General features: G+C 40.1%; 36 protein-coding genes. 16 read left to right on the top strand and 20 right to left on the bottom strand.

The genetic code is table 11. From position 1 onward, the window contains the following. Both VIM94_RS11720 and VIM94_RS11715 read left to right on the top strand, forming a co-directional pair. Nucleotides 1–424, top strand: a 424-nt coding sequence (locus VIM94_RS11720) for a L,D-transpeptidase (protein ID WP_332039486.1), incomplete at its 5' end; no start/stop codon positions are given. A gap of 54 nt (nucleotides 425–478) precedes the next feature. Then, the gene (locus VIM94_RS11715; RefSeq protein WP_332039485.1) at nucleotides 479–1,240 is read left to right on the top strand and encodes a hypothetical protein; all 762 of its coding nucleotides are present in this window, start codon (nucleotides 479–481) and stop codon (nucleotides 1,238–1,240) included. Nucleotides 1,241–1,249: 9 nt separating this feature from the next. Here VIM94_RS11715 and VIM94_RS11710 read toward each other — a convergent pair whose 3' ends face one another. From VIM94_RS11710 to VIM94_RS11700, 3 genes are all read right to left on the bottom strand, one after another. Next, nucleotides 1,250–2,068 (bottom strand): HAD family hydrolase, encoded by an 819-nt coding sequence (locus VIM94_RS11710; RefSeq protein ID WP_332039484.1) that lies wholly within the window; start codon nucleotides 2,066–2,068, stop codon nucleotides 1,250–1,252. A gap of 158 nt (nucleotides 2,069–2,226) precedes the next feature. Next, the gene (locus tag VIM94_RS11705; protein ID WP_332039483.1) at nucleotides 2,227–2,583 is read right to left on the bottom strand and encodes a phage holin family protein; all 357 of its coding nucleotides are present in this window, start codon (nucleotides 2,581–2,583) and stop codon (nucleotides 2,227–2,229) included. Between the two features lie 64 nt (nucleotides 2,584–2,647). After that, complete coding sequence (locus VIM94_RS11700) at nucleotides 2,648–3,277, bottom strand: SanA/YdcF family protein (protein ID WP_332039482.1); 630 nt, start codon at nucleotides 3,275–3,277, stop codon at nucleotides 2,648–2,650. Nucleotides 3,278–3,403: 126 nt separating this feature from the next. On the opposite strand from VIM94_RS11700, the gene VIM94_RS11695 reads away from it, so the two are divergent. After that, a complete protein-coding gene (locus VIM94_RS11695) occupies nucleotides 3,404–4,036 on the top strand; it encodes an NAD(P)H-dependent oxidoreductase (protein ID WP_332039481.1) in 633 nt (210 codons plus the stop codon). Here the strand turns inward: VIM94_RS11695 and ribB are convergent. The 12 genes from ribB to VIM94_RS11635 form a co-directional block, all read right to left on the bottom strand. Further along, a complete protein-coding gene (gene ribB, locus VIM94_RS11690) occupies nucleotides 4,033–5,181 on the bottom strand; it encodes a 3,4-dihydroxy-2-butanone-4-phosphate synthase (RefSeq protein ID WP_332039480.1) in 1,149 nt (382 codons plus the stop codon). The two genes, VIM94_RS11695 and ribB, sit on opposite strands and share 4 nt — an antisense overlap. A 27-nt stretch (nucleotides 5,182–5,208) precedes the next feature. Continuing rightward, nucleotides 5,209–6,657 carry an LptF/LptG family permease gene (locus tag VIM94_RS11685; protein WP_332039479.1) on the bottom strand — a complete coding sequence of 483 codons (1,449 nt, stop codon included), beginning with the start codon at nucleotides 6,655–6,657 and terminating at the stop codon, nucleotides 5,209–5,211. Between the two features lies 1 nt (nucleotide 6,658). Then, on the bottom strand, nucleotides 6,659–7,300 hold the full coding sequence (locus VIM94_RS11680) for an outer membrane lipoprotein carrier protein LolA (RefSeq protein WP_332039478.1): 642 nt from the start codon (nucleotides 7,298–7,300) through the stop codon (nucleotides 6,659–6,661). Between the two features lie 7 nt (nucleotides 7,301–7,307). Further along, nucleotides 7,308–9,680, bottom strand: coding sequence for a DNA translocase FtsK (locus tag VIM94_RS11675; protein WP_332039477.1), 2,373 nt, complete (start codon nucleotides 9,678–9,680; stop codon nucleotides 7,308–7,310). 294 nt (nucleotides 9,681–9,974) lie between these two features. Then, nucleotides 9,975–10,337 carry a diacylglycerol kinase family protein gene (locus VIM94_RS11670; RefSeq protein ID WP_332039476.1) on the bottom strand — a complete coding sequence of 121 codons (363 nt, stop codon included), beginning with the start codon at nucleotides 10,335–10,337 and terminating at the stop codon, nucleotides 9,975–9,977. Continuing rightward, nucleotides 10,337–10,837: a thiol peroxidase gene (tpx, locus tag VIM94_RS11665; RefSeq protein ID WP_332039475.1), complete on the bottom strand. Its 501-nt coding sequence runs from the start codon at nucleotides 10,835–10,837 to the stop codon at nucleotides 10,337–10,339. The genes VIM94_RS11670 and tpx overlap by 1 nt, the downstream gene beginning before the upstream one ends. 127 nt (nucleotides 10,838–10,964) lie before the next feature. Continuing rightward, complete coding sequence (locus tag VIM94_RS11660) at nucleotides 10,965–11,213, bottom strand: DUF6952 family protein (RefSeq protein ID WP_332039474.1); 249 nt, start codon at nucleotides 11,211–11,213, stop codon at nucleotides 10,965–10,967. Further along, the gene (locus tag VIM94_RS11655) at nucleotides 11,194–11,508 is read right to left on the bottom strand and encodes a thioredoxin family protein (RefSeq protein ID WP_332039473.1); all 315 of its coding nucleotides are present in this window, start codon (nucleotides 11,506–11,508) and stop codon (nucleotides 11,194–11,196) included. The genes VIM94_RS11660 and VIM94_RS11655 overlap by 20 nt, the downstream gene beginning before the upstream one ends. Before the next feature lie 17 nt (nucleotides 11,509–11,525). Continuing rightward, on the bottom strand, nucleotides 11,526–12,164 hold the full coding sequence (locus VIM94_RS11650) for a peroxiredoxin (protein WP_332039472.1): 639 nt from the start codon (nucleotides 12,162–12,164) through the stop codon (nucleotides 11,526–11,528). 161 nt (nucleotides 12,165–12,325) lie between these two features. Then, nucleotides 12,326–13,804 (bottom strand): Na+/H+ antiporter NhaC, encoded by a 1,479-nt coding sequence (gene nhaC, locus VIM94_RS11645; RefSeq protein ID WP_332039471.1) that lies wholly within the window; start codon nucleotides 13,802–13,804, stop codon nucleotides 12,326–12,328. 127 nt (nucleotides 13,805–13,931) lie between these two features. Next, entirely contained in the window at nucleotides 13,932–14,513 is a 582-nt protein-coding gene (locus tag VIM94_RS11640; RefSeq protein WP_332039470.1) for an outer membrane beta-barrel protein, read from the bottom strand. Between the two features lie 127 nt (nucleotides 14,514–14,640). Beyond that, nucleotides 14,641–15,846: an aminotransferase class I/II-fold pyridoxal phosphate-dependent enzyme gene (locus VIM94_RS11635; protein WP_332039469.1), complete on the bottom strand. Its 1,206-nt coding sequence runs from the start codon at nucleotides 15,844–15,846 to the stop codon at nucleotides 14,641–14,643. A 162-nt stretch (nucleotides 15,847–16,008) separates the two neighbouring features. Here VIM94_RS11635 and VIM94_RS11630 point away from each other — a divergent pair, with 162 nt between their 5' ends. Then, nucleotides 16,009–16,473 carry an Lrp/AsnC family transcriptional regulator gene (locus VIM94_RS11630; protein WP_332039468.1) on the top strand — a complete coding sequence of 155 codons (465 nt, stop codon included), beginning with the start codon at nucleotides 16,009–16,011 and terminating at the stop codon, nucleotides 16,471–16,473. Nucleotides 16,474–16,568: 95 nt separating this feature from the next. Then, complete coding sequence (gene lpdA, locus VIM94_RS11625; RefSeq protein WP_332039467.1) at nucleotides 16,569–17,975, top strand: dihydrolipoyl dehydrogenase; 1,407 nt, start codon at nucleotides 16,569–16,571, stop codon at nucleotides 17,973–17,975. 290 nt (nucleotides 17,976–18,265) lie between these two features. On the opposite strand, the gene VIM94_RS11620 is transcribed toward lpdA, so the two are convergent. Both VIM94_RS11620 and VIM94_RS11615 read right to left on the bottom strand, forming a co-directional pair. Next, on the bottom strand, nucleotides 18,266–19,138 hold the full coding sequence (locus tag VIM94_RS11620; protein ID WP_332039466.1) for an aldose 1-epimerase family protein: 873 nt from the start codon (nucleotides 19,136–19,138) through the stop codon (nucleotides 18,266–18,268). 1 nt (nucleotide 19,139) lies between these two features. Further along, on the bottom strand, nucleotides 19,140–20,489 hold the full coding sequence (locus VIM94_RS11615; RefSeq protein WP_332039465.1) for a DEAD/DEAH box helicase: 1,350 nt from the start codon (nucleotides 20,487–20,489) through the stop codon (nucleotides 19,140–19,142). A gap of 475 nt (nucleotides 20,490–20,964) precedes the next feature. Between VIM94_RS11615 and VIM94_RS11610 the strand changes: the two genes are divergently transcribed. The 8 genes from VIM94_RS11610 to VIM94_RS11575 all read left to right on the top strand — a co-directional run bounded on the left by VIM94_RS11610 (nucleotide 20,965) and on the right by VIM94_RS11575 (nucleotide 32,837). Continuing rightward, complete coding sequence (locus tag VIM94_RS11610) at nucleotides 20,965–21,525, top strand: NADPH-dependent FMN reductase (RefSeq protein ID WP_332039464.1); 561 nt, start codon at nucleotides 20,965–20,967, stop codon at nucleotides 21,523–21,525. A 120-nt stretch (nucleotides 21,526–21,645) separates the two neighbouring features. Next, the gene (gene pabB / locus VIM94_RS11605; RefSeq protein ID WP_332039463.1) at nucleotides 21,646–22,953 is read left to right on the top strand and encodes an aminodeoxychorismate synthase component I; all 1,308 of its coding nucleotides are present in this window, start codon (nucleotides 21,646–21,648) and stop codon (nucleotides 22,951–22,953) included. A 27-nt stretch (nucleotides 22,954–22,980) separates the two neighbouring features. After that, nucleotides 22,981–24,294 (top strand): tRNA lysidine(34) synthetase TilS, encoded by a 1,314-nt coding sequence (gene tilS / locus VIM94_RS11600; protein ID WP_332039462.1) that lies wholly within the window; start codon nucleotides 22,981–22,983, stop codon nucleotides 24,292–24,294. After that, nucleotides 24,291–26,309 (top strand): protein-disulfide reductase DsbD family protein, encoded by a 2,019-nt coding sequence (locus VIM94_RS11595; protein WP_332039461.1) that lies wholly within the window; start codon nucleotides 24,291–24,293, stop codon nucleotides 26,307–26,309. The genes tilS and VIM94_RS11595 overlap by 4 nt, the downstream gene beginning before the upstream one ends. A gap of 61 nt (nucleotides 26,310–26,370) precedes the next feature. Continuing rightward, a complete protein-coding gene (locus VIM94_RS11590) occupies nucleotides 26,371–28,218 on the top strand; it encodes a CocE/NonD family hydrolase (RefSeq protein WP_332039460.1) in 1,848 nt (615 codons plus the stop codon). A gap of 7 nt (nucleotides 28,219–28,225) precedes the next feature. Beyond that, the gene (locus VIM94_RS11585; protein ID WP_332039459.1) at nucleotides 28,226–30,046 is read left to right on the top strand and encodes a DUF885 domain-containing protein; all 1,821 of its coding nucleotides are present in this window, start codon (nucleotides 28,226–28,228) and stop codon (nucleotides 30,044–30,046) included. A 13-nt stretch (nucleotides 30,047–30,059) separates the two neighbouring features. After that, nucleotides 30,060–31,055 carry an aldose epimerase family protein gene (locus tag VIM94_RS11580; RefSeq protein ID WP_332039458.1) on the top strand — a complete coding sequence of 332 codons (996 nt, stop codon included), beginning with the start codon at nucleotides 30,060–30,062 and terminating at the stop codon, nucleotides 31,053–31,055. Nucleotides 31,056–31,160: 105 nt separating this feature from the next. Then, nucleotides 31,161–32,837 carry a sodium/sugar symporter gene (locus VIM94_RS11575; RefSeq protein ID WP_332039457.1) on the top strand — a complete coding sequence of 559 codons (1,677 nt, stop codon included), beginning with the start codon at nucleotides 31,161–31,163 and terminating at the stop codon, nucleotides 32,835–32,837. Between the two features lie 14 nt (nucleotides 32,838–32,851). Here VIM94_RS11575 and VIM94_RS11570 read toward each other — a convergent pair whose 3' ends face one another. Then, nucleotides 32,852–33,892 (bottom strand): UDP-glucose--hexose-1-phosphate uridylyltransferase, encoded by a 1,041-nt coding sequence (locus VIM94_RS11570; RefSeq protein ID WP_332039456.1) that lies wholly within the window; start codon nucleotides 33,890–33,892, stop codon nucleotides 32,852–32,854. A 4-nt stretch (nucleotides 33,893–33,896) separates the two neighbouring features. Further along, on the bottom strand, nucleotides 33,897–35,039 hold the full coding sequence (gene galK, locus VIM94_RS11565; protein WP_332039455.1) for a galactokinase: 1,143 nt from the start codon (nucleotides 35,037–35,039) through the stop codon (nucleotides 33,897–33,899). Between the two features lie 105 nt (nucleotides 35,040–35,144). On the opposite strand from galK, the gene VIM94_RS11560 reads away from it, so the two are divergent. From VIM94_RS11560 to VIM94_RS11550, 3 genes are all read left to right on the top strand, one after another. Beyond that, nucleotides 35,145–35,849, top strand: coding sequence for an NUDIX hydrolase (locus VIM94_RS11560; RefSeq protein WP_332039454.1), 705 nt, complete (start codon nucleotides 35,145–35,147; stop codon nucleotides 35,847–35,849). A gap of 120 nt (nucleotides 35,850–35,969) precedes the next feature. Next, the gene (locus tag VIM94_RS11555) at nucleotides 35,970–36,863 is read left to right on the top strand and encodes a hydroxypyruvate isomerase family protein (protein ID WP_332039453.1); all 894 of its coding nucleotides are present in this window, start codon (nucleotides 35,970–35,972) and stop codon (nucleotides 36,861–36,863) included. 13 nt (nucleotides 36,864–36,876) lie between these two features. Then, nucleotides 36,877–39,447, top strand: a complete 2,571-nt coding sequence (locus VIM94_RS11550) for a cellulase family glycosylhydrolase (RefSeq protein ID WP_332039452.1) — start codon at nucleotides 36,877–36,879, stop codon at nucleotides 39,445–39,447. 83 nt (nucleotides 39,448–39,530) lie between these two features. Here the strand turns inward: VIM94_RS11550 and VIM94_RS11545 are convergent. After that, the coding region (locus VIM94_RS11545; protein ID WP_332039451.1) for an adenosylcobalamin-dependent ribonucleoside-diphosphate reductase at nucleotides 39,531–42,066 on the bottom strand (2,536 nt) is incomplete at its 5' end.

Genomic DNA, 42,066 nt, shown 5'->3' with positions numbered 1-42,066 from the left:
CCACTATGCAAATTTTAAAGCTAAAAGGAAGATAAGTACCGTGAACTCCTCCTGGATTATGCCTTATTATTTTAATTTCATGAATTTTGAAGGTATTGGCATTCATCAGTATACCTTACCGGGATTTCCGGCCAGCCATTCCTGTGTCAGGCTTTTTATGGAGGATGCGAGGTATATTTATTACTGGGCTGATATGTGGCAGCTAAAAGGAAATCAATTGATTAAAAATGGTACTCCGTTTATTGTTTTTGGAACTTATAATTTCAATGAACCTGTTCCCTGGCTAAAACTTGCTGAAGATCCTATGGCAAATTTTATAAATAAAGAAGAGCTCGATTCGTTAAAAAGCTATGTTCAGGCTTATAATGCCGATTCTCTTAATTTTAAAAACCTGGTAAAACTTGAAAATCAAGTTATGTTTTAAGATAATGCCCGATCAAATGGGATTTTATAAATTAGTAAACTTAACATCTATACTATGAAAAGGAGATTCAATCTTGTATTAGCTTTCGGATTATTATTGTTTTTTACGGGGAATTTATTTGCCCAGGAAACTAAAATTATGGTAAGGGCTCTTGCTAATGATGCCAAATTTATTGGGTCCTCAATGGGTGGGGCGAAAATCATTATTAGAGAAGTAGAAACCGGAAGAATACTCGATGAAGGGCTTACCACGGGGAAAACGGGCGATACCGGGGCGATCCTGCTCTCACCAAGGCAGCGCTATAAAGAAATCACCACTGAAAAGACCGCCGGTTACCAGGCTAGTCTGGAGCTGGAGAAGCCCACTTTTGTAAGTATTGAAGCGCATGGGCCCATGAGTAAAAAACAGGCTAAAGCGGTCTCTTCAACCCAATTATGGGTCATCCCGGGAAAGGATATTACAGGCGATGGAGTTATTTTAAAAATCCCTGGCTTTGTGGTAGATATTTTATCGCCTCAAACCCACGAAACCATAAAACCAGAAACCAAAATAGAGATAAAAGCTAATGTAGTCATGATGTGTGGGTGTCCCGTAACCAACGCTGGGACCTGGGATGCCTCGGGTTATGAAATTAAGGCGATTATTTCTTCGGAAGGGAAGGAACAGAAAGAGATCGACCTAAAGCCTACAGAAAAAGCGAGTACTTTTTCTGAAACTATACCACTTGGAGAAGGCGATTATGAAATTGAAGTTTATGCCTACGATCCAAAAACAGGCAATACCGGCCTTGATAAACTTAATATTATTGTGAAATAGGCCAGGGTTTTAATTTTGGAGCAGCCCCAGCTCTTCTATTGTTTGTAAAACACCGTTTTCATTATTACTATAACGGGTTACAAAATTACTTGCCTGCTTGATCTCAGGATGGGCATTCTTCATGGCGTAGCTGTATTTTGCATTTTCCATCATTTCCAGGTCATTCAGGTAATCGCCAAATACCAGGGTCTCTTCAGGTAAAATATTCAATTCCTGTTGAACATCCTTTATCGCATTTCCCTTGTTGGCGTCTAATGCAGTAATATCGATAAAAACCTTTGCTGCAATAGCAACTTTAAATCTATCGGTATAATTCACAAAATGGGGGTAGGTATGTTCTTCGACCCCCTTATCATTGCACAGGGTTACTTTTAAAATTACGTCATTGACTTTGGTAAGATCTTCAACCGGTTTTAGACGTTGGTAAAATTGAGAAATATGAGCAATAAAATCCTTATCCCTGGTTTCTACATAAGCCGATTCCTTTCCACAGAGCACTAATTTGGTGTCCATCAGTTTACGCCCCATTTTAATAAAACCAATGGCATCTTCGTGTTTTAGAGGGTTAACGTAGAGTTCTTTGCCTTTATGAGAAACGAAAGTGCCGTTTTCAGCAAAGAACATCATCCTGTTTTTAATAGGTTCGAAGTTAGCTTCGAGGTTGTAGAATTGCCTGCCACTTGCAACTGAGAACATAATACCTCTCTCAGCAAGCTTTTTTTCAATTTCCCAGAAATCAGGGTGGATTTCGTGCTGGTCATTAAGCAGGGTGCCATCCATATCGGTAACGATAAGTTTTATATTCTTCTGGCCGTTAAGAGTTTCCATAGTTTCCTTCCTGTTCTTTATCAAGCAGGCAAATATAGGATATGATTTGCCTCGGTTTGTTAATTCTATATCAATTTTGTTGATGAGGACATTAGTGGAAAAAAAGATGCTTCGGAAACACTTGCTTCCGAAGCATCAGAAGAAAAATGTGAATTAGCCTAAAATAAGATGGCGTCTACTATTCCTCCAACTATAGCCAGGAAAATGGCCAGCCAGAGCGATGGTAGGAAACCAACGGTTTTAAAATCTTTACTGAATTTATCGGCGATCTCGATAATGATAGCGTAGGCGATTACCCGGGTTATAAAACCGAGACCCAAAAAATAAAATATGCCAAGAGTTGCCACATTCAGAATACCGGTGAGTAACCAGCTGAGCAGGAAGCTAAGCACGCCAATAATCAGGGCGACTAAAATTGCTGTTTTAAAGCCTTTTAGTTCTACTTTAGCCATCATATTTGCTGCAGCAAGTAATACCAAAGCGTCAATGATAATATGGATTAGCCATTGAAACATATTAGTTTGGTTTTATGGTTAGTATAATTAAAGATACAAAAATCCTTTAAAAAATATTGAAAACTTAAAGCCTGTCCTCCAGGGTGGTAGGCTCTTTTTTCAGTAATACTTCATAGAGTGCCTTAAAATTGGCCAGAAGCTCCCGGCGTTCTATTTTATTGGTGGTTTTATAGGAATGGCTTCGGGCGGCAAACCCGGTATAGGGGAGGTTCAAACCTTTTGCGATAAAAATAGTTCTGGGCAAATGGAATTTTTGTGTAACTACAATAGCCTCTTCTACTCCCAATACAGCATTCGATCGATACATGCTATCATAAGTGTCCAGCCCGGCGTGATCCAGGAGGATCTTTCTTTCGGGGATTCCCTGTTTCATCAGGTAATTTCCCATCGCGTTAACTTCATTGTAATTTTCGGTACTATGATCACCGGTGAGCAGGAATCGCTTTACCTTTTTATTCCTATATAATTCAATCGCGGTATCAACCCGGTCTTTTAAGATAGGGGAGAGTTTCCCGTCAGAATGAACACTGGCTCCAAGAACAATAACCGTTTCTGAAGAGGGAATCCGTGAAATATCTTCGAAAATGAGGTGTTGTGTATCTTTTTCAATATATGCTTTAAGGCCCAGAGCTATCAAAATTGCAATAATTAAGGAAAGTACTGTGGCGAGAATTACCTTTTTAATTTGTTTCATTTTCTCCGGCTATAATACATTATAAATATAGGTCATATTATTATACCTATAGTTTTATTTTATTCCTTAACGTTTACCGGGCTTGTAACATTGTTTACCTTTGTTCCAAAATAAAAGCACGGCAATATGGGCAATATAAAGGCATTGGAATGGCGTTATGCTACCAAAAAATTTGATGCTGAAAAAGAATTAACCAGCGAAAAGATCGAGATCCTTAAAAAGGCATTTAATCTTACAGCTACTTCCTATGGCTTGCAGCCATTAAAGTTGGTGATAGTAAAAAATAAAAAGCTTCAGGAAGAGCTTCAGAATTTTTCCTTTAACCAGAAACAGGTGGGCACGGCTTCTCATGTGCTTGTTATTTGCATCGAAAAGAAAGTAGGGAAGGAGTTTATTGAAAACTATTTTAAACGGGTAAAGCATATTCGTGAAACTCCTGAAGAAATTCTTGCGCCTTTCAAAGAATTTTTAATCGGGGATTTTGAAGCGAAAGCTTCCGCCGAAATCACCCAATGGGCCATTAACCAGGCTTATTTAAGCCTGGGGAATTTACTTACGGTTTGTGCGACCGAAGAAATTGATGCTTGTCCTATGGAAGGTTTTCAGCCCGACGAGTACGATAAACTTTTACAACTTGAAGACCGTAACCTTAGATCGGTGCTGGTGCTTCCTGTTGGGTACCGGGCCGGGGATGATATGTTTTCCAGTTTCAAGAAAGTGCGCAGGCCCCTGGAGGATGTAATAATTGAAATGGATTAGTAATTTACATACCTGGTAATTTCCAGTCCATATCCAATCATTCCCACTCGTTTGGTTTGCTGCGAATTTGAAAGCAGCTTGAACTTATGAATTTCCAGGTCATGAAGTATCTGGGCGCCTATTCCAAAATCCTTATTATCCATATGAATTGGTGGAGCTTTGGCTTCGCCTTGTTTCTGAAGATCTTTCAGCTCAGAAAGCCTGTTTAAAAGATTTAAGGACTGGCTTGCAGGATTGATAAAGACAATGGCGCCACGCCCTTCTTTGTTTATGGCCTGGAACATACTGTCGAGCTTTTTATCGGCATCGTTGGTAAGGGTTCCCAGGATATCGTTATTGATTAGGGTTGAATTGACACGCACCAAAACTTCTTCATCAGATTTCCAGTTTCCTTTAGTTAGAGCGATATGTACCTGATTATTGGTGGTTTGCAGGTAAGCTCTTAGTCTAAATTTTCCGAAGCGGGTTTCCAAATCAAAATCCTCTTTCTTCTCGATGAGAGAATCGTGTTGCATTCTGTATGCTATAAGATCTTCAATAGAGACCACCTTGAGATCAAAACGCCGGGCAACTTCCATAAGTTGTGGTAGCCTGGCCATGGTTCCATCTTCATTCATGATCTCTACAATCACTCCGGCAGGTTCAAAGCCTGCCAGGCGAGCGAAATCTATTGCGGCTTCAGTGTGCCCTGTTCTTCTTAAAACCCCGCCTTCTCTGGCTTTAAGCGGAAAAATATGTCCTGGCCGATTTAGGTCGGTGGCTTTGGTTGCCGGGTCGATCAGGGATTTTACGGTTTTAGCTCTGTCTGCCGCTGAAATTCCTGTGGTTACTCCCTGGCCTTTAAGGTCTATAGAGATGGTAAAAGCGGTTTCAAGAGGGTCGGTATTTTTACCAACCATCATTTCCAGCTTGAGATCGCGGCAACGTTCTTCGGTTATCGGTGCGCAAATGAGACCCCGGCCATGCGTGGCCATAAAATTGATCATTTCAGGAGTCACCATTTCGGCGGCCGCAACAAAATCTCCTTCATTTTCACGATCTATATCGTCTACAACGATAATAACCTTTCCTGCACGTATATCATCAATGGCGTCTTTGATATTATGCAATTTTATATTGTGCTGAGTTGAAGTTTTTTGAGGCATTTTTGCGGTATTTGGCTGCAAAGATATTTATTCTATTTCGGTTTTCCGGCGCAAAAGCCCGGCTTTTTTAAGCCCTTTCTTAAAGGGGTCTATTAAATTATCGAAGGCAAAAAGTCCCTGGTCTGTGGTGGCCCTGTAAGTGAGGTAAATTCCAAGGGGCAACATGATGAGGGTGGAGAGCCAACTTGCCAGAAAAGGACTTATACTCCCGTCTTCTGCACTGTTTTTGGCAAAGATCCCGATAAAATGATAAGTGAGAAAAATAAGTATAGCTACAACCATAGGTAAGCCCATACCTCCCTTACGAATTATCGCTCCTAGTGGTGCACCCACAAAGAATAGAACGATACAGGCAATGGCCAGAACATATTTTTCGTGCAAGGCGATCTCAAATTTGTTAAGCTGTTTTGTCGCCGTCCTGAATTCATTTTTCTTCATGATGAGATGAGACATAGAGCCATTTACGTTTCCTAAAGCCAGGTTTACGATTTGTATTGCCTCATTCCTGTCATATTCTTCCAGGATGGAATTTTCAATAGCTTTTACTGTATCTGCCGGCTGAAGATTGGTGTTAATATTCCGCAGGCCGGTACGGTTGAACATATTTTTTTTGAACTGCTTTATATTGGTGTTATAGCTTGTGGAAAAGGAATCTATACTTTGATTTAGTTCCGAGATCTTAAGCATTCCCTGGGTATTGCTATAAGATTCGTCTTCCAGGTCTACATTGTTAATGTCTGAAAGGTCCAGGTTAATTGTGTATTCCCTGAAATGACTCTTGGCAAATGGTTTATTCCTTCGTTTTGAAAGATCATTAGGTTGAATCTCATCGTAGTAGTTCCCATCTTTTAGGATGAGGGATAAAACTTCAGAATCTGTACTTCCAACAAGTTCTCCTTCTACTGCTTTAATAACCGTAAAATTCCCACTTCTTGCAGTCTTTTGATGGATGATAACATCATCCAGGTATTGATCATTAGGTCCACTTTTCTTATCTACTTTAATATTTATACTACCCACCTCGTTGAAAGTACCTTCAGTAATAGCCATTGCAGGTTTGAGTTGAGCAATATTTTTCCGAAGATTTATAGATTTGAATTCGGCGGCAGGGATAACGTTGTTAGCAAAGAAAAATGCTGTCAGGCTCACAAGAAGGATAAAGAAAGTGAGGCTTCGCATTGCTCTCTGCAGGGAAATTCCGGAGGATTTCATAGCTGCGAACTCATAATTTTCGGCAAAATTCCCGAAAGTCATAATTGAAGTAAGCAGGATGGTAAGAGGCAAAACCAGGGGAACCAATTTTGGTGAAAAATAGAGCAGGAATTTAAAAATTATTTCTGCATCAAGGTCTTTACCAGCCAGTTCACCTATGTACAACCAAATGGTCTGGAGTACAAAGATGAACATAAGGATGATAAAAACTGTAAAAAATGTTTTGAGGTAACTGATTAATATGTACCTGTCTAATATTTTCAATTTAGTCGAGCCTGTTTATATAATAAGAATCGTAGCGAGCTTCGTCAAAGGTAAACAGGTTTTGTGAAAGCGGCTGATTGGTTTTAAAACTTTTTACGGTAATCGTAATTTTGGTGTCGTTATCCTGGGTTTGAATAAGGTTGTAAATGTGTTTTGTCTGGCTGTCTATTCCAAGCAGGATATTTTTCACCTCGGCATTACTGTCTTTTGGAGTAAGCTTGATATACTGAATTTGTCTTCCTTTTACGTTTTGGGCGGTATCCCATTCATAATTATATCCTTCTTCGTAGAAACTGAACATTTTAGAAGGGGTGATGTTGTTCTCATCTTCTTCAACATAGGTAGAGATATTGATCTCTTCATCTTCCGGGATTATGGTATAGATCTTTTTTCCATCAAACATTTGGGTGGTGCCCATAAGATTGAGAAGATATTTTTCTCCTTTTATGCTCACATCTCCACGGGTTTCCTGCTTTACATTCTCGGCAGTGTTTTCAAGAGAATATTTAAAGTCTATCACCATGTTATCGTAAGCTTTCACTTTTGAGGAAACTTCCTTTAAAAGTTCATCGGCTTTTTCTGAATTCTGGGCACTTAGATTAATACTTACCAGGGCTGCGATAATAAATACAATTTTTTTCATTACTTTTTTATGTCTTTGGTTCTTCATTTAATAATTGATCCAGCGCAACAAGGTCAGTGATTAAAACCTGGCGGGCTTTACTACCTTCAAAAGGCCCAACTATTCCTGCGGCTTCCAGTTGATCTATAATGCGACCGGCACGATTGTAGCCAAGTTTTAATTTGCGTTGCAATAAAGAAGCCGAGCCTTGTTGCGCTGTTACAATCACTTCTGCGGCTTCCCGAAAGAGTTTATCTCTCTCGCTCACATCTATATCAACTCCTGTGCCACTATCTTCTCCTTCATATGCCGGAAGTTGATAGGCATCAGGATAGGCTTTTTGAGAGCCAATAAATTCGGTGATCTTATCTACCTCAGGAGTGTCCACGAAGGCGCATTGCAGTCGTTTTAATTCGTTTCCCTGTGTAAAAAGCATGTCACCCCGGCCTATTAGCTGATCGGCGCCCTGGCCGTCCAGAATCGTCCTGGAGTCTATTTTTGAGGTTACCCTGAAGGCAATCCTTGCAGGGAAATTGGCTTTTATGATACCTGTAATTACATTCACAGATGGACGTTGGGTTGCGATTATTAAATGGATGCCAATAGCCCTGGCTAACTGTGCAAGCCTGGCAATAGGGGCTTCAACCTCTTTTCCGGCGGTCATGATCAGGTCAGCAAATTCATCTACTACCAGTACGATATAAGGAAGAAATTTATGTCCGTTTTCCGGGTTAAGCTTACGAGCTTTAAATTTGATATTGTATTCCTTGATATTGCGTACCATCGCATCCTTTAGCAGTTCGTACCTGTTGTCCATCTCGATACACATGGAATTCAGGGTGTTGATCACTTTAGTGTTATCTGTAATGATGGCATCTTCAGTATCTGGTAATTTAGCCAGGTAATGGCGCTCTATTTTGTTGAAAAGGGTAAGTTCAACCTTTTTCGGATCCACCAGCACAAACTTAACTTCAGCAGGATGTTTAGAATACAATAAAGAGGTTAGAATTGCATTTAAGCCAACCGATTTCCCCTGCCCTGTGGCTCCGGCCATAAGCAGGTGGGGCATTTTTGCCAGGTCTACAACAAAGGTTTCATTAGAAATGGTTTTCCCAAGGGCCATAGGAAGCTCCATTTCGGCATTTCTGAATTTCGAGGAGGCGATCACGGAGCGCATAGAAACTATGGAAGCATTTTTGTTTGGAACCTCAATCCCGATGGTTCCTTTTCCCGGGATAGGAGCAATAATCCTTATTCCAAGAGCCGAAAGTGAAAGTGCGATATCATCTTCCAGGTTTTTGATCTTGGATATCCTGATTCCGGCCTCCGGAACGATCTCATAAAGGGTAACCGTTGGTCCAACCGTAGCTTTTATTTGTGCTATCTCTATCTTGTAGTTCTTAAGCGTATCTACGATGCGGTTCTTATTTTCTTCGAGTTCCTCCTGGTCTACGGTTATTGTGCCGCCGTAATCTTTTAATAATTCCAGGGTAGGGAAGGTGTAGTTGCTGAGTTCCAGGGTGGGATCAAATTCACCAAAATCTTCAACTAGCTTTCTACTTTGCTTATCCTCCTCAACTTCTTCCTCGGGCGGAGTTTCAATTTCCATAGCTACTTCATCGTGAGATTCAGTCTTTTTTTCTTCCGTAACCCGGGATTCTTTCTTTTTATCTTTAGACGGATCGGGGTCAAGTTTGACTTCAGAAGTTTCTGGTTCCTGGGTACTTAAGACCTCTTCTTTCCAGCTTAATTCCTCATCGGTTTCTGAGGCTTCAGGTTTATCAGTTTTAAATTCGCTTTGAAAGTTCTTGTGTTTTTTACTTATAAATCCGCCTACCATTTCAGGGGTAATCTTCAACCTTAAACTTAAATAAGCGATTAAAAGGAACAGCATCAGCAGGGCTGTGCCGAAGAAACCAAGATAATCCTGAAGGAAATCGTTGGTTTCAAAACCAACTCTTCCTCCTAAAAGGGCATTGCTTTCAGCAAAAAAGCCAAAAAATATTGAAATCCAAAGCATTACCAGCACCCCCCAAAACCAGTAGATTCCCAATCGTAAAGACTTCAGATTAAAAAAGAGATATATTCCACTAATCCCGATTAAACCAGCAATAACAAATGCAGCCAGTCCAAAACCTTTGTAAATGAAGAAATCGCTCACCAAAGCTCCAAATTTGCTCAGCCAGTTTCTGGCTTCTATTTCTCTGTTTCCAAATTCAGAAAGGGTGCTTTGGTCGGCATGCCAGTTGAATAAAAAAGAGATGAAAGCTATGGTTAGGGCAATGCCAAATAACATTAAAAAACTCCCTAAAACAACTTTTTGCTGCCTGTTTAATTTGAGCGAAAACTTGTTGCTTTTTTTCGTGGTGGTTTTTTTGTTTTTAGTTTTTTTTCTGGCCATATAAGCTTTGAGAGATTTTGGGCAAAAATACAAATTAGATCATCTAATGTACGGAAAAGCTATTTTGTATTTAAAATTAAAATTTAAGATATATGATTAACTCAAAAATCGTGGAAATATGACACAATAGAATCTGAATTTTTTAAATAAAAGAGAGGGAATGGTTTTTAATTGGTTGTTGTACCTGAGAATGAAACTTGATTATATTTCGGGGATATTTTATATGGTTATAAGATGCTGTTGGTTAGCGGAGAAAGTCTATAGTAAAGTAAAATCTGACCTGTATAATCAATTTTAAAAAATATAAGGAAAATAAATAAAGCCACCGATAATCACAGCAAATAGAGCGGCAAAGAAAACCCCGCCTGCTGCCACATCTTTTATATGACCTATTTTACTATGGAGGTCTGGATGTACAAAATCTGCCAGGGCCTCAATAGCACTATTTAGGCCTTCGGCAGCCATCACCATCCCGATGGCTGTAAACTGGAACAGCCATTCGGTTTTAGTGATGTCAAAATAAATTCCGGTGATTGTTATAATAATAGCTATCCCTAACTGGACCTGGATACTGGCTTCGTGCCTAATTAACAACCAGGCGCCTTTTATAGCGTAACCGCCACCTCTTATGCGTTTTCCGAGAAAAGAATCCCGCATTATAGGAGGTTTTTTAATGCCGCAAGATAATCCGGTTCTTGGGCGATTTCAGGGACCTGCTGGCTGTGAATCACCTTTCCGTTCTCATCCAGTACAATGACTACCCGGGAAAGCAAGCCTTCCATAGGGCCATCTATTATTTCGAGTCCGTAATCCTTTCCAAAATTCCTGTCTTTGAAATCTGATAGATTAATTACATTTTTCAGATCTTCATCATCTACAAACCTTTTCTGGGCAAAAGGTAAATCCCTGGAAATACATAGCACAACGGTATTGTCGAGTTCAGTAGCTCTTTGATTGAAATTCCTGACCGAAGTCGCACAAACTCCAGTATCTATACTGGGAAAAATATTCATAATCACTCTTTTCCCCTTAAAATCTTCCAGGGTAGCGGTGGAAAGATCGGTTTTTACCAATTGAAAATGTGGAGCTTTTTCTCCTTTTTCAGGTAAACTCCCGTAGGTGTTTACGCGTTCTCCTTTTAATGTTATCTGAGACATAATATACTTTATTGGTTAAGGAGGATAAATTTAGGATTTATGCAGCAGGCTTTTACTAAAATTATCATAAAAACAAACAGGCTGCTTCTTTCGAAAGCAGCCTGTTTTGAAGGGTTTTGAAGAGGGCTTATTGATCTATAGAGCCAATTACCTTCTTCATAAATCCGTTGGCGGCCTCTTTTTCCTCAGCGCCGTCATCTATCATTTTTTGCACTTCTACAGCTCCACATAGATTGGAAACCAATTCCCCGATTACGTCCATTTCATCGTCTTTAACAGAGCGGTGTTCAGTATAGTTTTCCAGTACTTCTATAGCGTTTTCAAGCTTTTCCAGCTCGTTATTGCGCTGCAGGTGCCTAATTATTGGTAACTTCATTTACTAAGTCTTTTAAGGGCTCGAACTTGTTGGTCTGAACCTGGTTTTTAAAACTCCCGTTCTTAAAAGTCGCGAAAGTTGGTAAGTTGTCTACCTTAGCCAGCTTTCTGGACTCCGGAAATTTTTCGGCATCTACCATTAGAAACGTAGCGTTCTCATTTTCTGAAGCCAGTTTCTTAAACTTTGGTTTCATCAAGCGGCAGTTGCCACACCATCCGGCCATATATTGCACCACAACGGTATCGTTGTTCTCAACAATCTCGTCCAGGTTATCCTGATCTAATTCTTTTACCATAACAATGATTGCGTTTTTTAGTTTAAGCTTAGGTAAGAGGCAACTCCGTCGCGGTCAGCATTCATCGCTTCTTTACCTTCTTCCCAGTTAGCGGGGCAAACCTCACCTTTTTCCTGGACGTGCGTATAAGCATCTATCAGTCTAAGGAATTCAGCAACGTTTCTACCTAATGGCATATCGTTTACGCCTTCGTGGAAAATTTTACCTTCTTCATCAATAAGGTAAGTTGCACGGTAAGTTACGTTGTCACCTTCTAAAGTTAAATCTCCGGTTTCTTCGTCATAAGACTCTGCGGTAATATCCAGGATACCAAGACGGGAGCTAAGGTTGCGGTTAGTATCAGCAAGGATAGGATAAGTAACACCTTCAATACCACCATTATCTTTTGGAGTATTTAACCAGGCGAAATGTACTTCAGGAGTATCGCAGGAAGCTCCAATTACCATAACATTTCTTTTTTCAAATTCTTCCAAAGCTTGTTGGAATGCGTGAAGTTCGGTGGGGCAAACAAAGGTGAAATCTTTTGGGTACCAGAAAAGCAATACTTTTTTGTTGTTTTTCTGAGCTTCTTCAAGAACATTGATCTTGAAGGTGTCACCCATTTCATTCATTGCATCTACACTAAGGTTTGGAAATTTTTTTCCTACTAAAGACATATTGTTTTAATTTTTAAAATTTGATTTATTGGTTTTAATTCTGCGTGCAAATTTAGAGAATGACTTCAAACTGCATACTAATTCAAATTTTTATTGTTTATTTGGTTATAGTTTTTGCTTATGACTAACTCAAAATAAGATAGAAAAGCTCTATTTGCTGTTTAAGCTGATTTTTCTCTCAACTCTTTGATTTTAATCCCAAAGGCAGCAAAAAAGAGGGTCATAAACGGACTCAAATAATTAAAGATTGCATAGCCAAAGTAAGAAGCTACTGGTACGCCCAACACCCCGCTGTGATAAGCTCCGCAGGTATTCCAGGGTACTAATACTGAAGTTACTGTTCCTGAATCTTCCAGCGTACGGCTAAGATTTTCGGGAGCAAGGCCCTTGTCCTTATAGGCTTTGGCAAACATTTTACCGGGGACCACAATAGCCAGGTATTGATCTGAAGCCGTGGCATTAAGCGCCAGGCAGCTAAATACCGTACTTGCAAAAAGTCCGAAGGTGGTATGGAATAAATTCAGCAAAGCCTTACTTATACGGGCAAGAGCCCCAATAGCATCCATGATTCCTCCAAATACCATCGCACAGATGATAAGCCAGATGGTATCAAGCATACCTGCCATTCCTCCAGCTGAGAACAGGTCGTTAAGATTTTCATTATCGGTTTGAACTGCGGTATCTACGGTAATAGCCTGCATCACCCCTTTATAACCGCTTATAAAAGTGAGATCATCGGCTCCTGCAATTTGTGTGACTATTCCGGGTTGGAAAATTAGTGCAGCTACTGCACCCAAAAGAGTTCCCAATAGAAGGGCAATGAGTGGAGAGATTTTTTTAACTATTAAAAGAATAACCACCAGGGGTACCACGAAAAGCCATGGCGAAATGGTGAATGAATTTTCTATAGAAGCAAGAATGGAGGAGGTATCGGTAATTCCGGTTGGTTCCAGGTTTAAGCCAATAATTACAAACACCGTAATTGTAATAAGAATTGTGGGAACGGTGGTAATGGTCATATACCGGATATGCGTAAAAAGATCGGTTCCTGCCATTGCCGGTGCAAGATTGGTGGTGTCGCTTAAAGGAGACAGTTTATCACCAAAATACGCGCCTGAAAGAATCGCCCCAGCGGTCATTCCTACCGAAATCCCCAGGGCTTCAGCAATACCAATTAGAGCAATACCAACCGTAGCCGAGGTAGTCCAGCTACTCCCGGTTGCCACCGAAATCACTGAACATATTACCACGCAGGCCGCAAGGAATATAGTAGGGTTTAAAATTTGTAAGCCATAATAGATCATTGTGGGAATAATACCTGAAATAAGCCAGGTTCCGGCCAGAGCTCCAACCATGAGAAGAATAAGGATTGCTCCCGAGGTGCTCTGGATATTAGAAGCCACCTCATCTATCATCTTTTCATACTTCGTATTATTGAAGTACCCAACAATAGCTGCAACAGCGCCACCAAGTAAGAGTATAAACTGGTTGGAACCGCTCAATGCATCATCTCCAAATACATAAACATTAAATGCAAGCATCGCAATAAGGGCAAAAACCGGAATAAGGGCTTCCCAAATATTAAGTTCTCGGTTTTTTACAATTTGTTCATTTTTAGGGCTGGTAGGTTGGTTTTCCATTCGGGATATCTATAATAAAAATTTTCCGGAGAAATGTAAATCCAGGAAGATTTAATTGAAATTTAAGTTTCTGCCCGTAATTTTACGATTTTACTGCAAAACAGCCAAGTTTTAAGGAAGTCTATAATTAAAAATTATAGCCTATACCAAACTGAATGCCTAAACCCGAAAGTTTGGCGTGGTGGTCTTCTTTTTCAAAAGGAATTAATGCATAATGCCGAAAATTGGGATTGAGGAACATCTGGAAGTTTCTGATATAATGGTTTACACCTATTCCAAGGCTTAAACCGACTCCTGATTGAGAATCAAAACTATTATCTGAATTCTGAAAATCAACTACAGGCCCGCCATTGATAAAGAAATACTCCAGAAATCTGTAATTGAGTAAAACCGGAATAGAGGTGACTTGAAGTCTTTCTCTTCTGGAAGTTTGCTTAGGCATTGGGGCCGAAGTTATTTTTATATCTCCCGTGTAGAAACCTATTCCGGTTTCAAGACCAAGACCCTCAGGCAATCTCAGAATATACCTGATGCCTAGTTCATATCCGGTTTCCGGATCATAGCCAGGACTTCCAACAAGGCTTTGATTGGTTTTCAACCCGTAGGAAGAAATTCCATAATACCCCCGAATTTCACTTTGATTTTGAGCAACGGTATTAGAAGAATAACAAATAAAAAAAAAGATTAGAAAATATTTTAAGATCTTCATTACAGGTTAGAATTAGTTGCTAAAAAAGATTTGTATCTTCTAAAGATAGTTAACTAAAAATAAAAGACCTCATCGGGAAGAGCGATGAGGTCTGTTTTAATTAATGATTTTAAACCAATTAAGCGGCTTACTTTTTAAGAACTCCTACTTCAAGCATACATTCCTTCATCGTTTGAAAGGTTCTTTCGATATCATTGTCCAGGCCAATACTAAAGCGAATAAGACCATCGCTTAATCCCATTTCTTTTTGTTCATCCTCCGGGATTTCAGAAGAAGTAGAGCTGCCTGGTGCGCTGAATAATGTTTTATAAAAGCCTAAGCTTACTGCAAGGTAACCAAGGTTTTTCTTCTGCATCAATTCCATAAGTTCGTTGGCTTTCTCCAGGCTTCCCACATCAAGAGTAAGTAACCCCCCAAAACCATAATCTTCATTCATCATTTTTTTGAAGGTTTCATGGCCCGGATGTGATTCCAGTCCCGGATAAACAGTTCTTAGCCCCTCTTCCTGGAATTTTTTGGCAAGATACATAGCATTGTGACTGTGTTGTTTTATTCGAATATGAAGCGTTCTAAGATTCTTCAAAATTGAAGCTGCTCTCATACCGTCCATTGTAGGGCCTAAAAGCATATTCGCACCATCATTTACACTTCTAAGGGAATCTATAAACTCCTGACTTCCGCAAGTAACTCCGCCCACGGTGTCGCTGCTACCATTAATGAATTTGGTTAAACTATGGATCACGATATCGGCACCAAGTTCTTTGGGGCTTATAGATAATGGAGAAAAAGTATTATCGACCACAAAAGTAAGCCCGTGTTTTTTAGCAATTTTGGATAATTCAGCAAGATCAGCCACTTCCAGTAATGGATTACTTATGGCTTCACAATATAGAACTTTGGTATTTTCGGTTATAGCAGCTTCCACTTTTTCGGCATTAGTGATATCAACAAAAGAAGTGTTGATGTTGAATCTTGGAGCGAAATTCTTTAGGAAGGCATAAGTTCCGCCGTAAATAGTACGGCTGGAAACAATATGGTCTCCGGCTTTACATAGTTGAAGCAAGGTAGGAGTGATAGCACCCATTCCGCTGGCGGCTACGTTGGCTGTTTCGGTTCCTTCCATCGCTGCAAGGGCTTCTCCAAGATAAAGATTGGAGGGAGAGGAGTGCCTGGAATAAAGGTAACAGCCATCTGCATTACCTTCAAAAGTGTCAAACATTGTCTTCGCTGAAAGGAAAGTGTAAGTGGACGAATCGGAAATAGAAGGATTCACGCCTCCAAATTCCCCAAAATATTGTAAGTCCTGAATTTTATCTGCTGGTTTAAATTTCATGATATTTCTGAATTTTAGATTATATCAAATAACAACATTTTCAGAATAAAAATCAACCGGAATGTTGAAATTCAGTAAAATAATCTGTAATAATACATCTTGTAAGAATAATAATCTTAATTTATGTAAGTTTGGTTTTAAGAACAGAAAATTTTTCCGATTATGAAACTGGATGAAAAAGATCTTCAAATTCTGAAGCATTTGCAGCAGGATAGCAAGATGACCAATAAGGAGATTTCAGTGAAATTAGACCTTTCGATAACTGCGGTCTATGAGCGCATCAAGCGCCTGGAAAGGGAACAGGTGATTTCAAAATATGTTGCTCTGTTAAACCCTGATAAAGTTGATAAAGCCTTCACCGTTTTTTGCCAGATAAAACTTATTCAACATACCAAAGATTATCTTACCCGTTTTGAAACTGAAGTCAAGAGCCTCCCCGAGGTTTTGGAGTGTTTCCATGTGAGTGGTGAGTATGATTATATTTTAAAAGTTCTGGTAAAAGATATGGCTGCCTACCGGGAATTTATGGTGACAAAACTCACTACCCTGGATCATATAGGTAGTACGCAAAGCACCTTCACCATTGAAAAGGTGAAGCATACTACCGCAATTAGCTTTAATTCTTAAAGTTTTGATAGGAACTCGCCCAGCATTGGTCATTGGCGTGAATAGTTGTACTTTTGTGTTCAATTTGTTAAAAAATCACTACAAAACATTAAATTATGAGTAAATATGATGTTGCAGTTATAGGTTCCGGCCCCGGAGGATATGTGGCCGCTATACGCTGCGCGCAACTGGGATTAAAAACTGCTATCATAGAGAAATATTCAACTTTAGGGGGAACCTGTCTGAATGTAGGTTGTATTCCGAGTAAAGCCTTACTGGATTCTTCTCATCATTACCACGATGCCGTAAAGCATTTTGAAGACCACGGAATTGAAATCCCGGGGGAGGTAAAGGTTAACCTTGAGAAAATGATGGAGCGTAAATCATCGGTGGTAAGTCAAACCTGTGACGGGGTGAAATACCTGATGGATAAAAACAAGATCGATGTTTTTGAAGGTGTTGGCTCTTTTAAAGATAAAACTCACATCAATATTGAGAAGAACGATGGCGAAACCGAAACCATCGAAGCTGCAAAAACTATTATTGCCACAGGCTCAAAACCGGCCAACCTTCCGTTTATAGAGCTCGATAAAGAAAGAATAATCACTTCTACTGAAGCTTTAAAATTAAAAGAAATTCCAAAACACATGATCGTGATTGGTGGGGGTGTAATAGGCCTGGAATTAGGTCAGGTGTACCGCCGTTTAGGAGCCGAGGTTACTGTTGTAGAATTTCTAGACCGAATTATCCCTACTATGGATGCTGCACTTTCTAAAGAACTTCAAAAAGTGCTGAAGAAACAAGGTGTGAAATTCCATGTTTCTACAAAAGTGAAATCAGTAGAAAGAAATGGCGATGAGGTGATCATCAAAGCCGACGATAAAAAAGATAAAGAAGTAGAATTAAAAGGAGATTACTGCCTGGTTTCTGTGGGACGTCGCCCATTCACCGAGGGTCTTAATGCCGATGCTGCTGGAGTAAAAGTAACTGATAAAGGAATGATTGAGGTAAACGAACACCTACAAACCAACGTAGAGAATATCTATGCTATTGGGGATGTTGTTCGTGGAGCTATGCTCGCTCATAAAGCCGAAGAAGAAGGAACTTTTGTAGCTGAAACCATTGCCGGCCAAAAACCGCATATCGATTATAACCTTATTCCCGGCGTAGTCTATACCTGGCCAGAAGTGGCTGCAGTTGGAAAGACAGCGGAGCAACTTAAGGAAGAAGGTGTGAAATACAAGGAAGGAAAATTTCCAATGCGTGCTCTTGGTCGTGCCAGAGCCAGTGGCGACATAGACGGATTTGTGAAAATTCTTGCCGATGAAAAAACCGATGAGGTGCTTGGTGTACATATGATAGGCGCCCGTACGGCTGATCTTATTGCTGAAGCAGTAACCGCCATGGAATTCCGTGCTTCTGCTGAAGATATTTCAAGAATGAGCCACGCGCATCCAACCTATGCTGAAGCTGTTAAGGAAGCCGCTCTGGCCGCAACCGACGATCGTGCTTTGCACGTTTAATTCTTCGGAAAAAACTGATTATAAAACCCGGAAACCATGAGATTTCCGGGTTTTATTTATTTTATGCTGCATTCATTTGGTATCTGTTCTTTACCTATCTTTATGAGGTTAATTTAAACACAGAAAAAATGTCCAAAGAAAAATCACCCTCGAAGAATTCGGCTAAAAAAGAGCCGGTTTTGAGTTTAAAGGAAAAACGTGCCGCTAAGGCCGCCAAGAAAAAGAACCGAACTTAAGAAAAGATAAAAAAATCCCGCCAGAGCGGGATTTTATATTTTTTTGGTGAAGGCTTAGTCAATATTAATCACATAGTCTGCCTGATAAATCTTCCCCGGCTCCAATTGCTCAATCCCTTCCTTGTTTTTCAGGTTTTGATCGGTGCCTTCCACATCGGCGATGCCCAACCAGGGTTCTATGCAAACATAAGGCGCCCCGGGTTTAGCCCAAATCCCAAGGTTTTTAAAATCAGGATATTCAACACTTAATACTGAACCTGAAATTTTACTTTTCAGGGCTACTTTTGTTGACGGAATATTTTTAAAAATAAGTGCATCATCCTCAAAAAGATCCTTCTTCAGCCAGATCTTATTTTCATTATCAAGAATCCCTTTAGTTTTTTTACTAACCAGGCCTTCATCATTCAGCAAATAGGTCCTCAAATCCATTTTCCTGTCAAATTCCAGATAGTAATCTTCGTAATCTTCATTCAGGGAAATCGGGGCGTTAAAAGCCGGATGCCCGCCAATTGAAAAATACATGGGTTTTTTATCCAAATTGGAAACCTTGTGAGATACTTCCAGACTTTTTCCATTTAATTTAAATGCGATTTGATAGATAAATTTGAAGGGGTATTGCTGCAAACTTTCTTCTGAAAACTGTAATTCAAAAACCAGTTCATTTTTGGTTTCTGATATTAACTGGATATTTTCGTTGTAACGCACAAACCCGTGTTTGGGCATTTTATAGGTTCTGTCTTCGAAAGTATATTCGCCGTTTTTCAACACACCAATTACAGGGAAGAGGTTCGGCGCCTGACTCGCCCAGATTTTGGGATTGCCTTGCCAAAGATGTTCAATGCCGGTTTCCAGGTTTTTGATACTGGAAAGTTCGGCCCCTACAGGGTTAACGGCTATACTAAGGAATTCATTTTTTATTTGATACATCTTATTTCTTTCTTCTTCGGTTGGCGTTTTTGTCACCCCTGGTTTTAGGTTTTTTATATTTCTTCGCAATTTCCCTTCTATAGGATCCGCCCAGATTTTCTTTTCTGTTTTTCTCTTTCTTCTCGTGAAAAGCAGGTCCCGGAGCATCGGCATCGGAAGTTTTTGAAGGATTGTTCGCTTCAAAGATCTTTGGTTGCTCTTCGGGGATCAATTCGGTAGAGATCTCAACTTCCTCCGGGAGTTCTCTCTGGGGGACTTCTATTTTCATCAAGTCCTCAATATTTTCCAGGTATTCGGTTTCAGCTTCCGTGGTTAGTAAAATCGATTTTCCTTCTTTTTCTGCCCGTCCCGTACGGCCAATGCGGTGCATATAATTTTCAGGATATTTCGGGGTGTCAAAGTTGATCACGTGGCTTACAGACTCAATATCCAGTCCCCGGGCCATCACATCGGTGGCAACCAGTATCCTGGAGTATCCGCTGCCAAATTGTTTAATGCTACGTAGCCTGTAGTTCTGGGTCTTATTGGAGTGGATTACATTGCATTCATCGGGAAAATGCGATTCAAGCTCCTGGTGAAGCCGGTCGGCCATTCGCTTGTAAGCTACAAAGATAAGTACCTTGGAGTAAGTTTCTTTATCCTGAAGAATATGTTTCAGAAAATTCACTTTGGTATTAAAATTCGGAATCCTGTAACCGGTTTGTTTGATATTGTCCAGGGGAGTTCCACTGGCCGCAACGGATATTTTCTCCGGACTCTTAAAATTAGTTTCGATTAAAATCTCCACATTTTCAGTGATTGTCGCCGAAAACATGATGTTTTGTCTGTTCTGTGGAAGCAATTCGAATATATTATTGATCTGAAACTTGAAGCCCAGGTCCAGCATAACATCTACTTCATCGATCACCAGTTTCTGTATAGATTTTAACTGAAGCGCACGTCTGAGAACTAAATCATAAAGTCTACCCGGCGTCGCCACAACTATATCCTGGCCTTGCATAAGATTTTGTTGCTGGGTATTGATATTTACCCCGCCATAGATTCCGGTTATGCGAACATTTATATAAGCGGTAAGCTTTTCGATCTCCTCCACAACCTGCACTACCAGTTCCCTGGTAGGCACCAGAATAAGTACTCGTGGATTTTTCTGTTCAGAATATTTAAGCATCCTTAAAATAGGAAGCATATAGGCAAAGGTCTTTCCTGTTCCGGTTTGAGCAATTCCCACCATATCTCTACCAGACATGATTGTGGAAAAAGATTTCTCTTGAATAGGAGTTGGTGTGTTAATGCCAATATCTTCCAGCGCATTGCGCAGGGGAGTGGTAATATTTAAATCCTGAAAAGTCACAGTTTGAAGTTTTTATGGGCCGGCAAAGTTAGTGAAACTCTGGTTTTAAAAACCGCTTTGGCGGTTTTTAAAACCGGTTAGTTGAACTAATCCCGCCGCAAGGCGGGATCTCATTGACCTCATCAGCCTGTAAAGCGTTCTGTTTCAAATTTTATCTAATTACCGAAGGCGGTTTTTAAAACCGGTTAGTTGAACTAATCCCGCTGCAAGGCGGGATCTCATCGATACAGCCCAGGCTTTTTGTTATGTTATTGTTGGGGTTTACAAGATCCAAAGAATTTATTTATAGCCAGTTAGTTGAACCTGTCAGACTCTGGCGGGCTAATTCCGCGATAGGGCTCTTTCTTTTTTAAAAAAACCGGCAGGTTGGTGCATCCTTTGCAGGCTTCCAGGCTTTTAAAAATGTTAAGGAAAACTTTCTAAGCTGTTGCTCTAAATTATATTTCTATATTTTTGAGTTCAATCTAAATCAACTATGAGAAAGATACTTGCCTTCACAGGCTCCAACAGCAGTACATCTATCAACGCGCAGTTATTGAACCATATTACAGGTCGCATTCAGGGACACCAGATTAAAACCATAAATCTAACCGATTATGAGTTGCCGGTTTACTGCGCCGATATAGAAAAAGAGCGGGGAATTCCTCTAAACGCAAGCATTATAAAAAACCAGATATCTGAGCACGATGCCCTGGTTATTACTGTGAATGAACACAACCGTAACGTCTCAGCTTTTTTTAAGAATATTATTGACTGGCTTTCGCGGCTTGACCGCAATTTTCTGGCCGGAAAAAAAATACTGCTTATGAGCACCTCACCGGGAGTTCGGGGAGGTGCTGCTGCCCTGGAGTATTGTAAAACAATTTTTCCGCGTTTCGGTGGGCAGGTTGTCCAAAGTTTTAGCTTAGCTTCTTTCAGGGATAATTTTAAAGATGGAAAAATATTAAATGAAGTGCTGGAATTAGGGATCGACGATGTGTTAACCAGTTTCTCTCAGGAGGTGGAAGAGAGCCCTGAAAACAACATTGAAAACTAATTTTAGTGAGTTTTTATAAAAAACCAATTTGATGAAATCTCACAATATGGTAAAAGCTTTGACATAATTTCATTCTTTAAGTTTCGTCTTTTTACCTTTGCCTTCCAAATCTAATTATTCGTGCGCAGCGCAAAACAATTTACAGTAGAAAACCCCAAAGATTTTAAACAAAAGTTACTTCATTGGAGCAGACAGTTTCAGGAGATTGCCTGGCTGGATAGCAATGAGTATATTCAAAAGCATGGCGAATTCGATGCACTACTGGCAGTGGGAGCCTTTACTGCTATCAAAACCGATTACCATAATGCTTTTGATAAACTTAAGGAGTATCAGGAGACTACTAAAGACTGGATTTTTGGTTATTTATCTTACGACCTGAAAAATGATGTGGAAGAGCTTTCCAGTAAAAATTTTGATGGTTTAGGCTTTCCTGATTTGTATTTTTTTCAGCCACAGAAATTGTTTCTGCTGAAGGGAGAAAGGCTTGAAATGCATTATCTAAGAATGGTTGACGATGAGATAGAGGATGATCTTTTGGAAATAAAGCAAAGTGCTCCTGCAAATTTTAAGCAGGAAAAAGTTGAAGAAGCTTCCTCCAAAACCTCCCAAATTCAGGCTCGTACTTCAGAGCAAGACTATCTGGGGAAAGTTGGGCAAATGCTAAACCACATTCAGCGGGGTGATATCTATGAGGCCAATTTCTGCCAGGAATTCTTTTCAGAAAACCGGGTAATTGATCCTTTCCGGGTTTTTCAGGACCTCAATGCTATTTCGGCGCCGCCGTTTGCAACTTTTTTGCGTCTGGAAGAGCATTATTTGCTTTCGGCATCACCGGAGCGCTATCTTAAAAAAACAGGGTCTAAACTTATTTCCCAGCCAATTAAAGGCACAGCCCGGCGCTCTGAAGATCCCACGGAAGATTCCAGAATTGCCGAAAATCTAAAGAACGATCCAAAGGAACGTTCAGAAAATGTGATGATCGTGGACCTGGTACGCAATGATCTTTCCAGAATCGCTAAGAAAGGAAGTGTGGAAGTGGAAGAGCTATGCCGGGTATATCATTTTAAACAGGTGCACCAGTTAGTTTCTACTATTTCTGCAGAACTCGAAGAGACTATTCCCCCGGTGGAAGCTCTGCGTGCTACCTTCCCTATGGGGAGTATGACCGGTGCGCCAAAGATTTCGGCAATGAAGATCATCGAGGAACTGGAAGATGCCAAACGCGGACTCTACAGCGGGGCTGTGGGCTATTTCACTCCAAATGGGGACTTCGACTTTAATGTGGTGATTCGCAGTATTCTTTATAATTCAGAAAAGGCCTATGTCTCTTTTTCGGTTGGTGGAGCGATAACGTCACAGTCAATTCCGGAGAAAGAATATGAGGAATGTCTTTTAAAGGCAAAAGCAATGCGGCAGGTACTTTCTTAAATCTGGCTTTTGTATCTTTGAATTGATATGGAAAAAGCTTTTAAAAATCTTATCAAAAATGAATTTTTTTATCTCTGTAATTCCAGGTTGTTACTGGCAGTTAGTGGAGGATTAGACAGTGTTGTACTTATGCATTTATGCAAAGAGGCAAAACTGGATTTCGCTGTAGCCCATTGCAATTTTAATCTCCGCGGAAAAGAGAGTGATGCAGACGAAAGCTTCGTGAAGAGCCTGGCCAAGGAAGTGGGGGCTCAGGTTTTTTCTCAAAATTTTGACACTAAAAGATATGCTGAAGATAAAGGTCTTTCTATTCAAATGGCTGCACGGGATTTGCGTTACCATTGGTTTGAAGAATTAAGACTTCAGCATAAATTTGATTTTGTACTTACCGCTCATCATGCTAACGACGATTTGGAGACTTTCCTTATAAATCTTGTTCGGGGGACCGGGTTGGAAGGCCTTTCAGGGATAAAAACTGAGAATAATAAAGTCATTCGTCCCCTGCTTCAGTTTTCAAGAAAAGAAATTGAGGCATACGCAAATCAGCAAAATATAAAATGGCGGGAAGATAGCAGCAATGCTTCAACCAAATATCTTCGGAATAAAATTAGGCACGAAATAATACCGCTTTTTGAGGAGCTTAATCCTGAGTTTTTAAAGGCATTTTTGCAAACCCAATCCTATTTAAAAGAGAGTCAGGACCTGGTGGAAGATTACATCAGCCTTATCTATCCTGAAACGGTAAAAAAAGGAAAGCTGGGCTATGAACTGGATATTGCTTTTCTTCGGAAGATTCCTAATACCAAATCGGTTTTATACCAGTTGTTGAAATCTTTTGGGTTTACTGAATGGAATGATGTACACAAGCTCCTGGATGCCCAACCGGGGAAGATGGTTTTTTCGGCTACACACAGGTTGGTAAAAGACAGGGAAAAACTCATTCTTACCGAGTTACCATCAGAAACCCATAATCAGGATTTTTATATCGATAAAAATGAAGAATTTGTGATGCTGCCCATTGGTACTTTTACATTTTCTGAAGTTGAGAAAATAGAGGAGAAGTCAAAAAATTGTATTTATGTTGATCCTAAGTTGCTTGAGTACCCGTTAGTTGTGCGTAAATGGCGAAAAGGAGACTACTTTTATCCTTTTGGAATGAAAGGAAAGAAGAAGCTTAGCGACTTCTTTAAGGACAAAAAATTATCCTTGCCCGAAAAGGAAAATAGCTGGTTGCTGTGTTCGGGACAAAAAATTGTTTGGGTGATCAACCAACGCGCCGATAATCGGTTTGCAATAAGTTCCCCAGATCAGCAAATATTAAAAATCACCTGTAATTTATGAAGTACCTGGCAAGTCTGTTTCTATTAGTTATTTCAATCACAACGGCTAATGCCCAGATTTTTGAAGACAACGATCAAAATTATCAGTTTTCTAATCCAATTAGCTGGAAAGCTGAGGTACAACAGGAGAACGATAGTATTTACAATCTGATTTTCACAGCTAAACTGGAAGAAGGCTGGCACCTGTATTCACAAAAGGAAGCCGATATAGAAATCGCTCCAATTCCTACTAAATTTACCTATAATAATTCTCCTGAAACCTATGAACTTATAGGTGAGACCGAAGAACCCGTCGCCGAGCCTTATTACGATGAAGTTTTTGGCGCCGATATCATTTATTTTGATGATGAAGCAGTCTTCACTCAAAAAATTAAGGTGATTGACTCTAAGGGACCTGTAGTTGCTGAGGTTTATTTCTCGGTTTGTGATGATGAGCAATGTTTGCCCCCGGAGACCGAACGTTTTACTATTTCCCTTGAGGATAAACAAGTGACAGCTGGTTTTACCGATCTTGAGATCTCAGACAGGGATCAGGAACTTGCCGATGCTCTGGACATGAATATTCAGGGAATGGAAGCTTACCAAACCAATGAAGAAGAGGAGGGAAATAATTTCACTAATATATTTCTTTTAGGATTTCTTGGGGGGCTTATCGCTTTATTAACCCCTTGTGTATTTCCTATGATTCCGTTAACGGTCTCCTTTTTTACCAAAGGAGCAAAAAACCGGAAAAGAGGAACTATTAATGCCATCTCTTACGGTTTCTTTATTGTTTTTATTTATCTGTTGTTGAGCTTACCTTTCCACCTGCTGGACAGTGTAAATCCGGAATTACTGAATAACATCTCCACCAATGTTACCCTGAATGTGCTTTTCTTTGTCATCTTCATCATTTTCGCTTTTTCTTTCTTTGGTTATTATGAAATTACCCTGCCCAGTTCATGGAGTAGTAAAATGGATGACAAGGCTTCCAGTGTAGGAGGGTTTATAGGGATTTTCTTTATGGCACTAACCCTGGCCCTGGTTTCTTTTTCGTGCACCGGCCCAATCCTGGGTTCTCTGCTTGGAGGTTCCTTAACCAGTGATGGTGGTGCGATACAGCTTTCAATAGGTATGGGTGGTTTTGGCCTTGCTCTGGCGTTACCCTTCGCTCTTTTTGCCCTATTTCCTAACTGGTTGAATTCACTGCCAAAGAGTGGGGGTTGGCTTAATACGGTGAAGGTAACACTTGGTTTTATAGAGCTTGGTCTTGCCTTTAAATTCCTATCTAATGCCGATCTTGTACAGCACTGGGGACTTTTAAAGCGTGAAGTATTTATTGGAATCTGGATCCTGGCCGGCTTAGGGCTGGTGGCTTATCTATTCGGATTGCTACGTTTTCCACATGATGGTTTTAAACAAAAAATAAGTAAAGGTCGTTTTGGAGTAGGGGTTTTGGTACTATTATTTGTGATCTATTTAATTCCCGGATTGACTAATACCAAGCACGCAAACCTAAAACTGCTAAGCGGATTCCCACCTCCATTGTTTTACAGTGTATATGATAAAGGGACTGAAGCTCCACTCGGTCTTGAAGCATACAAAGACTGGGAGAAAGGACTTGAAGCGGCAAAAAGGGAAAACAAACCAATAATGATAGATTTTACCGGCTGGGCCTGCGTAAACTGTCGTAAAATGGAAGAACAGGTTTGGAGTGAAACCGAAGTCTTCGAAACAATTAGAGACGATTATATTCTAATCTCTTTGTATGTAGATGATCGCAAAGAATTGGAAGAAGACGAGCAGTTTAATTACATAAGACCAAATGGCAGTATTAAACCAATAAAGACTATTGGTGATAAATGGGCCACTTTTCAAACTATTAATTTCCGTAATAACTCGCAGCCTTTTTATGTACTGGTAGATCCCCAGGTAAATATGTTACATGAACCCGTAGGTTATATGCCAGATGCCGATGAATATTACAACTGGTTGCAGGAAGGTCTGGAAAAATTCCGGGAGAGTTCTAATAATTAAAATTTCTTCCTGTTTATGCGGGTAATTTCTATCTTTAGGACTTTAATAATATATTCTTAAGATGAATTTACTCCGAAATTTTTTTATTGTATTGTTTATCAGTGGCCTTAGCCTTGAGCTTGTTGCGCAAACCGATGAGTTTAAGGTAAAAGATCATTATAATAAAACCGAGGTTGCTATCCCGATGCGTGATGGGATTAAACTGCATACCACTATTTATTCCCCTAAAGATACTTCCAGAGACTATCCAATTCTAATGCAGCGAACTCCCTATAGTTCGCGTCCTTATGGGGAAGATCAGTTCCGTTCGCTTATAGGTCCTAATAAATTCCTTATGGAGGAAGGCAATATAATTGTCTACCAGGATGTGCGGGGCCGTTGGATGAGCGAAGGAAAATATGATAATATGAGGGCTTTTATTCCCAATAAAAAAGGGAGTCAAACCGATGAGTCCAGCGATACTTACGATACCATTGAGTGGCTTATTAACAATGTAAAAAACAATAACGGCCGGGTAGGCACCTGGGGGATCTCTTACCCGGGGCATTACGCAATAGCTTCTTTATTGGATGCCCACCCCGCCCTTAAAGCTGTCTCTCCTCAGGCTGGAATCGGGGATTTTTATTTTGATGATTTTCACCATAATGGAGCATATCTTTTAAGCTATTGGCGCATAACTGCACTTTTTGGTTATCAGAAAGACGGCCCTACCGATGAAGCCTGGTATGAACTCCCCGGGCTCGGCACCCAGGATCAATACCAGTTTTTCCTGGATAATGGACCTTTGAGTAATCTTGATAAATATTACGGAGAGGACAACGAATTCTGGCAACAGTTAAAAGAACATCCTAATTACGATGAATTCTGGCAGAGTCGCGGGATCATTCAGCATCTGGAAGATATTAAGCCGGCCGTAATGGTCGTGGGAGGTTTATTTGATGCGGAAGACTTGTATGGCCCATTTGAAACCTATAAGAAGATAGAAAAACGCAGTGATAACTATAATACTATGGTGATGGGCCCATGGAGCCACGGCGACTGGGCACGTCTAACCGAAAGGCAGGCAGTAGGGAATGTATATTTTGGAGATAATATTTCGAAAGATTATCAGCAGAGTATAGAGACTAAATTCTTTAATCACTTTTTGAAAGGTGATGCAGGTGATAATTCTGGCTTGCCTGAAGCTTATTTGTATGACACCGGAGCACGGAAATGGAATACCTATAAACAATGGCCTCCACAGGGAGAAGAAAGAGTATTTTTCCTGGGTGAAGACCAACAACTCAGCCATAAAGCTTCAGCATCAAAAAAGAGTTTTGTAAGCGACATTAAGAAACCAGTGCCTTATAACGATGAGATCAAGGCAGTTTTCACGCCTCGCGAATATATGACCGGTGACCAGCGCTTTGCAGCCAGAAGGCCCGATGTGCTTATCTTTGAAACCGAACGGCTTGAGGAAGATATGAAGCTTGCCGGTGAAATTGAAGCCATTCTACAGGTTGCAACCACAGGCACAGCGGCCGATTGGGTGGTTAAGGTAATTGATGTTTATCCTATGGATGCTGAAGATTATGAAGAAACCATGCCACATCTCGATATGGACAACTATCATATGATGGTGCGAAGTGAGGTAATGCGCGGGCGTTTCAGAAATGGTTTTCAAAAACCGGAACCATTCACTCCCAATGAAAAAACTGAGGTTCGTATAAAGCTTCAGGATATAAACCATACCTTTAAAAAAGGTCATAAATTACAAATTCAGGTGCAGAGTACTTGGTTTCCGCTTATAGACCTTAACCCGCAAACTTACGTGCCTAATATTTTTGAAGCTTCAGAAGAAGATTTTAAAACCCAAACACATACTGTGTATGGTGATTCTCAGATTAAATTCACCGAAATAAAAAATTAATTATTTAATGAATTTCAGAATAAAAAAACAATATATAATTATTCTTTTGCTGGGGATTCTTGTTGCTTGCAAAGAAGAAAAAAACAATTATTCGGAAACCGAAATAGAAAAGGCATCAGCTGAACTCAACCAGTATTTTGACAAGGAGTTCCAAAAGGATTTAGATGATTCCCCGATGTTACAAACCCGTTTGGGTGACAAATCAAATTATGACCAATGGGATGATCTTTCTCACCTGAAATACGCTGAAGATCTCAAAAAAGCTAAAAAACGTCTTGAATATCTTGAAAAGGTTGATGTTGAAGCGCTAAACGAAGAAACCAGGTTAAGCTACAGACTGTATAAACAACAAATTGAAAATGAGATTGCCGATTATGATTATCGGTTTTATAATTATCCCGTAAACCAGATGCACGGGTACCAGGCAGAGCTACCTGCCTTTCTTATCAATATGCATCGTATCGATTCGGTGAGTGATGCCAGGGCTTATATCTCACGCCTGGAAGCTTTTCCGGGTTTGATAGAAGATATCATAGGCAATATAAAAATAAGGGAGCAGAATGGAATAGTGCCCCCCAAATTCGTTTTTGACAAAGTGCTGGAGGACAGCAGAAATATTATAAAAGGAAAGCCCTTTGGTAAAGCCAGCGAGCGAAGTGTGCTGTTAAAAGATTTCTATTCAAAAGTTCAGCGATTGAATATTTCAAGTGAAGAAAAACGAAAACTCATAAGCGATGCCCAGCAGGCTCTTATCGATAATGTTAAACCCGCTTACGAAAACCTGATCGCCACCTTGGAAAATCAACAAAAACGCGCAACTACTGAGGATGGTGTTTGGAAGTTTCCGAAGGGAAATGAATTTTATAATAATGCTTTAAGGAGAATTACTACCACCAATCTTACTGCGGAAGAAATTCATGAGATAGGGAAATCTGAAGTAGCCAGGATTCATGCAGAAATGGAAGGTCTTATGGAGGAAGTGGGCTTTGAGGGTTCTATGCGGGAATTCTTCGAGTTTATGCGGAATGATCCGCAATTTTATTACGAAGATTCTCCTGAAGGACGTGAAAAGTACCTCGCTGAAGCCACCGATATTATCAACACCATGAAAGGGCGACTTGATGAGCTCTTTTTAACCCAGCCTGAAGCCGATATTGTGGTAAAGGCAGTAGAACCATTTAGAGAACGCAGTGCCGGAAAAGCTTTTTATCAGCAACCGGCAAAAGATGGTTCTCGTCCCGGGATCTATTATGCTAATTTATATGATATGAAGGCTATGCCCATCTACCAAATGGAAGCTCTGGCTTACCACGAGGGAATTCCCGGTCATCATATGCAGTTGGCTATTGCTCAGGAACTTGAAAATATTCCTGAATTCAGAAAACATAGTTTCTATATGGCTTATGTTGAGGGATGGGGACTCTATAGCGAGCTTGTCCCAAAAGAAATTGGTTTTTATGAAAATCCATATTCAAATTTTGGAAGGCTTGCCATGGAACTCTGGCGATCCTGTCGCCTGGTTGTAGATACCGGAATTCACGCTAAAAAATGGACACGGGAAGAAGGTATAGACTATTATAAACAAAACACCCCGAATGCTGAAAGTGATGCCATAAAAATGGTAGAAAGGCATATTGTAATGCCAGGCCAGGCTACAGCTTATAAAGTGGGTATGAATAAGATACTTGAGTTAAGAGAAACCGCTATGACCGAATTAGGGGATGATTTTGATATCAGGGAGTTTCATGATGTGATTTTATTGAATGGGGCTATGCCATTAAATATTCTGGAGGAAAGAGTGATGAACTGGATAGAAGAGAAAAACTAATTAATTAGAAAAATTGAAAACGATCACGCAAGAAGAATTGAAGACTATCCAATTGTTGAATAAAAAGCAAAGCAAGCTTGAAATTCTCAATTATGGGGCGGCCATTCTCAGTTTTATAATTAAGGATAAAAAGGATAGACTCACGAATGTAATAGTTTCTCCCAGAGCCAGTGAGTTTGTTAAACCTGATTATAAGGCCCATAACAAATGTTTCGGAGCTTCTGTGGGGCGTTATGCCGGTCGAATCTCCAATGGAAAGTTTAACCTGGATGGCCAAAACTATGAACTTCAACAGAAAAACGGAGTGCACCTCCACGGGGGGGATTTTGGATTTCCTTATAAAATTTGGAAAATAGAAGAGCAGACTTCCGGAGAAAACCCATCGGTTAAACTTTCTTATCTAAGTAAAGATGGGGAAGAGGGCTACCCGGGAAATTTAAAGGCAACGGTGAAATACACCCTTACCGAAGCAGATGAAATTTTAATTGAATACACTGCTTCCAGCGATAAGAAAACCGTGGTTAACCTTACCAACCACGCTTATTTTAACCTTAATGGAGAGGGTAGTGTGAGTGATCATTTTCTTCAAATTTCCGCTAAGAAAATTCTACAGGTAAATGATAAAATGTTGCCAACGGGAGACCTGGTAAAACTTAAAGGTCAGCCAAAAGATTTTAGCGAAAGCAAACTAATTGGAAATCGCTCTTTGGATGATAGTTTTGTCCTAATTAATGAAAAAAATGAGAATGCGGCTGTACTGTTTGCTCCATTAACCGGAATAAAAATGGAACTTAAGACCAATCAACCCGCATTGGTGGCCTATGCTCCTGAAGAATTGCCCGATGACTTGGAGTATAAAACCCTGATTTCAGAGAAGTATCCTTCTATTTGTCTGGAAGCACAAAATTTTCCTGATTCCCCTAATTTCAGGAATTTTCCTTCTAGCGTACTTAAACCCGGAGACTTGTACTACAACCGGATTTCACTAAAATTTCAGGTAGCATCCTAAGTCTGTAATAATAAATGTAATTATTACTTTTATTAAGTAATTAATTTTATATTTAACAAAAATTTCACAGGCTTATAAAAGCTATTCATATTAATAAACTGGAGTATGGAGTTTGGATTTTTAGATCAGTTGGTTTTTGTTGTTTATGCATTAGGTATCGTTGCTATCGGGTTGTGGGTTTCCCGGGGAAAAGGGAGTACTTCTGAAGATTATTTTCTTGCCGGTAAATCGCTTCCCTGGTGGGCTATTGGAGCCTCCTTAATCGCTGCCAATATTTCTGCCGAACAGTTTATAGGAATGTCGGGATCTGGTTTTGCTATAGGCCTGGCAATCGCTTCCTATGAATGGATGGCAGCCTTAACCTTACTCATTGTAGGGAAATTTTTCCTGCCAATTTTCATTAAAAAAGGGTTGTATACTATCCCTGAATTTGTGGAGGTGCGCTACGGTACAAGTCTAAAAACCATTCTCGCAGTATTTTGGATCGCCCTTTTTATTTTTGTGAATCTAACTTCCGTACTATACCTGGGAGCAACAGCGCTTGATACTATTATAGGTGATGGCGACGGTTCTATTTTCCTTTATTCAATCTTTGGGCTGGCACTCTTTGCTGCAGCTTATTCGCTCTATGGTGGGCTTTCTGCGGTGGCATGGACTGATGTTGTCCAGGTAATATTACTTATTATTGGTGGGTTGATAATGACCTATATTGCACTGGATAATGTTACTGATGGAGGCGGAGTTATAAACGGAATAGTCTCTATTTATGAACAGGTTCCAGGTAAGTTTTCTATGATCCTTGAAAAAGGTGAGATCATCACACCTAATGGGAAAGATGCCTGGTGGGATCTTCCGGGGCTGGCTGTACTTATTGGTGGGATGTGGGTAGCAAATCTCTATTACTGGGGTTTTAATCAGTATATAATTCAGAGAACCCTGGCGGCAAAAAGCTTAAGGGAATCCCAAAAGGGAATAGTTCTGGCAGCTTTTCTAAAGCTTGTCATACCGCTTATAGTTGTAATTCCCGGTATTATTGCATTTGTAATGAATACCGGACCAAACGGGGAAATATCTTCAGCATTTACCGATATTTCTTTCTTTTCGGGGACAGGGAATGTCGTCAACGATAATGCTGCCCCCTGGTTGATCAAGGAGTTTATTCCGGCAGGGCTTAAAGGACTTGTTTTAGCGGCCCTGGCCGCTGCGATAGTGTCGTCGGTTGCTTCGATGCTGAACTCTACCGCGACAATTTTCACAATGGATATTTATAAACCATATTTTCAGAAAGGGAAATCTGAAAAAGGGCTGGTGAAAGTTGGACGTATATCGGCTTCTATTGCCCTTATTATTGCGGTAATACTGGCTCCGCAATTAAAGAATCTCGGACAGGTGTTTCAATACATTCAGGAATATACGGGAGTTGTTAGTCCTGGAATTCTTGCAGTATTTATGCTGGGACTCTTCTGGAGAAAGACTACAAATAAGGCAGCTATTTATGGAGTGCTTGCCTCTATTCCAATTGCATTTTACTTCAAGATAGGGCCAAACGCTTGGATTGATAGTCCGTTATTCCCAAATCTCCCATTTATGCATCAGATGATGGCCACCTGGCTTCTAACTATGGCTTTAATGGTTGTTATAAGCCTGGTGGAAGGGAAAGGTAAAGATCACGAAAAATCTATTCCTTTGAGTAAGGAATTATTTAAAACAGGTCGTGCTTTTAATATTGGAAGTTTCGCTGTGTTACTTATCCTGGTAATGCTTTACGCTTTATTCTGGTAGGAAAAAGTTTTTTATTACCGGAAAGAATAATGTTCTTCCGGTAATTCTCTTAATCTCTTAGCCGCATCTTCTGCTGTGATGTCCCGTTGGGGGCCTGCAAACATTTCATAGCCTACCATGAACTTTTTAACTGTTGCCGAGCGCAATAAGGGGGGATAAAAACTCATATGAAAGTGCCATTCGGGGTGTTTCTGGCCATCGGTTGGAGCCTGGTGTATCCCTGAAGAGTAGGGAAAAGAAGTTTCAAAAAGGTTATCATATTTAACGGTGAGCTTCTTAATAATTGTGGCAAAATCTACTTCCTCTTCTTCATTTAACTGCCCAATATGTTGATAATGATGCTTGGGAATTATCATGGCCTCGAAGGGCCATACAGCCCAGTAAGGAACCAGTGCAACAAAATGTTTTGTTTCTTCAAGGATGCGTTCCTGTAGGTTTAGCTCCTGGTTGAGGTAATCTTTTACCAGGCTACGTTTATTTTCTTCCCAGTGTTTTCTAAGATGTTCAGATTTTTTCTGAACCTCTGTCGGGATAGATTTCTGAGCCCAGATCTGCCCGTGAGGATGTGGGTTGCTACATCCCATGATCTCCCCTTTATTTTCAAATATCTGCACGTAATTGATGTGCTCCATGGCACCCAGGTCTTTATATTCCTTTTTCCAAAGTTTGACCACCTCTGTAATTGCCTCAACTTTCATTACGGGAAGGGTAAGGGAATGATCTGGAGAAAAACAGACTACTTTACAAATTCCACTTTCCGGTTCGGCTTGTAGAAGATTTTGTTCTACCGCTTCCGAAGGATTTTCAGGCAAAAGCGCCGGAAAGTCATTCTCAAAGGAAAAAGGTTTTTTGTAATCAGGATTAGTCTTTCCGCTATTACGGGTATTTCCCGGACACAGGTAGCAAGATGGATCGTAAGCTTCTCTTTTCTTCGCGGTTTGTTTCTCGGTTTTTCCCTGCCAGGGACGTTTTGTACGGTGTGGCGAAACCAGGATCCATTCTCCGGTTAATATATTATAGCGCCTATGAGGAGTTGTATTGATATCTGTGCTCATTGTCTTAGTTTTTCTTAATAATGGTTCCGGCACCGGCTTCAACGATAATTGGGTCTGGGTGTATACCAAATTCTTTGAAATAGGCTTTATCTGTTTCCCTGATAAAATCATCAGTTTTTTCGGCCTCAATAATATTGATGGTACAACCACCAAACCCGCCGCCCATCATCCTGGCCCCATGAACAAAATCCTTGTCACGGGAAATATTCACAAGAAAATTTAATTCTGGACAGCTCACTTCATATTTATGTTGCAATCCGTCATGGGAAGCATACATCAGGTTTCCAAATTCCTTAAGATTGGCATTTTTTATTGCTTCAGCAGCTTTAAGTACCCTTTTGTTTTCCCCAATCACGTAGTTGCATCGATCATAGATCTTGCCTGGTAATTTATTTTTAAAATCTTCAAGCATTGGTTCATCTACATCACGCAGACTTTTAACTCCAGGTTGAGTTTCAGCAATAATTCTTACTCCTTCCTCGCATTCCTGCCTGCGGGTATTGTATTCACTATCGGCAAGACTGTGGGAAACTCCGGTATTCAATAATAGAATTTTGCAATTTTTGAAATCGGCCGGGATGTATTCAGTATCGAGGCTTTTACAATCAAGAAGAATTAAATGATCTTTTTTGCTCATCACGGAGGCAAACTGGTCCATAATTCCACAATTGGAACCAACGAAATTATGTTCTGCACGTTGAGCGAGTTTAATGATGTCAATCTTGCTAAGTTGCAGCTCGAATAATTCATTCAATCCACTTGCCAGACCACATTCTAAAGCTGCTGATGAGCTTATTCCGGCTCCAATAGGTAAGTTGCTCTTTAACACACAATCGAAGCCGCTTAGCTTCTTTCCTGATTTCTGGATTTCATTTACTACTCCGATAATATAATTCTCCCAACTGTTTTTACTTTTTGCAATCGTTTCCAGATTAAACTCAAAAGACGAATCATAAGTTTCGCTATAAACTCTGCAAAGGCTTTGAGAATTATTTGCACTCAGCTTAATAAAAATCTTTTTATCAATTGCCGTTGGCATCACAAAACCATTATTATAATCTGTATGCTCCCCAATTAGGTTTATGCGGCCTGGAGATTCTATTTCAATTTGGGCCTTAAATTTTTTAAAACTTATATCACTGTTCAAAATTTGCAACTTTAGATGAGTTCCAAAGATAATAAATGTAAAAATTACATTAATAATTTTAAAAAGAAAATTTTCTTTTGCTTATATTTAACAAAAATATAATAGATGCCCGAAACCATAATTGATTTTTACAAGCCCAGCGACAAAATGTATGTAGCCACAGATTGTTTGATCTTTGGTTTTGACGAGGGGCAATTAAAATTACTTGTTTTTAAGCGAAGGGTAGAACCCAGGAGAGGAGAATGGTCTTTAATTGGCAGTTTTGTTAATTTGGATGAAGATGTGGAGGTAGCCGCAAAAAGAGTTCTTGCCGAAATCACTGGCCTGGAGAATGTTTTTATGGAGCAATTGGGGGCATATGGTGCGGCTGGACGTGATCCCGGTTACAGAACCATTTCGATTGTTCAGTATGCCCTGATAAGGATAAACGATTATGATAAAAAGCTGGTGGAAAGTCATGGAGCTCATTGGTTTGATATAAATGAGGTGCCCGAGCTTGTTTTGGATCATGATAAAATGTTCGCCCATGGTCTGGAGAAATTGAGAAGAAAGGCACGTTATCAACCCATAGGTTTTGAGCTTCTACCGGAGAAATTCACCATCCCCCAGTTGCAGAAACTCTATGAGGTGATTTACCAAAAGGAGCTTGATGGAAGAAACTTCCGTAAAAAGCTTCTTTCTCTGAATGTACTTATAAAACTTAATGAAAAAGACAAGTCTACCTCGCGCCGGGGAGCATTCCTTTATAAATTCGATTACAAAAAATATCAGCAATTACTTAAATCCGGTTATAACTTCGAAATAACCTGATAAATTTCCTTGAATGTTAAATCTAAAAGTTGTGTTAAAAAAACTAACCTAAATTTTTTGTTTTTATTGAAATAATTGTAAAATTTACCTTTATAAAAAATTCTTTCAGAAATATGACTTATGGGGAATAAATATTCAAGGCGTGATGCCCTTAAAACAATGGTGATTGGTTCAGGAGCGCTTAGTATTGGAGGGGTGGTTTCATCCTTTGCCGCCATTAATTTTATCGATAAGAACGAAGCTGAAAAAAACAGTCAGAAAATTAACCACTCGGTTTGTCGCTGGTGTTTTCAGGATATTCCTTTAGATAATTTCGCTCAGCAATGTGCAGCTCTGGGAATTAGGGCCATAGATCTTTTGAAACCTTCTGAATGGAAAACAGTTGAAAAATACGGTCTTGTTTGTTCTATGGCTACCGATGATTTTGCGGATGTGAAAAATGGATTTAACAATACTGAGAATCATGAGATACTTCAGAAGAACTATAAGGGGCTTATTGACAAAGCCTCAGAGCACCATATTAAAAATGTCATTGTGTTTTCCGGAAACCGCCGGGGAATCGATGAGAAATCCGGGATAAAAAATTGCATAGCTGGATTAAGACCTTTGCTTAGCTATGCCGAAAACAAAAATGTTAACCTGGTAATGGAACTTCTTAACAGCAAGGTAGATTATCCTGATTATATGTGCGATAACACGGAATGGGGAATTGCGCTGGCCGAAGAACTCGATGCCCCTAACTTTAAATTGCTATTCGACATTTACCATATGCAGGTGATGGAAGGCGATATAATCGCTACTATCAAAAAGCATCATAAACATATTAACCATTTTCACACTGCAGGTGTCCCCAATCGAAATGAGATCAATGACACCCAGGAGCTTAATTACGCCGCGATCATGAAGACCATTATTGAAACCGGTTTTGAAGGTTACGTTGCCCATGAATTTATACCTACATACAGAAATAAAATGGCTGGTTTGCAAGAGGTTATACAGATTTGTAATGTTTAAAAATCAGAATAGTATGTATTTCAAAATACTTGTCCTCTGTTTGGCCGTTTTAACTTCAAACATAGCTATCTCCCAGGAAAAAGGAGATGTTTATGTCGATGAAACCGGCCTGATGCATTGGAGCCATAACGGGAAAGAAGTTAAAGGCTTTGGTGTAAATTATTCAGCTCCATTTGCCCATGCCTATCGTTCAGCGCAAAAATTAGGGGTAGATCTAAAGACTGTTATAGACCAGGATGTCTATCATTTTTCCAGGCTTGGCTTCGATCTTTACCGAATACACGTTTGGGATACCGAAATTAGTGATGAAGAGGGTAATTTGCTGGAAAATGAACACTTGGAAATCTTCGATTATCTTCTAAAACAATTAAAAGACCGGGGGATAAATTTTGTGCTTACCCCTATTGCATATTGGGGGAACGGTTGGCCTGAACCCGATGAAGATACTCCAGGTTTTTCTAATAAGTATGGGAAAGCAGAAAGCCTTACCGATGCCGCTGCAATAAAAGCCCAGCAAAATTACCTGGCGCAGTTTTTAAATCATGTGAATCCATATACCGGGAATGCTTATAAAGATGAGCCGAATATTATTGCTTTTGAAGTTAGTAATGAACCACATCACCGGGGCGAGCCGGAAGAGGTAACAGATTTCATTCAGAAAATGCTTGATGCCATACGCAGCACCGGTACTAAAAAACCGATTTTTTATAATGTGACCCACAGTATTAACCTTGCTGAAGCTTATTTTGATGCCGATATCCAGGGAGGGACGTTCCAGTGGTACCCAACAGGTTTAGGATTTCAGAAGGAACTGGAAGGTAATTTATTACCAAATGTGGATGATTATCATATTCCATTTGATGATGTGATAACCAAAAATGGTGGTGCTAAACTGGTGTATGAATTTGATGCTGCCGATGTAAATAAATCTTACATCTATCCTGCGATGGCCCGCAGTTTTAGAGAGGCAGGCATCCAAATTGCGACACATTTTGCCTACGATCCCGCTTATCTCGCTCACGTAAATACCGAGTATAACACGCATTATATGAATTTGGCGTATACCCCGCAAAAGGCCCTGGCCTTAATGATTGCTGGGGAAGTTTTTCATCGCGTTCCTGTAAACGCCGATTTTGGTGCTTATCCTGAGAATCTCATATTCCAGGATTTTGAAATCAGTTATGAAGATAATCTGGCAGTATTGAATTCTGCAGATAAATTTATTTATACCAATACCAATTCGCTGCAACCAAAATCCGGAGATGAACTTAAGCTTATTGCCGGTTACGGAAATTCAGAGTCGGTAAAATATGAGGGCAAGGGTGCATATTTCCTTGATAAATTAAAAGATGGCGTTTGGCGATTAGAAGTTATGCCCGATGCTATTTTGGTAGATAACCCTTTTGGAGCAAATAGCCTGGAAAAAACTGTGGCCATAATTAATTGGAACGAATGGGAAATGAGTCTTGATCTACCCAGCTTGACAAGTGAATTTAGTATTGAAGCTTTAAATGATGGAAATAAATTTAAGCCTGAAGTTTTTGAAAAAACCTTTAAAATAAAGCCCGGGACTTATCTTGTGAAAGCTTCAGGAGTGGATTTCGATAAAGCTTCAGCAGACCTGCAGAAATTTGAATTGGAGGAATTCAGTGCGCCTGAGACTACTGTAGAAGGAACTTATGTGATTCACGAGCCGGTTAAGGAAATTTCTTCAGCTTCAGAATTAGAAATTTCTGTGGAGATTGTTTCCAATGAAAAAATTGAAAAAGTGGAAGTCTGGTTGCAAAATGGGAATACTTACGAGAGTATTCATTTGAAAAATAAAACAGGATATACTTATTCTGCCCAAGTTCCCCAAAAGTTGTTGGCTCAGGGTTTTTTAAAATACCGAATAATTGTCTACACGGAGGAAGGAGATTTTACCTTTCCTGGAAATGTGGTCGGTAACCCCGGAGATTGGGATTTTCATTCATCAGATGAATATCGAGTGAGCATTGTGGCAAAGGAGTCTCCAATAGTTCTTTTTAATGCCATTGAAGATGAAGATTATATAGTGGGAGAGTGGCTGCCAACGCTTAATTTAGTGCCAACTGCCAACCCTAATGAAGCCGAATATCGAGTGAATGTTGAGAAATTATTCCGAAAGGATATTGAAAATCCTGAAGCTACTCCAATTTATGATTACTCTTTCAAGTATAATTTCAACAGAAAAACTCAAGGACGAAAAACTGAATTTTCTAGGAAAGATAAACTTATGGTGAAAGCCAGGGCTTTAAATGAGAAGTCCACCAAACTACAGCTTGCCTTTGTGATGAAAAATGGAGCTGCCTTCGGTAAAATCATCGATCTGGTTCCTGAAACCAGAGAATATGAAATCTCACTTAGCGACTTGAAACCGGTAAAAACAGTTAGTCTGCCAAGACCTTATCCAACATTTTTGCCTTATTATTTTGAGCATAGAAATTTAGATGAGTTTAATATCGAGGATGTAGAAAGCCTTCAGTTTTCTATCGGCCCCGGCTTGAGTGAAGAAGAGCGATTTGAAAAGCACGGAGTGGGAATTATTAACGTGCTGCTTCAGTAATAATTATTATAACCTTCCCCAAAACAAAAAGGTCTTTCAGAATTTCTGAAAGACCTTTTTTAATCTAATCCTACAAGAGCTTGCTATCCACATTTGGAAGAACCGCAATCCTGACAGGTAAGGCAGCCTTCCTGATACATAAGATTAGACGAGCCGCAATTACTGCATTTTTGTTTTTTAGCCAGCGTTCCGTCAGCAACATATCGCTTCAGGGCACGGGCTACCCCGTTTTTCCAGGTGTTTATGGATTCGCTGTCCAGCTGCAGACTGTTGATAAGATCCACAACTTTTTCTATAGACATTCCGTGGCGCAGAGTACTTGAAATAAGTTTTGCGTAATTCCAGTATTCAGGATTAAATTTATGAGATAGGCCTTCTATGGTAGTTTTGTAACCGCGCTTGTTCTCATATTGGAAGTCATATCTTGAGGTTCCATCTTCGTTTCTGTTCTTAATAATCAGTCCTTCGTTTACCCAGCGTGGAATAAGAATTCCATCTTCATCATCAGCAAATCCGGTAAAGATCTCGTAGGGTCTATCGTCTATTAGGCCTATAAAGGCGATCCATTTATCTTTGTTATTCTGGAACCTAACAACATCGGCAGTAAGAACTTCCGGCCTGGTGGTTGGGAAAGGAGAGTGACTTTCTGTTTCGTTCTCTTCTTTTTTATCCTCATTAGATAAAAGAACACCACTTCGGGAGCCATCGCGATAGACGGTTACCCCTTTACATCCGGCCTGCCATGCTTCAAGGTAAAGCTGGCCAACCAGTTCTTCGGTAGCATCGTTTGGTAGGTTTATGGTTACACTAATGGAGTGATCTACCCATTTTTGAACCGCTCCCTGCATACGCACTTTGCTCAACCAGTCAACATCGTTAGAAGTGGCCTGGTAATAGGGAGAAGCTTTAACAAGTTCGTCAAGTTCAACCTGGGTATAAGGCCGGTCTATGTCATGGCCCTTCACTTTCATCCATTCTTTGAAGCGGTGGTGGAAAACTACGTATTCTTCCCAGGAGTCACCAACTTCATCTACGAAATCAACTCTGCTATCTTTATCGTTGGGATTTACCTTTCTTCTACGTTTGTAAACCGGCAGGAATACCGGTTCGATCCCGGAAGTTGTCTGTGTCATTAAACTTGTAGTTCCGGTTGGGGCGATGGTAAGTAAAGCGATATTTCTACGGCCGTACTCGAGCATGTCATAATAAAGTTTTTCATCGGCATCTTTAAGACGAAGGATGAACGGATTATTCTTCTCTCTTTCTGAGTCGAATATCCCGAAAGCTCCACGTTCCTTTGCTGCGTAAACCGAAGCACGATATGCTTCCAGGGCGATTGTTTTATGGATTTCTGTCGAGAAATCTATGCCTTTGTCACTTCCATATTTAATACCAAGAGCGGCCAGCATATCACCCTCAGCAGTGATGCCTATCCCGGTTCTTCTTCCTTCGTTGGCTTTTTTCTGAATATTTAACCAAAGATTTCTTTCTACACCTTTTATATCAAGACCTTCAGGATCGGCGTCAATTTTTTCTATGATTCTATCTATTTTTTCAAGCTCAAGATCGATAATGTCATCCATAATTCGCTGAGCTGCCGCGATATGTTTTTTGAAAAGATCAAAATTGAAACTAGCCTTATCTGTAAATGGATTTTCTACGTAAGAGAAAAGATTGATCGCCAATAACCTACAGGAATCGTAAGGACAAAGTGGAATTTCCCCACAAGGATTTGTAGATACGGTTTTGTAACCAAGATCGGCATAACAGTCCGGCACCGATTCATTTATGATGGTATCCCAGAAAAGTATTCCAGGCTCGGCCGATTTCCAGGCATTGTGAATAATTTTTTTCCATAGTTTATTAGCTTCAATTTTCTTGGTATTTTTAGGATTTTCACTGAAGATGGGATATTTCTGAACGTATTTCTTATCATCCTTGACCGCACGCATAAACTCATCATCAATACGCACAGAAACGTTGGCACCGGTAACTTTACCCTGTTCCATTTTAGCGTTGATGAAATCTTCAGAATCAGGGTGATTAATAGAAACTGAAAGCATAAGAGCACCGCGTCTTCCATCCTGGGCCACCTCACGCGTAGAATTGGAATAGCGCTCCATAAAAGGAACAATTCCGGTAGAAGTGAGGGCCGAATTCTTTACAGCAGAACCCTTGGGCCGTATATGAGAAAGGTCATGGCCAACCCCACCACGGCGTTTCATAAGCTGTACCTGTTCCTGATCTATTTTCATAATCCCACCATAGGAATCTGAATTGCCATTGTTCCCTATTACAAAACAGTTTGATAGAGAGGCGATCTGGTAAGGGTTTCCAATACCCGCCATCGGACTTCCCTGGGGAACGATATATTTGAAATCTTTGATGAAGTCAAAAACTTCATTCTCGCTCATCGGATTTGGATAACGTTTTTCGATTCGGGCGATTTCTTTCGCGATGCGGCGATGCATATCGTTGGGAGTAAGCTCATAAATATTCCCTTCAGAATCTTTCAGGGCATATTTGTTTACCCATACCCGGGCAGCTAAGTCATCTCCTTTAAAATACTCGAGGGAAGCTTTGAAAGCTTCATCCTGGCTGTAAGTTTTTGGAGGGGCG

The sequence above is a fragment of the Salegentibacter sp. genome, from assembly GCF_036568425.1.
Lineage (GTDB): Bacteria > Bacteroidota > Bacteroidia > Flavobacteriales > Flavobacteriaceae > Salegentibacter.
Note: the sequence above shows the minus strand (reverse complement) of the source record. Positions and strands in the feature narration are given on the sequence as shown.

Excerpts from the sequence above, each read along its gene's own strand:
- VIM94_RS11715 (WP_332039485.1), top strand. The coding sequence starts at position 479 with ATGAAAAGGAGATTCAATCTTGTATTAGCTTTCGGATTATTATTGTTT.
- VIM94_RS11710 (WP_332039484.1), bottom strand. The coding sequence starts at position 2,068 with ATGGAAACTCTTAACGGCCAGAAGAATATAAAACTTATCGTTACCGAT.
- VIM94_RS11705 (WP_332039483.1), bottom strand. The coding sequence starts at position 2,583 with ATGTTTCAATGGCTAATCCATATTATCATTGACGCTTTGGTATTACTT.
- VIM94_RS11700 (WP_332039482.1), bottom strand. The coding sequence starts at position 3,277 with ATGAAACAAATTAAAAAGGTAATTCTCGCCACAGTACTTTCCTTAATT.
- VIM94_RS11695 (WP_332039481.1), top strand. The coding sequence starts at position 3,404 with ATGGGCAATATAAAGGCATTGGAATGGCGTTATGCTACCAAAAAATTT.
- ribB (WP_332039480.1), bottom strand. The coding sequence starts at position 5,181 with ATGCCTCAAAAAACTTCAACTCAGCACAATATAAAATTGCATAATATC.
- VIM94_RS11680 (WP_332039478.1), bottom strand. The coding sequence starts at position 7,300 with ATGAAAAAAATTGTATTTATTATCGCAGCCCTGGTAAGTATTAATCTA.
- VIM94_RS11675 (WP_332039477.1), bottom strand. The coding sequence starts at position 9,680 with ATGGCCAGAAAAAAAACTAAAAACAAAAAAACCACCACGAAAAAAAGC.
- VIM94_RS11670 (WP_332039476.1), bottom strand. The coding sequence starts at position 10,337 with ATGCGGGATTCTTTTCTCGGAAAACGCATAAGAGGTGGCGGTTACGCT.
- tpx (WP_332039475.1), bottom strand. The coding sequence starts at position 10,837 with ATGTCTCAGATAACATTAAAAGGAGAACGCGTAAACACCTACGGGAGT.
- VIM94_RS11660 (WP_332039474.1), bottom strand. The coding sequence starts at position 11,213 with ATGAAGTTACCAATAATTAGGCACCTGCAGCGCAATAACGAGCTGGAA.
- VIM94_RS11655 (WP_332039473.1), bottom strand. The coding sequence starts at position 11,508 with ATGGTAAAAGAATTAGATCAGGATAACCTGGACGAGATTGTTGAGAAC.
- VIM94_RS11650 (WP_332039472.1), bottom strand. The coding sequence starts at position 12,164 with ATGTCTTTAGTAGGAAAAAAATTTCCAAACCTTAGTGTAGATGCAATG.
- nhaC (WP_332039471.1), bottom strand. The coding sequence starts at position 13,804 with ATGGAAAACCAACCTACCAGCCCTAAAAATGAACAAATTGTAAAAAAC.
- VIM94_RS11640 (WP_332039470.1), bottom strand. The coding sequence starts at position 14,513 with ATGAAGATCTTAAAATATTTTCTAATCTTTTTTTTTATTTGTTATTCT.
- VIM94_RS11635 (WP_332039469.1), bottom strand. The coding sequence starts at position 15,846 with ATGAAATTTAAACCAGCAGATAAAATTCAGGACTTACAATATTTTGGG.
- VIM94_RS11630 (WP_332039468.1), top strand. The coding sequence starts at position 16,009 with ATGAAACTGGATGAAAAAGATCTTCAAATTCTGAAGCATTTGCAGCAG.
- lpdA (WP_332039467.1), top strand. The coding sequence starts at position 16,569 with ATGAGTAAATATGATGTTGCAGTTATAGGTTCCGGCCCCGGAGGATAT.
- VIM94_RS11620 (WP_332039466.1), bottom strand. The coding sequence starts at position 19,138 with ATGTATCAAATAAAAAATGAATTCCTTAGTATAGCCGTTAACCCTGTA.
- VIM94_RS11610 (WP_332039464.1), top strand. The coding sequence starts at position 20,965 with ATGAGAAAGATACTTGCCTTCACAGGCTCCAACAGCAGTACATCTATC.
- tilS (WP_332039462.1), top strand. The coding sequence starts at position 22,981 with ATGGAAAAAGCTTTTAAAAATCTTATCAAAAATGAATTTTTTTATCTC.
- VIM94_RS11595 (WP_332039461.1), top strand. The coding sequence starts at position 24,291 with ATGAAGTACCTGGCAAGTCTGTTTCTATTAGTTATTTCAATCACAACG.
- VIM94_RS11590 (WP_332039460.1), top strand. The coding sequence starts at position 26,371 with ATGAATTTACTCCGAAATTTTTTTATTGTATTGTTTATCAGTGGCCTT.
- VIM94_RS11585 (WP_332039459.1), top strand. The coding sequence starts at position 28,226 with ATGAATTTCAGAATAAAAAAACAATATATAATTATTCTTTTGCTGGGG.
- VIM94_RS11575 (WP_332039457.1), top strand. The coding sequence starts at position 31,161 with ATGGAGTTTGGATTTTTAGATCAGTTGGTTTTTGTTGTTTATGCATTA.
- VIM94_RS11570 (WP_332039456.1), bottom strand. The coding sequence starts at position 33,892 with ATGAGCACAGATATCAATACAACTCCTCATAGGCGCTATAATATATTA.
- VIM94_RS11560 (WP_332039454.1), top strand. The coding sequence starts at position 35,145 with ATGCCCGAAACCATAATTGATTTTTACAAGCCCAGCGACAAAATGTAT.
- VIM94_RS11555 (WP_332039453.1), top strand. The coding sequence starts at position 35,970 with ATGGGGAATAAATATTCAAGGCGTGATGCCCTTAAAACAATGGTGATT.
- VIM94_RS11550 (WP_332039452.1), top strand. The coding sequence starts at position 36,877 with ATGTATTTCAAAATACTTGTCCTCTGTTTGGCCGTTTTAACTTCAAAC.